45 protein-coding genes and 1 riboswitch are annotated in these 45798 nt (G+C 71.5%); of the genes, 19 read left to right on the forward strand and 26 right to left on the reverse strand.

All coding sequences use genetic code 11. The features are described from left to right. Positions 1 to 210 precede the first annotated feature (210 nt). The 3 genes from ACIBU0_RS24095 to ACIBU0_RS24105 all read right to left on the reverse strand — a co-directional run bounded on the left by ACIBU0_RS24095 (position 211) and on the right by ACIBU0_RS24105 (position 2556). A complete protein-coding gene (locus tag ACIBU0_RS24095; RefSeq protein WP_398821610.1) occupies positions 211 to 603 on the reverse strand; it encodes a DUF3040 domain-containing protein in 393 nt (130 codons plus the stop codon). 292 nt (positions 604 to 895) lie between these two features. Continuing rightward, complete coding sequence (locus tag ACIBU0_RS24100; RefSeq protein ID WP_398821612.1) at positions 896 to 1723, reverse strand: methyltransferase; 828 nt, start codon at positions 1721 to 1723, stop codon at positions 896 to 898. 266 nt (positions 1724 to 1989) lie between these two features. After that, positions 1990 to 2556 (reverse strand): SAV_6107 family HEPN domain-containing protein, encoded by a 567-nt coding sequence (locus tag ACIBU0_RS24105; RefSeq protein ID WP_398821614.1) that lies wholly within the window; start codon positions 2554 to 2556, stop codon positions 1990 to 1992. Between the two features lie 167 nt (positions 2557 to 2723). Between ACIBU0_RS24105 and ACIBU0_RS24110 the strand changes: the two genes are divergently transcribed. The 5 genes from ACIBU0_RS24110 to ACIBU0_RS24130 all read left to right on the forward strand — a co-directional run bounded on the left by ACIBU0_RS24110 (position 2724) and on the right by ACIBU0_RS24130 (position 8770). After that, complete coding sequence (locus ACIBU0_RS24110; protein WP_398821616.1) at positions 2724 to 3473, forward strand: ATP-binding cassette domain-containing protein; 750 nt, start codon at positions 2724 to 2726, stop codon at positions 3471 to 3473. Further along, positions 3445 to 5529: a YhgE/Pip family protein gene (locus ACIBU0_RS24115; RefSeq protein ID WP_398821618.1), complete on the forward strand. Its 2085-nt coding sequence runs from the start codon at positions 3445 to 3447 to the stop codon at positions 5527 to 5529. The genes ACIBU0_RS24110 and ACIBU0_RS24115 overlap by 29 nt, the downstream gene beginning before the upstream one ends. Before the next feature lie 23 nt (positions 5530 to 5552). Continuing rightward, complete coding sequence (locus ACIBU0_RS24120; RefSeq protein ID WP_398821620.1) at positions 5553 to 6182, forward strand: TetR/AcrR family transcriptional regulator; 630 nt, start codon at positions 5553 to 5555, stop codon at positions 6180 to 6182. 403 nt (positions 6183 to 6585) lie between these two features. Then, entirely contained in the window at positions 6586 to 7200 is a 615-nt protein-coding gene (locus ACIBU0_RS24125) for a DUF4126 domain-containing protein (protein ID WP_398821622.1), read from the forward strand. Between the two features lie 55 nt (positions 7201 to 7255). After that, complete coding sequence (locus tag ACIBU0_RS24130) at positions 7256 to 8770, forward strand: phytoene desaturase family protein (protein ID WP_398821624.1); 1515 nt, start codon at positions 7256 to 7258, stop codon at positions 8768 to 8770. Between the two features lie 44 nt (positions 8771 to 8814). On the opposite strand, the gene ACIBU0_RS24135 is transcribed toward ACIBU0_RS24130, so the two are convergent. The 6 genes from ACIBU0_RS24135 to ACIBU0_RS24160 form a co-directional block, all read right to left on the reverse strand. Beyond that, positions 8815 to 9786 (reverse strand): hypothetical protein, encoded by a 972-nt coding sequence (locus ACIBU0_RS24135; protein WP_398821625.1) that lies wholly within the window; start codon positions 9784 to 9786, stop codon positions 8815 to 8817. A gap of 57 nt (positions 9787 to 9843) precedes the next feature. Further along, positions 9844 to 10767 carry a methylenetetrahydrofolate reductase [NAD(P)H] gene (gene metF, locus ACIBU0_RS24140; RefSeq protein ID WP_398821627.1) on the reverse strand — a complete coding sequence of 308 codons (924 nt, stop codon included), beginning with the start codon at positions 10765 to 10767 and terminating at the stop codon, positions 9844 to 9846. A 248-nt stretch (positions 10768 to 11015) separates the two neighbouring features. Further along, on the reverse strand, positions 11016 to 11681 hold the full coding sequence (gene thiE / locus ACIBU0_RS24145) for a thiamine phosphate synthase (protein ID WP_398821629.1): 666 nt from the start codon (positions 11679 to 11681) through the stop codon (positions 11016 to 11018). A gap of 334 nt (positions 11682 to 12015) precedes the next feature. Beyond that, positions 12016 to 12381 (reverse strand): Rv2175c family DNA-binding protein, encoded by a 366-nt coding sequence (locus ACIBU0_RS24150; RefSeq protein ID WP_398821631.1) that lies wholly within the window; start codon positions 12379 to 12381, stop codon positions 12016 to 12018. Between the two features lie 77 nt (positions 12382 to 12458). Further along, a complete protein-coding gene (locus ACIBU0_RS24155; RefSeq protein ID WP_398821633.1) occupies positions 12459 to 13688 on the reverse strand; it encodes an NAD(P)/FAD-dependent oxidoreductase in 1230 nt (409 codons plus the stop codon). Between the two features lie 32 nt (positions 13689 to 13720). Next, positions 13721 to 14071, reverse strand: a complete 351-nt coding sequence (locus ACIBU0_RS24160) for a hypothetical protein (RefSeq protein WP_398821635.1) — start codon at positions 14069 to 14071, stop codon at positions 13721 to 13723. Between the two features lie 52 nt (positions 14072 to 14123). Continuing rightward, positions 14124 to 14235: riboswitch (TPP riboswitch) on the forward strand. Between ACIBU0_RS24160 and thiO the strand changes: the two genes are divergently transcribed. From thiO to ACIBU0_RS24190, 6 genes are all read left to right on the forward strand, one after another. Continuing rightward, the gene (thiO, locus tag ACIBU0_RS24165; RefSeq protein ID WP_398821637.1) at positions 14233 to 15399 is read left to right on the forward strand and encodes a glycine oxidase ThiO; all 1167 of its coding nucleotides are present in this window, start codon (positions 14233 to 14235) and stop codon (positions 15397 to 15399) included. Its footprint overlaps the riboswitch before it by 3 nt. Beyond that, complete coding sequence (thiS, locus tag ACIBU0_RS24170) at positions 15396 to 15608, forward strand: sulfur carrier protein ThiS (RefSeq protein ID WP_398821639.1); 213 nt, start codon at positions 15396 to 15398, stop codon at positions 15606 to 15608. The genes thiO and thiS overlap by 4 nt, the downstream gene beginning before the upstream one ends. A 3-nt stretch (positions 15609 to 15611) precedes the next feature. Continuing rightward, positions 15612 to 16406 carry a thiazole synthase gene (locus ACIBU0_RS24175; protein ID WP_398821641.1) on the forward strand — a complete coding sequence of 265 codons (795 nt, stop codon included), beginning with the start codon at positions 15612 to 15614 and terminating at the stop codon, positions 16404 to 16406. Between the two features lie 111 nt (positions 16407 to 16517). Then, a complete protein-coding gene (gene pknB, locus ACIBU0_RS24180; RefSeq protein WP_398821643.1) occupies positions 16518 to 18458 on the forward strand; it encodes a Stk1 family PASTA domain-containing Ser/Thr kinase in 1941 nt (646 codons plus the stop codon). A 34-nt stretch (positions 18459 to 18492) separates the two neighbouring features. Continuing rightward, a complete protein-coding gene (locus ACIBU0_RS24185) occupies positions 18493 to 19392 on the forward strand; it encodes a deoxyribonuclease IV (RefSeq protein ID WP_398821645.1) in 900 nt (299 codons plus the stop codon). Between the two features lie 76 nt (positions 19393 to 19468). After that, complete coding sequence (locus ACIBU0_RS24190) at positions 19469 to 19993, forward strand: DUF4396 domain-containing protein (protein ID WP_398821647.1); 525 nt, start codon at positions 19469 to 19471, stop codon at positions 19991 to 19993. A 22-nt stretch (positions 19994 to 20015) separates the two neighbouring features. Here ACIBU0_RS24190 and ACIBU0_RS24195 read toward each other — a convergent pair whose 3' ends face one another. Further along, positions 20016 to 20648, reverse strand: coding sequence for a sulfite oxidase-like oxidoreductase (locus ACIBU0_RS24195; RefSeq protein ID WP_398821649.1), 633 nt, complete (start codon positions 20646 to 20648; stop codon positions 20016 to 20018). Positions 20649 to 20823: 175 nt separating this feature from the next. On the opposite strand from ACIBU0_RS24195, the gene bfr reads away from it, so the two are divergent. Then, positions 20824 to 21300 carry a bacterioferritin gene (gene bfr, locus ACIBU0_RS24200; RefSeq protein WP_398821651.1) on the forward strand — a complete coding sequence of 159 codons (477 nt, stop codon included), beginning with the start codon at positions 20824 to 20826 and terminating at the stop codon, positions 21298 to 21300. 15 nt (positions 21301 to 21315) lie between these two features. On the opposite strand, the gene ACIBU0_RS24205 is transcribed toward bfr, so the two are convergent. After that, complete coding sequence (locus tag ACIBU0_RS24205) at positions 21316 to 21573, reverse strand: bacterioferritin-associated ferredoxin (RefSeq protein WP_398821653.1); 258 nt, start codon at positions 21571 to 21573, stop codon at positions 21316 to 21318. A 129-nt stretch (positions 21574 to 21702) separates the two neighbouring features. Then, the gene (locus tag ACIBU0_RS24210; RefSeq protein WP_398821655.1) at positions 21703 to 23055 is read right to left on the reverse strand and encodes a class II 3-deoxy-7-phosphoheptulonate synthase; all 1353 of its coding nucleotides are present in this window, start codon (positions 23053 to 23055) and stop codon (positions 21703 to 21705) included. Between the two features lie 103 nt (positions 23056 to 23158). On the opposite strand from ACIBU0_RS24210, the gene ACIBU0_RS24215 reads away from it, so the two are divergent. Further along, entirely contained in the window at positions 23159 to 23215 is a 57-nt protein-coding gene (locus ACIBU0_RS24215) for a trp operon leader peptide (RefSeq protein WP_073723848.1), read from the forward strand. Between the two features lie 93 nt (positions 23216 to 23308). Next, on the forward strand, positions 23309 to 25174 hold the full coding sequence (locus ACIBU0_RS24220) for an anthranilate synthase family protein (protein ID WP_398821657.1): 1866 nt from the start codon (positions 23309 to 23311) through the stop codon (positions 25172 to 25174). A gap of 67 nt (positions 25175 to 25241) precedes the next feature. Here ACIBU0_RS24220 and ACIBU0_RS24225 read toward each other — a convergent pair whose 3' ends face one another. The 4 genes from ACIBU0_RS24225 to ACIBU0_RS24240 all read right to left on the reverse strand — a co-directional run bounded on the left by ACIBU0_RS24225 (position 25242) and on the right by ACIBU0_RS24240 (position 29099). Further along, complete coding sequence (locus ACIBU0_RS24225) at positions 25242 to 26270, reverse strand: 6-phosphofructokinase (RefSeq protein WP_398821659.1); 1029 nt, start codon at positions 26268 to 26270, stop codon at positions 25242 to 25244. A 138-nt stretch (positions 26271 to 26408) separates the two neighbouring features. Next, positions 26409 to 27119 carry a response regulator gene (locus ACIBU0_RS24230; protein ID WP_398821661.1) on the reverse strand — a complete coding sequence of 237 codons (711 nt, stop codon included), beginning with the start codon at positions 27117 to 27119 and terminating at the stop codon, positions 26409 to 26411. Then, a complete protein-coding gene (macS, locus tag ACIBU0_RS24235; protein WP_398821663.1) occupies positions 27116 to 28345 on the reverse strand; it encodes a MacS family sensor histidine kinase in 1230 nt (409 codons plus the stop codon). Before macS ends, ACIBU0_RS24230 begins: the two co-directional genes overlap by 4 nt. A gap of 34 nt (positions 28346 to 28379) precedes the next feature. Beyond that, complete coding sequence (locus ACIBU0_RS24240) at positions 28380 to 29099, reverse strand: lysophospholipid acyltransferase family protein (protein ID WP_398821756.1); 720 nt, start codon at positions 29097 to 29099, stop codon at positions 28380 to 28382. A gap of 161 nt (positions 29100 to 29260) precedes the next feature. Here ACIBU0_RS24240 and ACIBU0_RS24245 point away from each other — a divergent pair, with 161 nt between their 5' ends. Together ACIBU0_RS24245 and ACIBU0_RS24250 are read left to right on the forward strand one after the other, a co-directional pair. Next, positions 29261 to 30037 carry an alpha/beta hydrolase gene (locus ACIBU0_RS24245; protein ID WP_398821665.1) on the forward strand — a complete coding sequence of 259 codons (777 nt, stop codon included), beginning with the start codon at positions 29261 to 29263 and terminating at the stop codon, positions 30035 to 30037. Continuing rightward, on the forward strand, positions 30030 to 30647 hold the full coding sequence (locus ACIBU0_RS24250) for a hypothetical protein (protein ID WP_398821667.1): 618 nt from the start codon (positions 30030 to 30032) through the stop codon (positions 30645 to 30647). Before ACIBU0_RS24245 ends, ACIBU0_RS24250 begins: the two co-directional genes overlap by 8 nt. On the opposite strand, the gene ACIBU0_RS24255 is transcribed toward ACIBU0_RS24250, so the two are convergent. From ACIBU0_RS24255 to ACIBU0_RS24280, 6 genes are all read right to left on the reverse strand, one after another. After that, positions 30644 to 31390 carry an endonuclease/exonuclease/phosphatase family protein gene (locus tag ACIBU0_RS24255; protein WP_398821669.1) on the reverse strand — a complete coding sequence of 249 codons (747 nt, stop codon included), beginning with the start codon at positions 31388 to 31390 and terminating at the stop codon, positions 30644 to 30646. The genes ACIBU0_RS24250 and ACIBU0_RS24255 overlap by 4 nt on opposite strands. Before the next feature lie 108 nt (positions 31391 to 31498). Beyond that, positions 31499 to 32452 (reverse strand): ROK family glucokinase, encoded by a 954-nt coding sequence (locus ACIBU0_RS24260; RefSeq protein WP_398821672.1) that lies wholly within the window; start codon positions 32450 to 32452, stop codon positions 31499 to 31501. A 129-nt stretch (positions 32453 to 32581) separates the two neighbouring features. Continuing rightward, positions 32582 to 33079 (reverse strand): DUF5304 domain-containing protein, encoded by a 498-nt coding sequence (locus tag ACIBU0_RS24265; protein ID WP_398821674.1) that lies wholly within the window; start codon positions 33077 to 33079, stop codon positions 32582 to 32584. A 57-nt stretch (positions 33080 to 33136) separates the two neighbouring features. Further along, positions 33137 to 34315: an ArsA family ATPase gene (locus tag ACIBU0_RS24270; RefSeq protein ID WP_398821676.1), complete on the reverse strand. Its 1179-nt coding sequence runs from the start codon at positions 34313 to 34315 to the stop codon at positions 33137 to 33139. A 172-nt stretch (positions 34316 to 34487) separates the two neighbouring features. After that, positions 34488 to 34928, reverse strand: coding sequence for an SRPBCC family protein (locus ACIBU0_RS24275; RefSeq protein ID WP_398821678.1), 441 nt, complete (start codon positions 34926 to 34928; stop codon positions 34488 to 34490). A 143-nt stretch (positions 34929 to 35071) separates the two neighbouring features. Beyond that, on the reverse strand, positions 35072 to 35869 hold the full coding sequence (locus tag ACIBU0_RS24280; RefSeq protein ID WP_398821680.1) for a metallophosphoesterase: 798 nt from the start codon (positions 35867 to 35869) through the stop codon (positions 35072 to 35074). 296 nt (positions 35870 to 36165) lie between these two features. On the opposite strand from ACIBU0_RS24280, the gene ACIBU0_RS24285 reads away from it, so the two are divergent. Next, on the forward strand, positions 36166 to 37962 hold the full coding sequence (locus ACIBU0_RS24285; RefSeq protein WP_398821682.1) for an AMP-dependent synthetase/ligase: 1797 nt from the start codon (positions 36166 to 36168) through the stop codon (positions 37960 to 37962). A gap of 28 nt (positions 37963 to 37990) precedes the next feature. Here the strand turns inward: ACIBU0_RS24285 and ACIBU0_RS24290 are convergent, their stop codons facing one another. Beyond that, positions 37991 to 39577, reverse strand: a complete 1587-nt coding sequence (locus ACIBU0_RS24290) for a GMC oxidoreductase (protein ID WP_398821684.1) — start codon at positions 39575 to 39577, stop codon at positions 37991 to 37993. 174 nt (positions 39578 to 39751) lie between these two features. After that, complete coding sequence (locus tag ACIBU0_RS24295) at positions 39752 to 40894, reverse strand: glycosyltransferase family 4 protein (RefSeq protein WP_398821686.1); 1143 nt, start codon at positions 40892 to 40894, stop codon at positions 39752 to 39754. Positions 40895 to 41015: 121 nt separating this feature from the next. Here ACIBU0_RS24295 and ACIBU0_RS24300 point away from each other — a divergent pair, with 121 nt between their 5' ends. Beyond that, positions 41016 to 42251: a glycosyltransferase 87 family protein gene (locus tag ACIBU0_RS24300; RefSeq protein WP_398821688.1), complete on the forward strand. Its 1236-nt coding sequence runs from the start codon at positions 41016 to 41018 to the stop codon at positions 42249 to 42251. Here the strand turns inward: ACIBU0_RS24300 and ACIBU0_RS24305 are convergent. Next, positions 42212 to 43534, reverse strand: a complete 1323-nt coding sequence (locus ACIBU0_RS24305; RefSeq protein WP_398821690.1) for an MATE family efflux transporter — start codon at positions 43532 to 43534, stop codon at positions 42212 to 42214. The two genes, ACIBU0_RS24300 and ACIBU0_RS24305, sit on opposite strands and share 40 nt — an antisense overlap. 108 nt (positions 43535 to 43642) lie before the next feature. Here ACIBU0_RS24305 and ACIBU0_RS24310 point away from each other — a divergent pair, with 108 nt between their 5' ends. Then, the gene (locus tag ACIBU0_RS24310) at positions 43643 to 44173 is read left to right on the forward strand and encodes a PadR family transcriptional regulator (protein ID WP_398821693.1); all 531 of its coding nucleotides are present in this window, start codon (positions 43643 to 43645) and stop codon (positions 44171 to 44173) included. Positions 44174 to 44206: 33 nt separating this feature from the next. On the opposite strand, the gene ACIBU0_RS24315 is transcribed toward ACIBU0_RS24310, so the two are convergent. Then, complete coding sequence (locus tag ACIBU0_RS24315) at positions 44207 to 45400, reverse strand: hypothetical protein (RefSeq protein WP_398821695.1); 1194 nt, start codon at positions 45398 to 45400, stop codon at positions 44207 to 44209. Between the last annotated feature and the right edge of the window lie 398 nt (positions 45401 to 45798).

Here is a 45798-nt window from a genome sequence, read left to right on the forward strand (position 1 = left end):
CCCCCGGGGGCCGCCCCCCCCCCCCCCCCCGGGGGGCGGGGGGGGGGGGCCCCGGGGCGGGGTTTGGGGTGGCCCGGCGCGGGATGGGCTGCCCATAGGTCATGACGAGTGGCGCTCTCGGGCCGTACAGCCGTACAAGAGCATGCATCAGGGGGTGACCACCCGTCCGGTGGTCACCCCCTGATGAAGGTTCGGGAGCTGCTCGTCGGGCTAGTGGCCGCCCTGTTCGTCACGGCGGCGCTGCCAGCGCTCTTCGATGCGGTCCATCATGGAGCGCTTCTGCCGTGGCTGACGGCGGGCGTGCGGGCCGGCGGCGGGCTGTTCGCCCGGCTTCGGGGCCTTGCGCCAACCGGTCACCGCGAGGACCGCGCAGCCCAGCATGACGAGGAAGCCCACGACACTGAGCCAGACCTGCTTGGCGACCATTCCAGCCATGAGGAGCGCGATACCCACGAGGAAGCCCGCGACCGCCTGGTAGACCCGCCGCCGGGTGTACGTACGCAGCCCGCTTCCCTCAAGCGCCGACGCGAACTTGGGATCTTCGGCGTACAGCGCTCGCTCCATCTGCTCGAGCATTCGCTGCTCGTGCTCCGAGAGCGGCACGGAGTCCTCCTCATCGTGCAGTCGCCGGGGCGACCCGGGGGGTCCCTTCAGGATAGGCAGGGAATCGCCCCCGTGAAACCCGCCCCTCTACGCCAATTGGCCAACCGGGCTCCGGCATGGACGTCCCGGCTCGCTGAGATCTTCATTCCCCAGCGGCCGACCCGTCATGCCGGAACGGTCTCCCTCGATCATACGGCGCTGAGCGTCCGATCGGGGGGCCTGTGGCGTACTCCATGTGCAGCCAAGTCCCTGATCAACGGCGCACCCCTGCGGTCCGCTCACGGAAGGCGGCTCAGGCCTCGGCGGTCTCCCGCGTCTCGCCGAGCACATGGAGCTGGGTGGCCACCGCGTGGAAGGCGGGCAGCTCGGCCGCGGCCTCCTCCAGCTTCAGCAGCGCCTCGAGTGCGCCGGGCTCGGTGTCCACGAGCACCCCGGGGACCAGGTCCGCGAAGACCCGCACCCCATGCACGGCACCGACCCGCAGGCCGGCCCCCTCGACCAGCCCGGTGAGCTGCTCGGCGGTGAAACGCCGGGGCACCGGGTCGCCCTGCCCCCAGCGGCCGTCGGGGTCCTCCAGGGCCTGCTTGGCCTCCTTGAAGTGACCGGCGAGGGCCCGCGCGAGCACGGCACCGCCCAGTCCGGCGGCGAGCAGGCTGAGGACGCCTTCGGGGCGCAGGGCGGCGACCGCGTTGCGGACGCCCTCGGCGGGGTCGTCGACGTACTCCAGGACGCCGTGGCAGAGCACGACGTCGTATCCGCCGCGCTCGACCACGTCGAAGAGGCCGTGGGCGTCGCCCTGGACGCCCCGCACCCGGTCGGCGACGTCGGCCTCGGCGGCCCGCCGCTCCAGGGCGAAGAGCGCGTTCGGGCTGGGGTCGACGACCGTGACCCGGTGACCGAGGCGGGCGAGGGGCACCGCGAAGTTGCCGCTGCCGCCTCCGGTGTCGAGGACGTCCAGCGCCTGCCGGCCCGTGGCCTTGACCCGGCGGTCCAGGGCGTCCTGGAGGACCTCCCAGACCACGGCGGTACGGAGGGAGGCGCGGGGTCGGGAGGAGTCGGAGCGCAGCGACGTCGTGTGGGGGTGGTGATGGGAGACGGGCGGGCGCATCGGGTCCGACACGGCAGTTGACTCCTCGGCACGGCACCGCCACTGGCGCGGCGGAGCGAACGGGCTGCCTCCCCGGCGCCCGGATCACGGGGGTGGGAAGGCTTCAGGCGCTCTCCACCCTATTGCCTACGACGCCCCACCCGGCCATCGCGGTGCCGCCCGGCGCCCACCGTCTCGCCCGGCGGACGGCAAGGGGTGTCAGCAGGACGGATGGCATGGCGGGGCAGACCCGGAAGGCGGGATCCGACGGCTTGGCGGGCGACGCTCCCGATGCGTCGTCAGCCCGCGTCCGGCATGTCCTCGCGCCCGTGCCGTGAGCGGTCGGGCTCCTCCGCGTCCGGTCGCGGCTGGGGCAGGACCGGCTGGAGGACCAGCATCCGCTCGACGAGGCGGAGGAACATGGCCACGTCGCGTATCAGGTCGTCGGCGTCCCGGCGGCTGGCCGCGCCCTGGATGCCCGCCTCGGCCCGGGCGCGGCGCCGGGCGCCGGAGGCGAACAGCGCGCTCCACTCGGCGAGTTCGGGCGCGATCTCGGGGAGCACTTCCCAGGCGCTCCTGATGCGGGCCCGGCGCCTGGGCGTCGGCTCCGGGCGCCCTCGCGCGGCGAGCACGGCGGCGGCGGTGCGCAGGGCGGCGAGGTGGGCTGTGGCATAGCGCTCGTTCGGGGTATCCAGAACAGCGGCCTCGTCCAGTCCTGCACGGGCCTGGGCGAGCAGGTCGAGGGCGGCGGGTGGCGCCGTGGTCCGGCGGAGCACGGGGTGCACGTCGCTCGCCGGGCCGGTCAGTGAGGGGGCAGGGCCGGTGGCGCGGCGCCGGCGGGCGGCGGCTGCGTGGTAGCTGGCCATGACGAACCTCCTGTCGTCTGTGTGACGGCACGCCCGATACGAGGTGCCGTATGTGCCCATCGTGGGGTATGGCACTGACAATCCGTTCTGACCTGCGCTTTTGCTTCGATCGAGAGTTCGGAGTAGTTTTTGCACTGACCAGTCAGTTCAAATATGAGGGGGCAGAGATGGGGGGAACCGTGACCGGAGTCGGCGTCACGGCCCAGGGTCTCGGCCTCGAAGGGCCCCGCGGATGGGCGTTCCGCGGGGTCTCCTTCGACGCGGAGCCCGGCTCACTGATCACGATCGAGGGCCCGTCCGGCACCGGCCGCACATGCCTGTTGCTCGCGCTCACGGGGCGCATGAAGCTCTCGGAGGGAACGGCCGGCGTGGGCGATGCCGTGCTGCCCAAGCGCATGGCGGCGGTGCGGCGCGTCAGCGCCCTGGCCCACGTCCCCGGCGTGACCGACCTGGACCCGGCCCTGACCGTCGCCGAGCACCTCCACGAACGGGCGCTGCTGCAGCGACGGTTCGGCGACTCCTTGCGCGGGCTCCTGCGACCGCGCGCCGAGCGCAGGACCGAGCAGAAGCGCCGCATCGACGCCGCGCTGACGGCAGCGGGCATGGACCTGGGCACCCTGCCCAAGGGCCCCCGTACCGCCGTACGCGATCTGGAGCGGCTGGAGGCGCTGCGGCTGTCCGTCGCACTGGCCCTGATCGCCCACCCGCGCCTGCTCGGCGTGGACGACACCGACCTCAAGCTCTCCGACGCCGAACGGGCCGAGGTCTGGGCGCTGTTGAAGTCGATCGCCGAGGCCGGGACCACGGTCGTGGCGGTGTGCAGCGAGTCCCCCGACGGCGCCGTCAAGGTGTCGACGGCCCAGGAAACCGAAGGAAAGGAGGCCTCCGATGCGCTCACCGAGGCTAGCCGCGCTTGAACTCCGGCGCTTCGGGCGGGGGAAGCTGCCGCGTGCCGCCCTGGTCGCACTGCTGGTGCTGCCCCTGCTGTACGGCGCCCTGTACCTGTGGTCGTTCTGGGACCCGTACGGCCGTCTCGACCGCATCCCCGTGGCGCTCGTGAACGACGACAACGGCGCGACCGTCGCGGGGAAGAAGCTCACGGCCGGCGACGACATCACCGAAGGGCTGCGCGAGAGCGACGTCTTCGACTGGCACGAGGTGAGCGCCGCACGGGCCCGCGACGGCGTCGAGGACGGCACCTACTACCTGTCGCTGACCATGCCGTCCGACTTCAGTGCGCGGATCGCCTCCAGCGCGGGCGACTCACCCGAGACGGGCGCCCTCCAGGTGCGTACGAACGACGCGAACAACTACATCGTCGGGCAGATCTCGCGCACGGTCTTCAGCGAGGTGCGCGAGGCCGCCTCCACGAAGGCGTCGCGGTCGTTCCTGGACCGGATCTTCGTGTCGTTCTCCGACATCCACGGCGCGACGGTGAAGGCCGCGAACGGTGCCGACCAGCTCGAAGGCGGCATCGGGAAGGCGGAGAAGGGCTCCAAGGACCTCGCCGACGGACTGAAGGACGCCAAGGACGGCAGCGGCAAGCTGTCGGCGGGCCTGAAGAAACTCGACAAGGGCGCGGGCGATCTGGAGGACGGCTCCAGGCGGGTCGCGCAGGGCACGCAGACGCTGGCCGACAGGGTCAACGGCATCGACCGGAAGGTCGGCCCGTTCCTGGCGGACAACGAGAAGACCATCGGGGACACCGCCCAGCTGGTCGCCGACACATCGGCGGCGATCCGCAACAACCTCGACGACCTCGTGAAGCGGGCCCCGGACGCCGCCAGGCGCGCGCACACGGCTTCCGACGTGCTGAACACCGTCTACAAGGCGCGCTGCGAGGACGCCGTACTGCCCGACCCGGCCTGCTCGGACCTGAAGAAGGCCAAGCAGTCGGCCGCGGACGTGGCGACGATCGCCGACGACCTCAACACGTTGATCACCGACCAGGACGGCGATCTGAAGGCTCTCAAGAAGAACCTCGCCACCCTCGAGAAGCAGTCCCAGGCGCTCGCCGACCGCGCACCGCATCTCTCGGAGGACCTCGACGACGCCGTCACCAAGATCAACAAGCTGAACGAGGGGGCCGCCAAGGTGGCCGCGGGGGCCAAGAAGCTGCACTCGGGGATCGGCGCGGCCAAGACGGGCGCGGCCGACCTGGACACGGGTGTCGGCAGGCTCAAGACGGGCGCCTACGACCTCAGCGGCGGCATCTACAAGCTGGTCGACGGCTCCGGGAAGCTCTCGGACGGGCTGCACGACGGCGCGCAGCAGATTCCCGACTACGACAAGAAGGCCCGCGACCAGCGCACCGAGGTGATGGCCGACCCGGTCCAGCTCGTCTCCCGGGACATGCACCAGGCGGCCAACTACGGCACCGGGTTCGCCCCGTACTTCATCCCGCTGTCCCTGTGGGTGGGCGCGATGGTGGCGTACATGCTGATCGCGCCGATGAACCGCCGTGCGCTCGCCGCGGGGGCCTCGGCGTGGCGCATCGCGCTGGCCGGCTGGCTGCCCGTGGTGGCGATCGGGGTCCTGCAGACGGTGGCCCTGATGTCGGTGCTGCACTGGGCGATCGGACTGCAGATGGCACGGGCCGCCGGGACGGTGGGCTTCCTGTTCCTGGTGACGGCGTGCTTCGCGGCGCTCGTGCAGTGGCTGAACGCGCGCTTCGGCGCGGCCGGCCGGATCCTCGTCCTGGCCCTGCTGATGCTGCAGCTGACGTCCGCGGGCGGCACCTACCCCGTCCAGACCAGCCCGGGCTTCTTCAACGCGCTCCACCCCTTCCTCCCGATGAGCTACGTCGTGGAGGCGCTCCGGAGGCTCATCACGGGCGGCGGTCTGGAACCGGTGTGGCACGCGTGCGTGGTGCTCGTCGCCTTCACCGCGGGCGCCGTCGCGCTGACCGCGCTGTCGGCCCGTCGCCGGCAGGTGTGGACGCTCGACCGGCTGCACCCGGAGCTGAGCCTGTGAACGCGCGCGGGACAATCACTGCCATGGAAAGCAGCAGCGCCGCGTCGGGCGGCAGCACACGCCGTGAGGCCACCCGGCAGAAGCTCTACGAGGCGGCCGTCACGCTCATCGCCGAGCAGGGCTTCTCCGCCACCACCGTGGACGAGATCGCCGAGCGGGCCGGGGTGGCGAAGGGCACGGTCTACTACAACTTCGCCAGCAAGTCCGTCCTCTTCGAGGAGCTGCTGCGCCACGGAGTCGGACTCCTCGCCGCCTCCCTGCGGGAGGCGGCCGAGCAGACCGCCCGGGACGGCGGCAGCAAGGTGGACGCCCTGGACGCGATGGTCCGCGCGGGGCTGGTCTTCATCGACCGCTACCCGTCCTTCACCCAGCTGTACGTCGCCGAGCTGTGGCGGACGAACCGGGCCTGGCAGTCCACGCTGATGGTGGTCCGGCAGCAGGCGGTGGCGGTCGTCGAGGGTGTGCTGCGCGAGGGCGTGGAGAAGGGCGAGTTCAGCGAGGAGATCGACGTCCCGCTGACCGCCTCCGCACTGGTCGGCATGGTCCTGGTGGCCGCGCTGGACTGGAAGTCCTTCCAGCCGGAGCGGTCCCTGGACGACGTGCACTCCGCGCTGTCGCGGCTGCTGCAGGGCCGGGTGAGCGGGCGCGACTGAAGCGGCCGGCGCCCGCGGGCCGCCGTGCGCATGCGAAAGCGCCGGTCCGAAGTGGCCGCGTCCCCCGCGGGCCACTCTCGAACCGGCGCCTTCTCCTGCTCCCCCGTTCTCCCCGTTCTCCCCCGTGTCCCCCGTTGGACCCCCGTTCGGTCGTTCCCCCGGGTCCCCCGTCTCGCTCCCGCCGACGCCGGGCCGGCGGAAGGAGCGGATCCGGGGCCGCTCCGTTCCGGCGCCCCGTGTCGCCGGTGCCGGAGCCGATCCCCTTCTCCGTGCCTCCACTCTCTCGTTCACGCAGGTCGGACCCCATCCGCGCGCGTACTCATCTCACCGACTAGGTACGCGTACTCAGGCCTGCGCACTCATCCCCAAGACCCTCCGTCGCCGACTGGTTACGATCGCCCCCGTGTCTGTACTCCCTTTGGTCTTCACGAGCGGCTGGGCCAGCGGCATCAACGCCTACGCCGTGGTGCTGCTGCTCGGCGTTTTCGGCGCGACGGGACTGAGCGACGAGGTGCCCGAGGCACTGCAACGGCCCGATGTCCTGATAGCCGCCGGTGTGCTCTTCCTCTGCGAGGCCGTCGCCGACAAGATCCCGTACGTGGACTCGGCCTGGGACGCGGTGCACACCGTGATCCGGCCGGTCGCGGGCGCGGTCGTCGCGGCGCTGCTCGCCGGGCAGAGCGGGTCGGTGCCCGAGCTGGCGGCGGGCGCGGTCGGCGGTTCCACGGCGCTGGTGAGCCACCTGGTGAAGGCCGGAACGCGGATGGCGGTCAACACCTCGCCCGAGCCGTTCAGCAACATCGTGCTGAGCATCGCGGAGGATCTCGGGGTCGGTGCCCTCGTCACCCTCGCGATCTTCTACCCGGTCGCCGCGGCGGTCGTCGCCGGCGTGCTGCTGCTCGCCGGGCTGCTGCTGGTCCTCTTCCTGGCCTCGCGGATCCGGCGCTTCCTGCGCCGCAGGGCCGAGCGCCGGGAGGAGAAGCGGCTCGCGCAAGCGGTGGGACAGCGGCCCGGCTGAGCGCGCGTCCGAGGCCCGCGAGCCGTTGTCAGTGACGGCCGATAAAGTCCCTGACATGGCAAGGATTGCGGTGATCGGCGCCGGGATGGGCGCCATGGCGGCCGCTGCCCGGCTGGCAGTCGCGGGCCACCGGGTGGCGGTGTACGAGCGTACGGAGACGTACGGCGGAGCGGTGCGCCGCTTCGAGCGCGACGGCTTCGGCTTCGACACGGGCCCCGGGCTGCTGCCCCTGCCCGCCGTCTACCGCGACCTGTTCCTCAAAACCGGCAAGGAGCCGCTGGAGGCGTGCGTCGAGCTGGTCCAGGTCGACCCGTCCGCGCGGCACGTCTTCGCGGACGGCACCGAAGTGTCCCTGCCGAACGCCTCGCGCGCGGGTGTGGTGGCCGCCCTGGACGAGGCGCTGGGCGCCGGGACCGGCGACCGCTGGGGCGACTTCCTGGTCCGCGCCCGCGAGGCCTGGGACCGGACGCGCAGACCGCTGCTGGAGGAGCCCCTGTGGCCGAACTGGCAGGTGCTGGCCGAGCGCGAGCCCTACCCGGCGGTTCCCCACAAGCGACTCCTGCGCACCCGCCGGGCCGGCACGCTCGCCGAGGTCGGCGCCTGGGAGCTGCGCGACCCCCGGCTCGTCGCCCTGCTGGAGAGCCACGCCCTCGCACACGGCCTGGATCCGCGCGAGGCCCCGGCGAGCGCGGCGGTGCTGCCGTACATGGAGCATGCCTTCGGGACCTGGTATGTGCGCGGCGGCATACGGGAGTTGGCGCGGGCGGTGTACGAGCGCTGCGTGGCCAGGAAGGTCGAGTTCCGCTTCGGCGCCGAGGTCGCCGGGGTCCTGGAGAAGGACGGCCGTGCGGCGGGGGTGGAGCTGGCCGACGGAGCGGTGGAGGAGGCCGATTTCGTGGTCTCGGGGGTCGCTCCCTGGCTGCTGGACCGCCTGGTCCGGGGGACGGCGGTGCGCGGCGAAGCCGAGGTCGCGCCGCAGCGGCGGGCGGCGAGCCGTCTGACGGTGCTGCTGGCACTGCGCGGCAACCGGCCGGAGGGCACCGCGCACCGGACGGTGGTGCACGCGGAGGACCGCGAGACCGAGCTGGACGCCCTGTCCGGCGCCGCCGGGGGCATGGCCACGAGCCCCACGGTCACGGTCCTGCGGCCCGACGACCCGGCGCTGGTTCCGGACGCCGGCCATGAGGCGATCACACTCACCTCGGCGGTACCGGCGCAGCGCGACTCGGGCCGGGCGGAGTCGGAAGTCTTCGACCAGCACGCCGCACACCTGATCAGCGTCGCGGAGCGTGCCGTGCCTGACCTGCGCGACCGCCTTCTGTGGCACGAGGTGCGCACCCCGGCCGACATCGGGGAGGCCACGGGCGTGGAGGGCGGAGGGGTTCCCGCACCGGCGCTGGCCGCGGCCGGCGGGCGCCTGCTGCACCCCTCCAACACCACGGCGATATCGGGGCTGTTCACGGTCGGCGGCTGGTCACACCCCGGCGGCGGTCTGCCCCACGCCGGTATGTCGGGCGCGCTGGTGGCCGGACTGATCGTGGAGGGGCCGGAGTTCCGGGGCTCGCAGTGACCCTCGCGTAGGGAGAAAGGCGTGGGCCGTCGGAAGCGGGGCCGTCAGAAGCGGTACTGCTCGTCGTACCCGTTGCCCTGGCCCTGCTGGCCGTTGCCCTGGTACGGGTACTGCTGCTCCGGCGGGAGCTCACCGCCGTAGGCCTCGTCGGTGCGCTGCTGCGGGACCCATACTCCGCCGGGCGGGGTCGTCTCGCCGTAGCCGCCGGTGGCGTACTGGTCCTGGCCGTAGCCCTGTTGGCCGTACTGCTGCTGGCCGTAGGCGTCGTACGAGGTGCCGTCGTAGGTCTGGGTGCCGGCGTACGGGTCGGAGTAGGTGGCGTACTGCTGCTGGCCGGTCGCGTCGTAGCCGTACTGCTGCTGGTCGTAGCCGGAGTAGCCGTAGGCGTAGCTCTGGTCGGCCGTCGCGTACTGGTCCTGGGGCTGGCCGGCGGCCGCGTAGTTCTGGTCGGCGGCGGCGTAGGCGGCGTCGCTGTATATGCCGTACGAGCCGGTGTCCTCCGGCAGGGGCTGCGGCTCGTAGACGGCGGTCGTCTCCGCGGCCGTGGGCCGGTCCGGGCGCGCGGGGGTGAAGACGTCGTCGCGGTCGTAGTCGTCGCCGTAACCGACGCCGTCCTGGCCGTACTTGCCGTCGTCCTGACCGTACGGGCCGTCGCCCCCGAAGCCGCTCTCGGTCGCCTCGAGGTCGGAGACCTCCAGGGTCGGCTCCTGGCGCTCCGGCTCGCCGCGGCGGCGCTTGGCGGCGGCCAGCGGGCCCAGGGCCGGTGCGGAGACCGCCCAGCCGGCCGAGAAGCCGCGGCGGAACGACAGCGTGACGTAGGTCTGGCCGACCGCGAACGCGGCGGCACCGAGACCGATGACGATGACGGACGGGATCAGCACCCCGACCACGACGCCGAGGAAGCCGGCGAAGGCGAGCAGCCGCCAGCGCAGACGCGCCTTGTACTGCAGCAGCACCTCGCCCAGCAGCCACAGCGCGACGATGCCGAACGCGATGTAGAGGACCGTCCAGCCCATGTACGCCCCTCTCCCAGTGGCCGCCTACGCAGTGTGACGTATATCGGTGCGGCCGGTCTAGGCCTGCGGTGGATGGTGCAGGCCCAGGTTCTCGTAGATTTCCAGGGTCGCCGTGGAGTTGTTGAGCGTGATGAAGTGCAGTCCGGGCACTCCCTCGGCCAGCAGCCGCGCACAGAACTCGGTGGCGAACTCGATCCCGATCGAGCGTACAGCGGCCGGATCGTCCTTTGCTGTGAGGATCCGCTCTTTCAGGGCGTCCGGGAAGGCGGCGTTGGTGAGGGACGGGATTCGCTCCAGCGTCTTCACGCTGGCGATCGGCATGACCTCCGGGATGATCGGGGTGTTGCAGCCGGCCGCCGACACGCGGTCGCGAAGCCGCAGGTAGTCCTCCGGTTCGAAGAACATCTGCGTGATCGCGTAGTCCGCGCCGGCCCGGCACTTGTCGATGAAGTGACGGACGTCGGTCTCCCAGTCGGCGGAGCGCGGGTGCATGGCGGGGAAGGCGGCGACGCCCACGCAGAAGTCGCCGGACGCCTTGATCAGTTCGACGAGTTCGGCGGCGTAGGCGAGGCCCTGCGGGTGCGGCACCCACTCGCCCAGCGGGTCGCCGGGCGGGTCGCCGCGCAGCGCCAGCATGTTGCGGATCCCCGCGTCGGCGTACTGCCCGATGATGTTGCGCAGGTCGGCCACCGAGTGGTCGACCGCGGTGAGGTGGGCGATCGGCGTGAGCGTGGTGTCCGAGGCGATCGCCTCCGTCGCCTTGACCGTGCCGGCGCGGGTGGAACCGCCCGCGCCGTAGGTCACGGAGACGAAGTCGGGGCCTACGGCCTCGACCCGGCGCAGCGCGTTCCACAGGTTCCGCTCGCCCTTCGGGGTCTTGGGCGCGTAGAACTCGAAGGAGTACGTCGTCTTGCCGGTCGCGAGCATCTCGCGCACGGTACGAGCGTGGTCCGACCTGATGGATGCGGTGCCGAGGGCCATACTCGCAGGTTAACCAGGGGTCCCCGGTCCCCCAACCGGGCGCCGGACATTTGCCCGATTTGTCGGCTTGTTGTCCAGTCCTTGGACAACAAGGGCCATAAATGGGCCCTCCGGGAAGCCGGGCGGGGTCCGAGCGTGTGGTTCGCGGCCGGGGTGACCACTGGCCGAGACACTGGCCGAGACGCGGTGGGACGAAACCCGAGACGCGGCCGGTCCCGCGTCCGCCCGTCCGGTGTCCGAAGTGCGCCCTACCCCGCCTGCCGCAGCCGCTTCGCGAACTCCGCCGCGGCGGCGCCCGGGTCGTCGGCCTCCGTGATCGCCCGTACGACCACGACACGGCGGGCACCCGCTTCCAGCACCTGGTCGAGGTTGGCCAGGTCGATGCCGCCGATGGCGAACCAGGGGCGGTCGGTGCCGAGGGCGGCGGTGTGGCGGACCAGGTCGAGGCCGGGGGCGTGGCGACCGGGCTTGGTGGGCGTGGGCCAGCAGGGGCCGGTGCAGAAGTAGTCCACGCCCTCCTGGACGGCGGCCGCGGTGGCCTCCGGCTCGGAGTGCGTGGAGCGGCCGATGAGGACGTCGTCGCCGAGAATCGCACGGGCGGCGGGGACCGGGAGGTCCCCCTGGCCCAGGTGCAGGACATCGGCGTCGGCGGCGTGGGCCACGTCGGCGCGGTCGTTGACCGCGAGGAGCTTGCCGTGCCGGGCGCAGGCCTCGGCGAAGACCTTCAGATGCTCCAGTTCCTCGGCCGCCTCCATGCCCTTGTCGCGCAGCTGCACGATGTCCACACCGCCGGCCAGGGCGGCGTCCAGGAACTCCGCCAGGTCGCCCTGCCGCTTGCGGGCATCGGTGCAGAGGTAGAGCCGGGCGTCGGCCAGCTGGGTTCGGGCGGTGGCTGCGGTGGCGGTGTCGGACATGGAGTGGCCCCTGGGGTCGGTCGGGTGGCGTCGGGTGCGGCGGGACGGTGCCGGACGAAGGCACCGTAGCCGGAGCCGGGTACGGGAGTACGGGCTGATGCTGAGCAGCCGGGCGCTGAGCAGTGACGCAGGTGCCGTGCAGCACGAGCCGGACCGCCCATGGCAGCTGCTGCCCGTCGGACGGCCGGGCCGGCACCGTACGACTGCGCCGCCTTGTCGATATGTCGATGGCGTACGGGCGGGGCCGGTCCTGCGGCGGCCGCAGACACTCGCGACTGCGGCCCCGCAGCGCCCCGGCCCGTACGCCGAACTGTGTTCGGATCCGGTGTTCAGATCAGACGGCGAGCGCCTGGGCGCGGCGCTTCACCTCCGTGCCGCGATTCTCGCTGAGGGCCTGCGCGGGCGTGCCGGGCAGGCTTTCGTCGGGGGTGAAGAGCCACTCCAGCATCTCTTCGTCGGTGAAGCCGTCGTCCCGCAGGAGCGTCAGGGTGCCGGACAGGCCCTTGACGACCTTGTCCCCGTCGATGAAGGCGGCGGGGACGTGCAGCGCGCGGTTCTCACCACGGCGTACGGCGATGAGCTGGCCCTCCTTGACCAGCTGCCGGACGCGGGTCACCTCGACGCCGAGCATTTCGGCGATGTCGGGGAGGGTGAGCCAGGCGGGGACGAGAGCATCGATCTTTGCGTCAATCTCGGTCACGCCAACAAGCCTGCCATCTGCCACTGACAGTCGGAAGTCAGGCCGGTCCACCCGGGCAGAGCCGTCGCCCCGACGCGCTACGCCACCGCTGCCTTCATCGGGCGTGCCGGGTCCGCCAGCAGCTCCTGGTTCATCGGCGTGCCCGCCTCGATCAGCCGCCGCCCCTGGGCCAGATCCCTCGGCCGGCCCACCGCCAGCAGGGCGACCAGGCGGCCGTCCTTCAGCCAGCAGACCGTCCAGGCAGGACCCGACGGGTCGCCGCGCCACAGAGTCGTGTCGGCGGCGGCATGGTGGCCGGCGTACTGGACGAAGCGGCCGAACTGCTCGGACCAGAAGTACGGCACGGGGTCGTAGACCGCCGGGGTCTCGCCGAGGATGTTGGCGGCGACCGTACGCGGCCCCTGGAGGGCGTTGTCCCAGTGGTGGACCAGCAGGCGCTCCCCATACCTTCCCGAAGGGAAGGAGGCGCAGTCGCCGACCGCGTAGACGTCCGGCACCGAGGTGCGCAGGTGGTCGTCGGCGACGACCTCGCCGTGCGTACCCAGCTCGACCCCCGACCCCGCCAGCCAGGCCGTGGCGGGCCGTGCCCCGATGCCGACCACGACGGCGCCCGCGGGCAGCCGGGAGCCGTCGTCGAGGATCACCGCGCCGGGCTCGACGCGCTCCACGCGCGCGTGGGTGCGCAGCACCGCCCCGCTGTCCTCGTACCAGGCGGCCATCGGCGCCGCCACCTCGGCGGGCAGCGCACCCGCGAGCGGCCGGTCGGCGGCCTCCACGACCGTCACCGCACAGCCCGCCTCGCGCGCGGCCGTGGCGAACTCCGCGCCGATCCAGCCCGCGCCGACGACCACGATGTCGTGCTGGCGGGCCAGCACCGGCCGCAGCCGCTCGGCGTCGTCCAGGGTGCGCAGCAGATGCACACCGGGCACGCCCTCCGCGCCCGGCAGCCGGATCGGTTCCGCGCCGGTGGCGAGCACGAGGGCGTCGTACGGGACGGGCCCGGCCTCGGTGTCCAGTTCGTGCTCGGCGGGGCGCACGCCCAGCACCTCGCGCCCCAGCCGGAGGTCGATGCCGAGCGCCTCGAAGTCGACGTCGAAGGCGGAGCCCTCGGCCTTGCCGAGCAGCACGGCCTTGGACAGGGGCGGTCGGTCGTACGGCTGGTGGGGCTCGGCGCCGATCAGTGTGACGGTGCCGGTGAAGCCCTGTTCCCGCAGGGCCACCGCCGTCTGCACGCCGGCCATGCCCGCGCCGGCGACGACCACGCGCCGCGCCTGTGACGTGCCCCGTTGCTGCGTCTGCTCGCTCACCTGATCACCATAGACAACTGACAAATCGTCAGTCAGGGGGCGTGCTCAGTGACCTGCTCCACAACACTGGTTCCGCTGCCTGTCTGCGACTCCCACTCCCAGGTCTCCTCCAGCCGCACGCGCCCGTCGGGAAGCTCGACCACCGTCGACACGCAGTGGCCCGACGACGTGGCGCCGTCCCGCTTGAGCTGCACGTACCGAAAGTCCAGCCGGTCGCCTTTCCGGGTCCCCACGAGATGTCCGCGTACGACGTCGCCACCCGCGTACTCGGCCCAGATCTCGCCCCCCTGCTCGTGGTACGTGAACCGGGTGCGCGTACCCACCTGACCTGGGGCTTGATCGGCAACAGGCGCGAGGACGAGACCGTCGAGCGAGCGGGCCACGGGCGGAGGCTCCCTTACTGAGACATACGGCAGCGGGCTAGGGTGGCCAACGTAAAGCACTCGCGGGAGCCCGGACGCACCGGGCTGAGAGGGAGGCTGGCGGCCTCCGACCGTACGAACCTGATCCGGGTCATGCCGGCGAAGGGAGGGGCTGGACGCCCATGTCGCGTACGCGAACGTCAGACGTCCTTGTCATCGGGGGCGGAATCATCGGCCTGGTCACGGCGTGGCGGGCCGCACAGCGCGGGTTCACGACGGCCGTCGTGGACCCCGAGCCGGGCGGTGGCGCCGCCCAGGTGGCGGCCGGGATGCTGGCCGCCGTCACGGAACTGCACTACGGCGAGCAGACCCTGCTGGGCCTGAATCTCGCCTCGGCCCGCCGTTATCCGGACTTCGCGGCAGAGCTCACCGACGCCACCGGCCATGACCTCGGCTACCGCCAGTGCGGCACGCTCGCCGTCGCACTGGACGCCGACGACCGCGCCCACCTGCGCGAACTGCATGCCCTGCAACGACAGTCCGGGCTGGACTCCGAGTGGCTGTCGGGGCGGGACTGCCGACGCCTGGAACCGATGCTCGCGCCGGGGGTGCGCGGCGGGCTGCGGGTGGACGGCGACCACCAGATCGATCCGCGGCGGCTGGCCGGGGCGCTGGTGGCCGCGTGCGAGCGGGCCGGCGTGGTCTTCCACCGGGCGTGGGCGGAGCGCTGCACCGTCGTACGGGAGCGGGCCGCTGGTGTCACCACGACGGACGGCACCGAGCTGGGCGCGGGCCAGGTGGTCCTCGCGGCCGGCAGCCTCAGCGGGCGGCTGCCCGGGCTTCCGGACGACGTCCTGCCGCCGGTCCGCCCCGTGAAGGGGCAGGTGCTGCGGCTGACCGTGCCGAAGCGGTACGCGCCGTTCCTGAGCCGGACCGTGCGGGCCGTGGTGCGCGGCAGCCAGGTGTATCTGGTGCCGCGCGAGAGCGGGGAGCTGGTCGTCGGGGCGACGAGCGAGGAGCTGGGCTGGGACACGACGGTGACCGCGGGCGGGGTGTACGAGCTGCTGCGCGACGCCCACGAGTTGGTGCCCGGCATCACGGAACTGCCGCTCACCGAGACGCGTGCCGGCCTGCGCCCGGGCTCCCCGGACAACGCGCCGCTGCTCGGCCCGACCGAGCTGGAGGGGCTGTTGCTGGCCACCGGGCACTACCGCAACGGCGTGCTGCTGACGCCGGTCACCGGAGACGCCATGGCGCACGTCCTGACCACCGGTGAACTCCCCGAGGAGGCCCGGCCGTTCACGCCGAGGCGATTCAGCGCCGCCGCACTCACGGAGCAGCCCGCATGAGCATCCCGGTCACCATCTCGGTCAACGGCGAGCGTCGGCAGATCGAGCCGGGCACGGCTCTGGACACGCTCGTGAAGTCCCTCACCGCGGCGCCCTCCGGAGTGGCCGCCGCCCTCAACGAAACCGTCGTCCCGCGCGCGCAGTGGCCGTCGACGTCCCTCTCCGAAGGGGATCGCGTCGAGGTCCTCACCGCCGTCCAAGGAGGCTGAACCATGGCCGACGATCCCTTTGTCATCGGCGGTACGTCCTTCACGTCCCGCCTGATCATGGGCACGGGCGGGGCGCCCAGCCTGGAGGTGCTGGAGCGGGCGCTGGTGGCGTCCGGGACGGAACTGACGACGGTCGCGATGCGGCGGGTGAATCCGTCCGTGCACGGGTCCGTCCTGTCCGTGCTGGAGAAGCTCGGCATCCGGGTGCTGCCCAACACGGCCGGGTGCTTCACGGCGGGTGAGGCGGTGCTGACGGCCCGCCTCGCGCGCGAGGCGCTCGGTACGGATCTGGTGAAGCTGGAGGTCATCGCCGACGAGCGGACGCTGCTGCCGGATCCGATCGAGCTGCTGGATGCGGCGGAGACGCTGGTGGACGACGGGTTCACGGTGCTGCCGTACACCAATGACGACCCGGTGCTGGCGCGGAAGCTGGAGGACGTCGGGTGTGCGGCGATCATGCCGCTCGGCTCCCCCATCGGGTCGGGGCTCGGCATCCGCAATCCGCACAACTTCCAGCTGATCGTGGAGCACGCGCGCGTGCCGGTGATCCTGGACGCGGGGGCCGGTACGGCGTCCGACGCGGCGCTCGCGATGGAGCTGGGGTGCGCGGGTGTGATGCTCGCCTCGGCGGTGACGCGGGCACAGGAGCCGGTGCTGATGGCCGACGCGATGCGGCACGCGGTGGAGGCGGGGCGGTTGGCGTACCGGGCGGGGCGGATTCCTCGGCGGCACTTCGCGGAGGCGTCGTCTCCCGCGGAGGGCTTGGCCCGGCTGGATCCGGAACGGCCTGCTTTCTAGGCGACCGGTGCGCCCACGGTCGCGTGGTTTGCGTCACAGGTCGGCTGCAGTACCGCCCCGATCTCAGCGGGACCGCCGGGTGTGTCGGTGTCGGCTCGTACACTCACCTGCGTGGATACGACCCTTCAGGACCCTCTGGTCGGGCAGGTGCTCGACGGCCGGTATCGCGTGGACGCGCGGATCGCCGTCGGCGGGATGGCCACGGTCTACCGGGCCCTGGACACCCGCCTCGACCGCGTGCTCGCGCTCAAGGTGATGCACCCGGCGCTGGCGGTGGACGGGGTGTTCGTCGACCGGTTCATCCGGGAGGCGAAGTCCGTCGCCCGGCTCGCGCACCCCAACGTCGTGCAGGTCTTCGACCAGGGCACCGACGGGTCGTACGTCTATCTCGCCATGGAGTACGTCGCGGGCTGCACCCTGCGCGACGTCCTGCGCGAGCGCGGGGCGCTGCAGCCCCGGGCCGCCCTCGACATCCTGGAGCCGGTGCTCGCCGCGCTCGGTGCCGCGCACCGCGCCGGGTTCGTGCACCGGGACATGAAGCCCGAGAACGTGCTCATAGGGGACGACGGCCGGGTCAAGGTCGCCGACTTCGGGCTCGTGCGGTCCGTGGACACCGTGACCAGCACCACCGGTGCCGTGCTCGGCACCGTCTCCTATCTCGCGCCCGAGCAGATCGAGCAGCCCGGCGCCGCCGACGCCCGCGTCGACGTGTACGCGTGCGGTGTCGTCCTCCACGAGATGCTGACCGGCGAGAAGCCGCACGACGGGGACTCCCCCGCCGTGGTGCTCTACAAGCACCTCCACGAGGACGTCCCGCCGCCGTCGGCACTCGTGCCGGGGATGGCGTACGAACTGGACGAGCTGGTCGCGTCGGCGACCGCCCGCAACCCCGAGGTCCGCCCGTACGACGCCGTGGCGCTGCTCGCGCAGGCCCGGGAGGCACGCGCCGCGCTGAGCGCGGACCAGCTGGACGCGGTGCCACCGCAGGCACTCTCGGCGGAGCACAGCAACGCCGACGACCGTACGAGCGTGATCCCGCGCGCGCTGACCATCCAGCGGCCGCTGCCGGTGAACGAGGACGAGCCCGCGCCGGAGGCCGTCTTCAACAGGACCAGCCGGCTGGAGGCTCCCCCGCCCGTGCCGCCCCGGCGCCGGTCGCAGACATCGCGTGCGCCGCGCGGCCCCCTCGTCATCGTCGCCGCCGTCCTGCTGGCCCTGGGCCTCGGTGTCGGCATCTGGTACATCAACTCGGGCCAGTTCACCAAGGTCCCGCCACTGCTCTCCAAGACCGAGGCGCAGGCCCAGGACCGGCTGCGGGACGCAGGGCTCGAGCTCGGCAAGGTGGAGCGCGCCTACAGCGACACCGTCAAGCGCGGCACCGTCATCAGCACGGACCCCGAGTCGAGCGCCCGCATCCGGAAGAACGACTCCGTGAATCTGGTCATCTCGGCAGGGCCGGAGACCGTGAAGGTGCCCGACCTCCAGGGCTACAAGCTGGACAAGGCGCGGACCGTACTGAAGGACAGCGGCCTGCAGCCGGGCATGGTGACCGAGAAGTTCAACGACGAGTTCTCCGCGGGCTTCGTGATCTCCTCGGACCCCGGGGACGGCACCAAGGTCCGCTCCGGCTCCGCGGTCGCCCTCATCGTCAGCAAGGGCAGCCCGGTCGACATCCCGGACGTCACCGGCGAGACCCTGGCGGCCGCGAGGGCCGACCTGGAGGAGGCCGGCCTCAAGGTGAAGGTCGCCGCCGCGCGGGTCAACTCCGCGTTCGACGCGGGCCAGGTCGCCCGGCAGTCGCCGGCGAACGGCCAGGCCGCCGAGGGCGACACGGTGACGCTGACGCTCTCCAAGGGCCCGGAGATGATCGAGGTCCCGGACGTGGTCGGCGACAGCGTCGACGACGCCAGGGCCGAGCTGGAGGCCGCCGGCTTCGAGGTCGACGAGGACCGCGGCCTGCTGGGTCTGTTCGGCGACACGGTCAAGAAGCAGTCCGTGAAGGGCGGGGAGAGGGCACCCAAGGGGTCGACGATCACGATCACCATCCGATGACCGGGGTCCACGGCGGCCATGACACTCTGAACGGGTGAAGAGTCAGCAGTCCGCCGCCCCCGAACCCAGCCCCGGCCCGTCCCGCAACCCCATCGGCGGCCACGTCCCCGTCGCCGGTGGGCTCCACTCCGTCGGGCTCACCTACGCCCACGACCTCAAGGCCGAGACCGTCCAGGTCTTCGTCGCCAACCCGCGCGGCTGGGCCACGCCCGCCGGTAACCCGCGGCAGGACGAGGCGTTCCGGGAGACCTGCGAGGCCGAGTCGATCCCGGCGTACGTCCATGCGCCGTACCTGATCAACTTCGGCTCGCACACCGAGGCGACCGTCGAGCGGTCGGTGGAGTCGCTGCGGCACTCCCTGCGGCGGGGGCGGGAGATCGGCGCGCTGGGCGTGGTCGTGCACACGGGCAGTGCGACCGGCGGGCGGGAGCGCTCGGTGGCCCTGAAGCAGGTGCGGGAGCACATGCTGCCGCTGCTCGACGAGCTGACCCACGACGACGATCCCTGGCTGCTCCTGGAGTCCACCGCCGGGCAGGGTGCCTCGCTCTGCTCGCGGACCTGGGACTTCGGCCCGTACTTCGAGGCGCTGGACGCCCATCCGAAGCTGGGCGTGTGCCTGGACACCTGCCACATCTTCGCCGCCGGCCATGACCTGACCGGCCCGTCCGGCATGCACCAGACGCTCGACCTGCTGGTGGACACCGTCGGCGAGGGCCGGCTGAAGCTGATCCACGCCAACGACTCCAAGGACGTCGTCGGCGCGCACAAGGACCGGCACGAGAACATCGGCGCAGGTCACATCGGCGAGGATCCGTTCCGGGCGCTGATGGCCCACCCGGCCACGGCAGGCGTACCGCTGATCATCGAGACGCCCGGCGGGAAGGAAGGACACGCGGCGGACGTGGAGCGGCTGAAAAAACTTCGGGACTCCTAGCCCGTTACGGAATACCCCTGGGGGGTATACGGTTCTTGCTCGATGCAGGAACCGTAACCTGGCATTGGGGGCCATCATGGAGCACGAGGCACACACGGCACACGCTCACCATCACGCGGCGCACGACCACGAAGCACACGAGGGACACGGCACACCCCCCGTCGGCAGCACCTGGGCCATGGCCGTCCAGGCCACCCTCCACTGCCTCACCGGGTGCGCCATCGGTGAGGTGCTGGGCATGGTGATCGGCACCGCGCTCGGCTGGGGCAACGTACCGACGACGGTCCTGGCGATCGTCCTCGCGTTCTTCTTCGGTTACTCACTCACCCTGCGCGGCGTCCTGAAGGCCGGCGTCGGCCTGCGGGCGGCCGTCCGGGTGGCGCTGGCCGCCGACACGCTGTCCATCGCGGTGATGGAGCTCGTCGACAACGGCGTGATCGTGCTGTGGCCGGGCGCGATGGACGCGGAGCTGAGCGACCTGCTGTTCTGGGGGGCGCTGGCGATCTCCCTGGTGGTCGCCTTCGTACTCACCACACCCGTCAACAAGTGGATGATCGGCCGCGGCAAGGGCCACGCGGTGGTGCACCAGTACCACCACTGACGCGCCCCAGGAGGAGAAGGACTCAGAGCTCGGGGCCGTCCCCGGGCTCCTCCTGGTACGAGTAGCGCTGTTCCTTCCAGGGGTCGCCGATGTTGTGGTAGCCGCGCTCCTCCCAGAAGCCGCGACGGTCGGCGGTCATGTACTCGACGCCGCGGACCCACTTGGGCCCCTTCCAGGCGTACAGATGGGGGACGACCAGACGGAGGGGGAAGCCGTGCTCCGCGGTGAGCAGTTCGCCGTCCTTGTGGGTGGCGAAGATCGCGCGCTCGGAGGCGAAGTCGGCGAGGCGGAGGTTGGAGCTGAAGCCGTACTCGGCCCACACCATCACATGGGTGACCGTCGGCGCGGGCGGGGCGATGTCCAGGATCGTACGGGCCGGGATGCCGCCCCACTCCGCGCCGAGCATGCTGAACTTCGTCACGCAGTGGAGGTCGGCGACGACGGTGGTGTACGGCAGAGCCGTGAACTCCTCGTGGGTCCAGCAGTGCTTCTCGCCGTCGGCGGTCGCACCGAACACCCTGAATTCCCAGCGTTCGGGCCGAAACTTGGGGACCGGGCCGTAGTGCGTGACCGGCCAGCCACGCTGCACTCGCTGCCCCGGCGGAAGCTCGGAGTGTGCTGCTGCTCCACTTTCGTGCTCCACCGGCTGACCCATGACTCCATCCTGACAGACCCGCGGCAGTGCACCGGACCACACCCTCGACGATTCAGGGCAAACCAGACTAAGCATGCACTTACTTACTAAGTGAAGACTTACTGGACGATCTTTGTCGCCGGTGCAATCATGCGGCGCAACCTGCCAGTTCCCCCGCGCGGAAGGAGCCTCTGCGATGCAGGGCGACCCCGAGGTCCTCGAATTCCTGAACGAGCAGTTGACCGGCGAGCTGACGGCGATCAACCAGTACTGGCTGCACTACCGGATCCAGGACAACAAGGGCTGGACGAAGCTCGCCAAGTACACGCGTGAAGAATCCATCGACGAGATGAAGCACGCGGACAAGATCACCGAGCGCATCCTCATGCTGGACGGCCTGCCCAACTATCAGCGCTTGTTCCACGTGCGCGTCGGCCAGAGTGTCACCGAGATGTTCCAGGCCGACCGGCAGATCGAGGTCGAGGCGATCGATCGCCTCAAGCGGGGGATCGAGGTGATGCGCACCAAGGGCGACATCACGTCCGCGAATCTCTTCGAGTCGATCCTCGAGGACGAGGAGCACCACATCGACTACCTGGACACCCAGCTGGAGCTCATCGACAAGATCGGCGAGGCGCTCTACATCGCGCAGCAGATCGAGCAGCCGAGCTGATCCGAACGACCGGCCCTAGGCCGCTTCGTCCAGCCCGGCGAGCACCGGCTTGCCCTGGTCGGCCAGCTCACGGCGCGGGCACGCGCCCCTGCCCAGCAGCGCCTGAATGCGGCGTACACATGACCCGCAGTCCGTGCCCGCCTTGCAGGCCGACGCTATCTGGCGGGGGGTGCAGGCACCGTTCTCCGCGTGGTGCTTCACTTGCTGCTCGGTGACCCCGAAGCAACTGCAGACGTACACGCGGTTCACCTCCCGGCGGGATCGAAGTGCCATCCCCTTGATCGGTGAGGCTAACCTAACCTTACCCGTCGCTCAGGTGCCGCAAAAGTGGTGTGGGGCGCGGATCGTATGTGATCCGCGCCCCACTATCTGTCCTGAAACGGCCCGTAACAGGCGCTCCGGCTACTGGTCCCTGTACATCTCCGCGACCAGGAAGGCCAGGTCCAGCGACTGGCTGCGGTTGAGCCGCGGGTCGCAGGCCGTCTCGTACCGCTGGTGCAGGTCGTCGACGAAGATCTCGTCGCCGCCGCCGACGCACTCGGTGACGTCGTCACCGGTGAGCTCCACGTGGATGCCGCCCGGGTGGGTGCCCAGGGACTTGTGGACCTCGAAGAAGCCCTTGACCTCGTCGAGCACGTCGTCGAAGCGGCGGGTCTTGTGGCCGGAGGCCGCCTCGAAGGTGTTGCCGTGCATCGGGTCGGTCACCCAGGCCACGGTGGCACCGGAGGCGGTGACCTTCTCGACCAGCTCCGGCAGCTTGTCGCGGACCTTGTCGGCGCCCATGCGGACGATGAAGGTCAGCCGGCCCGGCTCGCGGTCGGGGTCGAGGCGGTCGATGTACTGCAGCGCGTCCTCGGCCGTGGTCGTCGGACCGAGCTTGATGCCGATCGGGTTGCGGATCTTCGAGGCGAACTCGATGTGCGCGTGGTCCAGCTGCCGGGTGCGCTCACCGATCCACACCATGTGCGCGGAGACGTCGTACAGCTGCCCGGTGCGCGAGTCGACCCTGGTCAGCGCGGACTCGTAGTCGAGCAGCAGCGCCTCGTGGGAGGAGTAGAACTCGACGGTCTTGAACTCCTCCGGGTCGGCCCCGCAGGCGTGCATGAAGTTCAGCGCGTTGTCGATCTCGCGGGCGAGCTGCTCGTAGCGCTGCCCGGACGGGGACGACTTCACGAAGTCCTGGTTCCAGGCGTGCACCTGGCGCAGGTCGGCGTAGCCGCCGGTGGTGAAGGCGCGCACCAGGTTCAGCGTGGAGGCGGACGCGTGGTACATCCGCTTCAGCCGCTCGGGGTCCGGGACGCGGGCGGCCTCGGTGAAGTCGAAGCCGTTGACGGAGTCGCCCCGGTAGGTCGGCAGCGTCACCCCGTCACGCGTCTCGGTCGGCTTGGAGCGCGGCTTGGAGTACTGGCCGGCGATCCGGCCGACCTTCACGACCGGCACCGAGGCGGCGTACGTCAGCACGGCGCCCATCTGGAGCAGGGTCTTGAGCTTGTTGCGGATGTGGTCGGCGGACACGGCGTCGAAGGCCTCGGCGCAGTCGCCGCCCTGGAGGAGGAACGCCTCTCCCTTGGCGACGGCCGCCATCCGGGCGCGCAGCTGGTCGCACTCGCCCGCGAAGACGAGCGGCGGATACGACTCCAGCTCCGCAACGACTGCGCGCAGAGCCTCGGGGTCGGGGTACTCGGGCTGCTGCGCCGCGGGCAGGTCTCGCCAGGTGTTGCCAGCGCTCGCGCTGGTCTTAGCGTTCACGGTCACGCCTCAACATTACGGGGTCGTGTCGGGCGTCCTACCCCATGCCCAGCAATTGAGACACGGGGTACACGACCCGGACACCGGAGAGTGGGGTAGGGTGCCTCGCATGTTCGCGCACTCGACCCAGACCTGGTGGTGGACCGCTCATCCGGCGGCCCACTGACTGCGCGTACGCAAGACTTCGCGAAGGCCGCCCGAGGGGCGGCCTTCGGCGTTTCCGGGGTCCGTTCCTCTCAGCGAGAAGGAAAACGGACCCATGCATCTGCTCGACCTGCTCGACGATCCCCGCCCGTTCGCCCTGCTGCGCCGTCGTACGCCGGGCCATGACGAGAACACGGTGGAGGTGTTCCTCGGCCCGGTCGGCACGTACGACCGCCTCGCCGACCTCCCCGACGAGGGCCTGGCGCTCGTCCCCTTCCGGCAGATCCGCGAGCGCGGCTTCGACGTCCGCGACGACGGCACCCCGCTGTCCGTCCTGATCCCCGAGGAGTCGTACGGCATCCCGCTCGCCGAGGCCCTGGCCCAGCTTCCCGGGCACCACGTCCGCGTCGAGGGCGGCGGCTTCGACGTCGGCGACGAGGAGTACGGCGAGATCGTCGGGCGGGTGCTGCGGGACGAGATCGGGCGGGGCGAGGGCGCCAACTTCGTGATCCGGCGGACGTACGAGGGTGAGATCCCGGGGTTCGGACGGGCCGACGCGCTCGCGCTGTTCCGGCGGCTCCTCGAAGGTGAGCGGGGCGCGTACTGGACGTTCGTCGTGCACACCGGGGAGCGGACCCTCGTCGGCGCCAGCCCCGAGGTGCACGTCCGGATGTCCGGCGGGACCGTCGTCATGAACCCGATCAGCGGGACGTACCGCTATCCCCCCGAGGGCCCGACGCCCGAGCATCTGCTCGCCTTCCTCGCCGACGGCAAGGAGATCGAGGAGCTGTCTATGGTCGTCGACGAGGAACTCAAGATGATGTGCACCGTCGGCGACATGGGCGGGGTGGTCGTCGGCCCGCGGCTGAAGGAGATGGCCCACCTCGCGCACACCGAGTACGAGCTGCGCGGCAAGTCCTCGCTGGATGTGCGGGAGGTCCTGAAGGAGACGATGTTCGCGGCGACCGTCACCGGCTCGCCCGTGCAGAACGCCTGCCGGGTCATCGAGCGGCACGAGGTCGGTGGGCGCGGCTACTACGCGGGCGCCCTGGCCCTGCTCGGACGGGACTCCGGCGGCGCGCAGATCCTCGACTCCCCCATCCTCATCCGCACCGCGGACATCGACGCGGACGGACGGCTGCGGGTGCCGGTCGGGGCCACGCTCGTGCGCGGCTCGGACCCCGCGAGCGAGGTCGCGGAGACGCACGCGAAGGCTGCGGGAGTGCTGGCGGCTCTCGGCGTACGGCCGTCCCGCCCGCGGGAGGAGCACGCGCGCGTACGTCTCGCCGACGACCCACGCGTGCGTGCCGCGCTGGACGGACGCCGGGCCTCGCTCGCCCCCTTCTGGCTGCGGATGCAGGGGCCCTCCAAAAGGGGCGCGGAACTCACCGGACACGCCCTGGTCGTCGACGGCGAGGACACCTTCACGGCGATGCTCGCGCATGTGCTGCGGTCGAGCGGGCTGGAGGTGACCGTCCGGCGGTACGACGAGGACGGGCTGCGGGAGGCGGTGCTCGCGCACGAGGGGCCGGTCGTGCTCGGGCCCGGCCCCGGTGATCCCTCCGACCTCACCGATCCGAAGATGCGCCTCTTGCGCGACCTCACCGCCGAGGTGATCCGGAACAACCGGCACGGCGTGCTCGGCGTCTGCCTCGGCCATGAGCTGGTCGCGGCCGAGCTGGGGCTGGAGATCGTACGGAAGGAAGTGCCGTACCAGGGCGCGCAGACGACGATCGACCTGTTCGGGCGGCCCGAGACGGTCGGTTTCTACAACAGCTTCGTGGCGCGCTGCGACGACGAGGTGGCCGAGGAGCTGGGTGCGCACGGCATCGAGATCAGCCGGGCCGGGAACGGAGAGGTGCATGCCGTGCGCGGGTCCGGCTTCGCCGGCGTTCAGTTCCACCCGGAGTCGATCCTGACCCTGAACGGGGCAGCCGTCGTACGGGAGTTGGTCGGTCAGCTGCGGAACACGACCGTTTAGTACGCGTCAGCACGCGCGGTCGGTCGTCCGGGGGCTGCCGCCCCCGGACCTCCGCTCCGGTCTGCCGTCAGCCGAAGAAGACCCCTACCTCCTCGTAGAGCTTCGGGTCGACCGTCTTCAGCTTGGCCGTGGCGTCCGCGATCGGGACGCGGACGATGTCCGTGCCGCGCAGGGCGACCATCTTGCCGAAGTCGCCGTCGCGGACGGCCTCGATGGCGTGCAGGCCGAACCGGGTGGCGAGCCAGCGGTCGAAGGCGCTGGGCGTGCCGCCGCGCTGGATGTGACCGAGGACCGTCGTGCGGGCCTCCTTGCCCGTCCGCTTCTCGATCTCCTTGGCCAGCCACTCGCCGACCCCGGACAGCCGGACATGTCCGAAGGAGTCCAGCGACTCGTCCTTCAGCACCATGTCGCCGTCCTTGGGCATGGCACCCTCGGCGACGACCACGATCGGGGCGTACGACGCCTTGAAGCGGGAGGTGATCCAGGCGCAGACCCGGTCGACGTCGAAGCGCTGCTCGGGGATGAGGATGACGTTGGCGCCGCCCGCGAGGCCGGAGTGGATGGCGATCCAGCCGGCGTGGCGGCCCATCACCTCGCAGACCAGGACCCGCATATGGGACTCGGCGGTGGTGTGCAGCCGGTCGATCGCCTCGGTCGCGATGCCGACGGCGGTGTCGAAGCCGAAGGTGTAGTCGGTGGCGGACAGGTCGTTGTCGATCGTCTTCGGCACGCCGACGCAAGGCACGCCGTACTCGTCGGACAGCCGGGTGGCGACGCCGAGGGTGTCCTCGCCGCCGATGGCGATGAGCGCCTCGACCTCCTGCTTGGCGAGGTTCTCCTTGATCCGGCGGATGCCGTCCTCCTGCTTGAGGGGGTTCGTGCGCGAGGAGCCGAGGATGGTGCCGCCGCGGGGCAGGATGCCGCGCACGGCGGGGATGTCGAGACGGACGGTGTCGTTCTCGAGAGGACCTCGCCAGCCGTCCCGGAAGCCGACGAAGTCATAGCCGTATTCCTGTACGCCCTTGCGGACGATGGCCCGGATGACGGCGTTGAGACCGGGGCAGTCGCCGCCTCCGGTCAGTACTCCGACCCGCATGGAAATGTCCCTTCGCCGCGGTTGCCTGGTGAGGCCACGCTAATGGTGATCCAGGTCACACAGGGATGGGTCGGAACGGCAATTCCGGTGAACTGTCGGGTGTTTGGTTTACGCGGCGTCAAGCGGGCGGCTGTTGGATCACTCGTCGTCGAGGCCCCGCTCGATCGCGTACCGCACCAGCTCCACGCGGTTGTGCAGCTGGAGCTTACCCAGGGTGTTCTGGACGTGGTTCTGGACCGTGCGGTGGGAGATGACCAGGCGTTCGGCGATCTGTTTGTAGCTCAGGCCCTTGGCGACGAGCCGCAGCACCTCGGTCTCGCGCTCGGTGAGCTGCGGGGCCTTCGGCTGGTCGGCGTCGGGGGCCGCGGGGGCGGGCTCGGAGGCGAGGCGGCGGTACTCGCCGAGGACCAGTCCGGCCAGGCCCGGCGTGAACACCGGGTCGCCGACGGCCGTACGGCGCACCGCGTCCAGCAGCTCCTCCGTCGAGGCCGACTTCAGCAGATAGCCGGTGGCGCCGGACTTCACGGCCTCCAGGACGTCGGCGTGCTCGCCGCTCGCGGACAGGACCAGGACCCGCAGCGCGGGGTTGTGGCCCACCAGCTCCTTGCAGACCTGGACGCCGGGCTTGGCGGGCAGGTTGAGGTCGAGCACGAGGACGTCGGGAGCGGCGGCCTTGGCGCGGCGTACGGCCTGGTCGCCGTCGCCCGCGGTGGCGACGACGTCGAAGCCGGACTCGGTGAGGTCGCGGGCGACCGCGTCGCGCCACATGGGGTGATCGTCGACCACCATGACCCTGATCGCGCCCTGCTGCCCGTCCGGCCCGCCCCGTCCATTTTCGGTGTCCGTCATCGCTGTCCCGCCTTCCCCCGTGCAGCGCTGCTGTCCTTCGGTACTTTCAGTTCCACTTCAGTGCCCTGCCCCGGCACCGAGATGAGCTCCGCGGTGCCGCCGATGTCGCGCAGCCGCCCCCGGATCGACAGGGCGACACCGAGCCGCCCTTCGCCCTCGGCCTGCGCGAGCCGTCCCTCGGGGATGCCCGGTCCGTCGTCCCGCACGGTGACGATCACCTCGCCGGGCTCGTCCTCGACGAGGATCCACGCGCGCGCGTGCTCGCCCGCATGCCGGCGTACGTTGTCCAGGGCGGCCCCCACGGCCGCGGCCAGCTCCCGCGCGGCGACCGGGGCCACGGACACCGGCGCGCCGGGCTCGGCGAGGCTGACCCTGGCGCCGGCGTACGGGGCGAGCAGCGCACGCAGATCGACGGGACCGGTGGAGTCGTCCGGCTCGTCGACGGCCCGTACGACGGCCCCCTCGGCGGCGTCCTCCGACACCCGCGACACGGGTACGAGTCCGCCCGAGACCAGCGTGCGCAGCGCGACCTCCTGCTCGCCGGCCATCCGGCCCAGCTCGGCCGCCTCGCCGCCGATGACGGCACCGCGCCGCTGCACCATCGCCAGCACCTGGAGCACGCTGTCGTGGATGTCGCGGGCGAGCCGCTCCCGCTCACGGGTGGCCGCCTCGATCTCCAGGGCCCGGGCGAGGGTGCGCTCGGAGGCGCGGGCGACCTCGACGACGTAGCCGATGGCGATGGAGGCGATCCAGACGAGCAGCACCATGTGGACGGTGTCGCGGGTGGGCACCCCGGAGCGTTCGATCAGGTTGGCGGCGGCGACCAGCGTGGAGGCGAAGGCGGCCCAGCGCCAGCCGCCCTTGATGGCGAACGCCAGCACGGCGCCCGCGGTCCATATCGACGGCAGGGTCGGCGCGCCGGCGTCGATCCGCTCGGGCGACTCGGCGATGCGGGTGAGGAGGATGCCGACGAGGGCGATGGTGAGGTCGGCGGTGAGGAAGCGCTTGGTGCAGCTCGCGGCGTTCGCGACCCTGGGCAGGGTGGCCAGCGTCCAGACGGCCAGGACGGCGTAGTAGGCGATGGCCACCCAGGGGCGGGCGACCTCGGTGTGGGCGCTGGCGAAGAGCCCGATCGCGTACACCATGGTCAGCACGCGGTAGCCGGTGAGCGCACGCCACAGCGGCTGCTCCACGGACATCCTCATGACCCGCTCGCGCTTGGCCATGCCCCCCACCCCTCGGCTCAGTGTGCGGCCGACTCTATTCGGACTGTTCCTTCTTCTTGCGTGCCTGTTCCTTCTCCGCCTTCGCCGCCTCCGCGATCTGCCGCTTGGCGGCGGTCGCGTACATGTCGACATACTCCTGGCCGGAGAGCTTCATGATCTCGTACATGACCTCGTCGGTCACCGCGCGGAGCACGAACCGGTCGTGCTCCATGCCCTGGTACCGGCTGAAGTCCAGGGGCTTGCCGATCCGGATGCCCGGCCGCATCAGCTTCGGCATGACCTTGCCGGGCGGCTGGATCTTCTCGGTGTCGATCATGGCGACCGGGATGACCGGCGCCCCGGTGGCAAGCGCCACGCGCGCGAGGCCGCCGGGCTTGCCCCGGTAGAGCCGGCCGTCGGGCGAGCGCGTGCCCTCCGGGTAGATGCCGAACAGCTCACCGCGCTCAAGGACCTCGATGCCGCTCCTGATGGCCGCCTCGCCCGCCCCGCGCGCCCCGGAACGGTCCACGGGCAGCTGGCCGACGCCCTTGAAGAACGCGGCCGTCAGCCGGCCCTTGACGCCCGGAGTGGTGAAGTACTCGGCCTTCGCGATGAAGGTCACCTTGCGGTCGAGGACCGCGGGCAGGAAGAACGAGTCGGAGAAGGAGAGATGGTTGCTCGCCAGGATGGCGGGACCCTCGGCCGGAATGTTCTCGAGGCCCTCCACCCAGGGCCTGAAGGCGACCTTCAGCGGTCCCCCGATGGCCACCTTCATCGTGCCGTACAACAACCGAGTGCCTCCTGTTTCCGTCGATCAGACCTTAACCCGGACCACCGTCAAAGAGTTCGACGGCCCTGGTCGGTGTCAGTGCGGTCGCGTACGGTGAAGCACACGCTCTCGTCCGTCTCGTCCCTCTCACGAACAGGAGACCGTAAGTGCCGGTCCTTCCTGGAGCCGAGCCGTACCGCCGTGAGGGCGGGGAGGTAGGGGTCCTCCTCTGCCACGGCTTCACCGGTTCCCCCCAGTCGCTGCGCCCCTGGGCGGAGTATCTGGCCGAGCGCGGGCTCACCGTCTCGCTGCCGCTGCTGCCGGGGCACGGCACGCGCTGGGAGGACCTGCAGGTCACCGGCTGGCAGGACTGGTACGCCGAGGTGGACCGCGCCCTGCGCAGCCTGCGCGACCGCTGTGAGCGGGTCTTCGTGGCCGGCCTGTCCATGGGCGGCGCGCTCGCGCTGCGGCTGGCCGCGAAGCACGGGGAGGAGGTCGCCGGCGTGGTCGTCGTCAACCCGGCGAACAAGGTGCACGGCCTGTCCGCGTACACCCTTCCGGTGTCCCGCCACCTCGTCCGTACGGCACGGGGGATCACCGGCGACATCGCGAAGGGCGGCGTCGAGATCGGGTACGACCGGGCGCCGCTGCACGCGACCCACTCCCTGCGGACCTTCTTCCGCCTGGTCGACGGCGAGTTGCCGCAGGTCACGCAGCCGCTGCTGCTCCTGCGCAGCAGGCAGGACCATGTCGTGCCCGCGGCGGACCCGGCCCGGATCCTGAGCAGGGTGTCGTCGACGGACGTAACGGAGATCGTGCTGGAACAGAGCTATCACGTGGCGACGTTGGACCATGACGCCGACCGGATCTTCGAAGAGAGCCTCGGCTTCATCGGCCGGCTCGCAACCGGCGTGGGCAAGGAAGGGACGACCGCACGTGGCTGAGCACGACTCCGACCGCGACAGGCGCGAGGACCGCGACGATCGCGAGCCGGAAGAGCAGCACGTCCCGTTCGACGAGGACGCCGCCTGGGCCGCGATCGTCGCCGGGTACGGGGAGGAGCCGCCGGACCCGCCGGGTGCGAAGCCGTTCAAGTCGGTGGAGGACCTGGCCCTGCTGGAGTCCGAGACGAACGACGGCAAGGAGCCCGAGGGCACCAAGGGCCAGGAGGCGCAGACGCCCAAGGACGAGGAGAAGCCGGTGAAGCCGCTGGGCAGCTCCGTCTCCTTCGCGCCCGGCGTCGGCGCCGGGCCGCGCGACTACAGCGCGCCCGAACCGGACGACGACGACTTCGACGCCGACGACGAGGGCCACTTCGTACCGCCGGAGCCGCCGCCGCTGCCCGATGCCGACGTGACCACGAAGTTCGCCTGGCTGGCCGTGGTCGGCGGGCCGGTGCTGCTGCTGCTCGCGGTCGTGCTCGGCTGGGACATGACCTGGTGGCTGGCCACCCTCGGCATCGGCGGGTTCCTGGGCGGGTTCGCGACGCTCGTGATGCGGATGCGCACGGACGACGACGAGGACGACGATCCGGGGCGGGGTGCGGTCGTCTAGAGGGCTGGGATTCTGAGGGCGGCCAGCACCGGAAGGTGATCCGTGGCCGCCCTCAGGTCTGTCTCCGTCACGCCGGGGTGGCCGAGGGGGACGCCGCAGCCGAGTACCTCCACGCCCTTCGTCGCGAAGATCGCGTCGATGCGTTGATGAGGGTCGGCCGGGGTGGAGGTGTACTCGCTGCCCCAGGGGGCGGTGGTCCAGCAGTCCTGCAGAGCGGTGGCCAGGCGGCTGAACGTGCGGCCGCCGGGGCGTTCGTTCAGGTCGCCGCCCGCGACGGCGTGGTCCACGCCCGTGCCGGCGAGGCGGTCGAGGAGCATGCCGGCCTGCTCGTAGCGCTCGTCCTTCTGCAGGGAGAGGTGGCAGCTCAGGACCCCGAGGCGGGCTCCGCCGAACCGGACCACCGCCGTGGCGAAGCCGCGCCGATGAAGGCCGGGGGTGAGGGGGAGGAGGACGTCCTCTGTTCGCTCGACGGTGGCTCTGAGGTTGCAGAGGATCGCAGGCCCGGCTGCTGTCGCACCGCCGGTGAGGATGACCAGGTTCGCCGCGCGGGCCAGGCGGGCGAGTTTCTTGCGCCAGCGGAAGAAGCGGGGGGCTTCCTGGAGCAGGACCAGGTCGGGGTTGCAGGCGGTGATGACGCGGGCGAGGGCGGCTGTGTCGTCGCGCATCGAGCGGATGTTGTAGCTGAGGACGCGGATGAGGGCTGAACCGTCGGGGTCTGTGCGGGACTCTGGGAGCAGCACCATGTGGATCAATGTACGCCCAATAGCTCGGGGCGCGAGGTTTGTTGGCGACTGCCGGTTCGTCGTGGCTTGTCGCGCAGTTCCCCGCGCCCCTGGGAGGCAAAGCGAGCGTTACATGATCGGGTCGGGCTCCCGGGCCAGGTCCGCCGCGCCCACCAGGCCCGCCTTGTTGCCCAGCTGGGCGGCGATCACATCCGCCACCGGGCGCCAGTTGCCGCCGACCAGCCAGCGCTTGTACGACTTGCGGATGGGGTCGAGGACCAGTTCGCCCTCGTCCGAGAGGCCGCCGCCGACGATGAAGGCGGACGGGTCGAAGAGGGAGGCCAGGTCCGCGAGGCCGGCGCCGGCCCAGCGGGCCAGCTCACGGTAGGAGTCGACGGCGACCGGGTCGCCCTGGCGGGCGGCCATGGAGATGTGCTTGCCCTCGATGCCGTCGGGGGTGCCGTCGCCCAGGGCGAGGAGGATCTCGGCGTTCTCGGGGGTGGCGTTGGCACGCTGCTTGGCGTATCTGACGAGGGCGCGGCCGGAGGCGTACTGCTCCCAGCAGCCCTGGCTGCCGCAGCCGCACAGCAGGCCGTCCGGCACCATGCGGATGTGCCCGAACTCGGCGGCCACGCCGTAGTGCCCGCGGCGCAGCTTGTTGCCGATGATGATGCCGCCGCCGAGGCCGGTGCCGAGGGTGATGCAGATGACGTTGCGGTGGCCCTTGCCCGCACCGAACTTGTACTCGCCCCAGGCCGCCGCGTTGGCGTCGTTCTCGACGACGACCGGGAGACCCACGCGGGCCTCGACCTTCTCCTTCAGCGGCTCGTTGCGCCAGTGGATGTTGGGGGCGAAGTAGACCTCGGAGCGCTGGCGGTTGACGTATCCGGCCGCACCGATGCCCACGCCGACGATCTCGTGCCCGGCGTGCGCGCCGTCCACCGCGGCAGCGATCGCGTCCACGATGCCCTCGGGCGTGCCCGGGGTCGGCACCTTGTGGGTCGAGAGGATGTTGCCTTCCTCATCGACCACGCCGGCCGCGATCTTCGTGCCGCCGATGTCGACGCCGATGGTGAGTCCCATGAATCCCTCAGTTTCGGTCGAGCCCCGCTACGGCCAACCGTACCCGAGGCCCTGCCGTCGGGGCTCCGTCGTCCGGTCGGCGGACGGGGCCCGGGGAGGGAGTCGTCCGGCGTCGGTCCCGGTGGGTGCTCAGTCCAGGTCGATGCGCTGGCCGGGACCGCTCTCGTCCCCCCGGTCGTCGTCGAGCTCGTCCAGCTCGGGGTCGTCGTCCGTGCGACCCGTCCACCGCCGCTCCTGGGCCTGGACGGCGGAGCGGTAGGCGGCGAGGATTTCGTTGCCGGCGGCGGCGAGGTGGTCGAAGACGTCCGGGTTGCGCTCGATGACGGGCTCGACGGCGGCCTTGGCCTGCTCCACGACCTGCTTGACCACCTGCTGGGCGGCCGGTCCGGCGACCGCGCCGAGCAGCGGGGACTGGATGGTCGACAGCTTGTCCGCGACGGCGTCGACGAGCTTGCGCAGTTCCTCGGCTGCCGAGCCCGGGGGCGGGCCGTACTGGGCGCGGCGGCGGGCCTTCTCCGCCGCGAGGTCCTCGGCGCAGGCCGTGGCCCAGGCGTCGGCGTCGGTCGCCCGCACCTCGTCCGCGGCCTCCTGCTTACCGGTGTCGGACGGGGGGAGCTCTTCGCTCATGACGGACTCCTGACTACGGTTCGTCTCTACGACGTTACCCGAACGGGCGTACCTGGTTCACCGCGCCCGAGGCCAGAGATCCGGATCCGGCGCGAACCGGATCCGCAGCTCGCCGTCCCGCAGCGCGGCCCCGTCGACGGCGCAGCGGCGCAGGGCGGACGGCAGGGGCACGATACGCCGGAACTGGCCCGCGGTGACGACGAGTTCGTCGCCGCGCCGGATGAGGTCGAGCTCGTCGCGTACGGCGCCTGGCAGAGGGATGGCCCAGACCAGGACGCCGTCGTCGGCGAGCCGGTCGGTGACGGGCCACTCGACCGTGGAGGAGGTGGCGTTGACGGCGGGTGCGGCGAGGGCGGCGAGGTCGTCGGCGCCGCGGGGGTCCCGGCCGAGATGCCCGATGCGGTGGACGTGATGGTCCTCCTGCCCCCACTCCTCCAGGACCTTGCGCTGCTGCGCGACGGGCCCGGCGAGCCAGCTGCCGGCCGCCGCCTCCCCCTCCGGCAGGACGCGGTTGGCGACCAGCAGGTCGGGGCGCAGGCCGCGCAGGGCGAGGGCGAGACCGGCGGCCCGTACGGCGTCGGCGCCGGCCGGGCCCGGCTCGGCGACCAGTCGTACGACGGTGTCGCGGTCGGCGACGACGGCCTCGACGGCGGCGAGCTCGACGTCCCAGCGGGCCGCGGTCTCGTACAGCCACTCCGCGGGCATCGGCACTCCGGCCAGCCGGCCCAGGACCGGCCGCAGGGCGCGGGCCGCCTGGCGTTCGGGCGGGAGCAGCCTGCGCAGGTAGCGGCGCAGCTCTTCGGGGAGGGAGAGCAGGGCGAGGGCGTGCGGGGTGGCGGGGAGGTCGACGACGAGAAGGTCATGGGCCTCGGCCAGCGCGGCGTCCCGCAGGGCCCGCAGCAGGGCGAGTTCCTCGGCGCCGGGGAGGGGGGTGACCTCTTCCGGGTCGAGGCGGGAGGCGCCGAGGAGGTCGAGGGCGGAGGCGGCGCGTTCCTGGAAGGCGGCGAGGTCCGCACGGAAGCCGACGGCGGCGTCCGGGCGCCAGGCGGTGAGGTGCTCGGTGACCCGGGTGGGGGCCGCTCCTGTGCTCGCGCCGAGGGCCGCGCCGAGGGTGTCGGTGCGGTCGGCGCTGAGGACCAGGGTTCTGGTGCCGTTGGCTGCCGCCGAGAGCGCGGTGGCGGCGGCGACGGTGGTACGGCCGCTGCCGCCCGGGCCCGTGATCAGGATGGTGCGCATGGGGCTGAACCGTAACGGACGCTGAGCTTCAGCCCGTTTGCGAGGTGCCCGGCGTTGCGGCTGGGGGACCGCTGGGCAACCGACGGCGCTGCAGCCGACCCAGGGGCGCGGGGAACTGCGCGACCGGCCACGACGGGCCCGGCACTACACAGGCACCTCTACGGCGCGCCCCCTACTTGCCCGACTCCACCCGCTTCTTCAGGCCCGCCAGTGCGCGGTCGATGATGACCTTCTCGGCCTTGCGCTTGATCATGCCCAGCATGGGGATCTTGACGTCGACGGTCAGCTGGTACGTGACCTCGGTCGAACCGGAACCCGCCGGCTTGAGGATGTAAGAGCCGTCCAGCGACCGCAGCATCTGGGACTTCACCAGCGTCCAGGACACCTCGTTCTCACCGGTCCAGGTGTACCCCAGCACTTGGTCGTCCTTGATCGCACCGGCGTCCATGACGAGGCGGACCTGCTCGGCGCGGCCCTGGTCGTCGGTCTTGAGGACCTCCGCCTCCTTCACCTCGCCGGTCCAGTCCGGATAGCGGGCGAAGTCGGCGATCACCCCCATGACGTCGGCCGGTGCCGCCTCGATCGTGATGCTCGAGCTGGTGTGTTCCGCCATCGCCGTGGCTCCTCCAGATGCGGGCCGGTAAGAAGTCGTGGTGCGCACGCGTGTGCAGCGTGAAGGCTACCGCGCGTCCGACCAGCCGACTTCACCCCCACCTGCGCCGTCGGCGGGAAAGTGCCCACCGGCCCCGAATTCGCTCACCATTCCAGTGCCCACGGCTTCCCCGACCCCGCGAAGTGCCCCACGTTCACGCACTCCGTCGCCCCGATCCGCATCCGGCGCGCCAGCGGCTGATGGACATGACCGAAAAGGGAGTAACGGGGACGCGTACGGCGAATCGCCTCCAGCAGCGCCCGGCTCCCCCGCTCGAAGCGCCGCGCGACGGTGTCGTACACCAACTCCGGGACCTCCGGCGGGATGTGCGTGCACAGCACGTCCACCTCGCCCACGGCCTCGATCTTCGCGGCGTACTCCTCGTCGCTGATCTCGTAGGGAGTCCGCATCGGCGTGCGCAGGCCGCCGCCGACGAAGCCGAAGACCCAGCCCCCGATCTCCACCCGCTGCCCGTCCAGCACGGTCGTGCCCGGCCCGGCGTACTCCGGCCACAGAGGCGGCATGTCGACATTGCCGTAGGTGGCGTACGTCGGTGTCGGGAACGCCGCGAACATCTCGGCGTACTGCTTGCGCACCGCCTTCTCGATCACCGCGCGCCGGTCCGAGCCGATCCCGGCCCACAGCCGCGCCCCGAACTCCCGCGCCTCATCGAAGCGCCGGGCGGTGCGCAGTTCCACGATGCGGTCGGCGTTCTCCACTCCGAACAGGTCGGGGAAGATGCCGCGCGAGTGGTCGGCGTAGTCCAGGAACAGCACCAGGTCGCCGAGGCAGATCAGGGCGTCCGCGCCCTCGCCGGCCCTGGCCAGGTCGCGTGCGTTGCCGTGCACATCGCTGACCACGTGTACGCGTGTCCTGCGGTTTCCCGTCGGTGTCGGTGCCATGACGATCAAGGGTAGGCCTGTGGGGCATACGTGAACAGTGGCGGCCGGACCGATGGTTACTGGCCAGTCGTCAGATCGCTCGACTACTGTGCGCGCAGAAACACCAATCCGTGTGACGCAGCGAACATCTCGCCGGGACCCCCTGTCGAAGAAGCCATACCGGCGGGTAACGTCCGGTCGGTCCAGTCGTGCTCTGGATTTCAACATGTGAATTCCCGAGCACTTGCCCGAGCCGTGGACCGTACCGTCGCATCACACAACGTCGTGGCGCCGGCGCCCTATGAGGAGCAGCAGTCTTGCGCGAGTTCAGCCTTCCGGCTTTGTACGAGGTCCCTGCGGACGGCAATCTGACCGACATCGTCCGCAGAAACGCCGCGCAGCACCCTGACGTCGCCGTCATCGCCCGCAAGGTGGGCGGTGTCTGGCAGGACGTGACGGCCACCGCCTTCCTCGCCGAGGTGCACGCGGCCGCGAAGGGGCTCATCGCCGCCGGGGTCCGGCCGGGCGACCGGGTCGGCCTGATGTCCCGTACCCGCTACGAGTGGACCCTGCTCGACTTCGCGATCTGGTCGGCGGGCGCGGTGACCGTGCCGGTGTACGAGACCAGCTCCGCGGAGCAGGTGCAGTGGATCCTCAGCGACTCGGGCGCGACCGCGATCATCACGGAGCTGGACAACCACACGGCCGCCGTCGAGTCGGTGCGCGACCGGCTGCCCGCGCTCAAGCACGTCTGGCAGATCGAGGCCGGCGGTGTGGAGGAGCTGGGGCGGCTCGGGCAGGACATCAGCGACGCGACGGTCGAGGAGCGCAGCTCGCTGGCGAAGGCCGACGACCCGGCGACCATCGTGTACACGTCCGGTACGACCGGCCGCCCGAAGGGCTGTGTGCTCACCCACCGCAGCTTCTTCGCCGAGTGCGGGAACGTCGTCGAGCGCCTGCGCCCGCTGTTCCGCACCGGCGAGTGCAGCGTCCTGCTCTTCCTCCCGCTCGCGCACGTCTTCGGCCGCCTGGTGCAGGTCGCGCCCATGATGGCGCCGATCAAGCTGGGCACCGTCCCGGACATCAAGAACCTCACCGACGAGCTGGCGGCGTTCCGGCCGACGCTGATCCTGGGCGTGCCGCGCGTCTTCGAGAAGGTCTACAACTCGGCGCGCGCCAAGGCCCAGGCCGACGGCAAGGGCAAGATCTTCGACAAGGCGGCGGACACCGCGATCGCGTACAGCAAGGCGCTGGACACCCCGTCCGGTCCGTCCGTCGGCCTGAAGATCAAGCACAAGGTCTTCGACAAGCTGGTCTACAGCAAGCTGCGCGCGGTCCTCGGCGGCCGGGGCGAGTACGCCATCTCCGGCGGCGCCCCGCTCGGCGAGCGCCTCGGCCACTTCTTCCGCGGCATCGGCTTCACGGTCCTGGAGGGCTACGGCCTGACCGAGTCCTGCGCCGCGACCGCCTTCAACCCCTGGGACCGGCAGAAGATCGGCACGGTCGGCCAGCCGCTGCCGGGCTCGGTGGTCCGCATCGCGGACGACGGTGAGGTGCTGCTGCACGGCGAGCACCTGTTCAAGGAGTACTGGAACAACCCGGGCGCGACCGAGGAGGCGCTGGCCGACGGCTGGTTCCACACCGGGGACATCGGCACCCTCGACGAGGACGGCTACCTCAGGATCACCGGCCGCAAGAAGGAGATCATCGTCACCGCGGGCGGCAAGAACGTCGCCCCGGCCGTGATCGAGGACCGGATCCGGGCGCACGCGCTGGTCGCCGAGTGCATGGTGGTGGGCGACGGGCGGCCGTTCGTGGGCGCGCTGGTCACCATCGACGAGGAGTTCCTGGGCCGCTGGGCCGCCGAGCACGGCAAGCCGGCGGGTGTCACCGCGGCGTCGCTGCGCGAGGACGCGGACCTGATGGCCGCCATCCAGTCGGCAATCGACGACGGCAACGCCGCGGTGTCGAAGGCGGAATCGGTGCGGAAGTTCCGCATTCTGTCCTCCCAGTTCACGGAGGAGTCGGGCCATCTGACGCCGTCGCTGAAGCTCAAGCGCAACGTCGTGGCTAAGGACTTCGCGGACGAGATCGAGGCGATCTACCAGAAGTAGGCCGCCTTCCGGCCACACGTCACAGGCGTCATGGCGCGGTGTCCTCGGCGAGGACCCGCGCCATCGTCCGTTCCGCGAGCGCGGTGATCGTCACGAAGGGGTTCACCCCGATCGACCCCGGCACCAGCGAGCCGTCGGTGGCGTACAGCCGCGAGTACCCCTTCACCCGGCCGTAGTCGTCGGTCGCCTTCCCGAGCACGCACCCGCCCAGCGGGTGGTAGGTGAAGTCGTCGGCGAAGACCTTGTTGGACGAGCCGAACAGGTCGTACCGGTAGATCGTGGCGTTCGCCGCGTTGATCCGGTCGAACAGTTTCTTCGCCATGCCCACCGAGACGGCACTCTGCGCGGCGGTCCAGCCCAGCTTCACCGCGCCGGAAGCGGAGTCGTACGAGAACGACGCCCGCTCCGGATTCTTGGTGATCGCCAGATAGAGGCTGACCCAGTGCTCCAGTCCCGTCGGCAACGGAGCGATCTCGGCGAAGACGGGGTTGGCGGCGTTGGCCCAGTCGTCGATGCCCATGACCGGCATGGTCGACTGGTTGGCCCCGACGGTGTCCCACAGGTGGTTGGCCCGCCCGAGCATCACGTTGCCGTTGGTCCCCCACCCGGTGCCGACGCTCGCGTCCAGGGCGGGCAGCGTGCCCGACTCGCGGGCGCGGACGAGGAGTTCGGTCGTGCCGACGCTGCCGCCGCCGAGGAAGAGGTACGTACAGCCGTACTCCTTGGTCTCGACGACGGTGCCGGTGTTGTCGATCCGGTCGGCGGTCAGGACGTACGTCCCGTCGGGTGCCCTGCTGATCGACGTCACCCGCTCCAGGGTGTGGACGGTGACGTTCCCGGTGCCGAGCGCGGAGGCGAGGTAGGTCTTGTCGAGGCTGCGCTTGCCGTGGTTGTTGCCGTAGATGACCTCCTGTCCGAGCGCGGACCTGGTCGCTGTGCCGGCGGCCTCGCGCTGCATGTGGGCGAAGTCGTAGACGTTGGGGACGAAGGTGGTCTTCAGGCCGGTGTTCGTCGCGTGCTTGCGGGAGATCCGGGTGAAGCGGTACCACTCCGTGGACTCGAACCAGGCGGGGTCGATGGTGTTGACGCCCAGCATGGAGCGGGCGCGTGGGAAGTACGTGCTGTACATCTCCGCGGTGTCCACGGTCGGGAACTGCTCGGCGAAGTAGGACTGGAGCGGGGTGACCGCCATGCCGCCGTTGACCAGGGAGCCGCCGCCTACGCCTCGGCCGACGTAGACGGACATGTGGTCGTAGTGCACACGGTCGAGGACGCCCGGGTAGAGGCCGATGTCCTTGTTGACGACGTCCAGCCAGAGGAAGGTGGCGAGCGGGGCCTCGGTGCGGGTGCGGAACCACATGGAGCGCTGGTCGGGGGCGGCGGTGGAGCAGAAGACCTTGCCGTCCGGGCCGGGGGTGTTCCAGAGGCGGCCCATCTCCAGGACGATCGTGCGGATGCCGGCCTGGCCGAGGCGGAGGGCGGCGACCGCGCCGCCGTAGCCGGAGCCGATGACTATCGCCGGGGCGGATTCGACTGCGTCGGGCTCGGCGGCTTGGGCCGATTGGAGGGCGATGCGGGTGAAGCCGAGGGTGGCGGCGGTTTGGAGTGCCGCCATGCCTAGGATTTGACGTCTTGTCAGCTGACGCTGCATCAGGTTTGATGTCATGTGCGCAGCATGTGCGGATTATTGGGTTCCGCCTAGTGGGGTGCCAGGTATTCGTTGTTGACGTGTGCGGGTTGTTCGTGGCTTGTCGCGCAGTTCCCCGCGCCCCTAAAAAGGGGCGTTGCACTACAGCAGGGCTTGCAGCTTCTCCGCCAGCAGGTCCCAGCGCCACTTCTCCTCGACCCACTCCCTGCCCCGCTCCCCCATCCTGCGGCGCAGCTCGGCGTCTCCCAGGAGCGTGACGATGCGGTCGGCCGCCTCCTCCGGGGAGCCGCCCCTCACCACCCAGCCCGTCTCGCCGTCCAGCACCGCGTCCGGGGCACCGCCCGAGTCCCCGGCCACGACCGGCAGCCCGGTCGCCGACGCCTCCAGGTAGACGATGCCGAGCCCCTCCACATCGAGCCCGTTCCTCCGTGTCCGGCACGGCATCGCGAAGACGTCTCCGGCACCGTAGTGCGCGGGCAGCTCGGACCAGGGCACGGGCCCCGTGAAGCGGACGGAGGCGGCGACCCCCGTCTCGTGGGCCATCCGCCGCAGGTCCTTCTCGTACGGACCACCCCCGACGATCAGCAGCACGGCGTCCGGCTCGGCGGCCAGGATGCGGGGCAGCGCCTGGATCAGGGTGTCCTGGCCCTTGCGCCGCACGAGCCGGGACACGCACACCACCACCGGGCGGTCCGTCAGGCCCAGCCGTGCCCGCACCTCGTCGCCGCCCGACCCGGGATGGAAGGTCTTCTCGTCGACCCCCGGCGGCAGCTGCGCCATCCGTGAGGCCGCGTCCGGCGTCAGCGCGGTGGCGATCCGTGAGCGCGTGTAGTCGCCGAGGTAGGTGATCGTGTCCGTCGACTCCCCGATCCGCCGCAGCAGCTGCCGGGCCGCCGGCAGCTGGGCCCAGCCCGCCTCGTGGCCGTGGGTCGTGGCCACCAGCCGCTCGGCGCCCGCCCTGCGCAGGGCCGGTGCCATCAGGCCGAGCGGTGCCGCCGCCCCGAACCACACCGACGTGCACCCGTGCTCGCGCAGCAGCTCCACCGCCCGCCGCGTCGCCCCGGGCGACGGCAGCAGCATCGTCGTACGGTCCCGCACCACCGTGAAGGGCTGCTCGGCGTCGAAGGCGGCCGTGGCCTCGATGCCCTCGCGGCTGCGCTTCCAGGTGGAGGCGTAGACGACCAGCCGCTCCGGGTCGAGCCGCAGCGCCATGTTGTGCAGGAACGCCTGGATGCCGCCGGGGCGGGGCGGGAAGTCGTTGGTCACGATCAGGGTCTTGTGCATCGCCGCCGACCTTACCGAAGCCGCTGTTCACAGCCGGGGCTCGGCCGCGTTTATGGCCCGCACACAGCTGGACAGGACATCATGTTCCCCTCAAGGCGGGAAGCGAACGGCAGGGGAAGCGGTGGAGACGACGGGCACGCGGCGGTCCCTGGCGTGGCTTCTGGGGATCTGGTGCCTGACCAGACTGGTCCTGCTGCTCTGCGTGTTCAAGGTCTACGTCTTCCCCGGCCCGGACGTCACCAGCGACGTGTCGGTGATCTACCAGGGCTGGTACGACGTACTGCGCACCGGAACGTTCCCGCTGGACGACGTCACCTGGCAGTACCCGCCCGCCGCGGCCCTCGCGATCCTCTCCCCCGCGCTGGTGTTCTGGCTGGACTACGCGTCGGCGTTCTTCGTGCTCTGCTTCACCGCGGACCTGGCCGTCCTGCTCCTCCTGCTGTACGCGGGCCGGCGTCCGGACCGGACGCTGCGCGGGGCCTGGGTGTGGGTCGTGGGGGTGCCGCTGCTCGGGCCGACCGTGTACGCCCGCTACGACGTGATGGTCACCGCCGTCGCCGTGGCCGCGCTGCTCGCCGGCGCCCGGCACCCCCGGCTGATGGGCGCGCTGACGGCCTTCGGGGCCATGCTGAAGGTGTGGCCGGTGCTGCTGCTGGTCGCCGCCCGCAGGCGCGGCGCATGGGCGTCGGCCGCGCTCACCGCCGCCGGCCTGGCGGCGCTGTTCGCCCTCGCCATGCCCGGCGCCTTCGCCTTCCTGACCTTCCAGCGCGACCGCGGCACCGAGGTGGAGTCGCTGGGCGCCCTGGTCTTCCATGTGGCCCGGCACCACGGCTGGGACGGCCAGGTGCTGCTGAACTACGGCTCGGTGGAGTTCCTCGGCCCGTACGTCGACGCCGTCAGCACGGCCGCCCTCGCCCTCAGCGGCCTCGCCTTCGGCTGGCTGCTGCTGTGGCGGCTGCGGGCGAGGCGGTTCGAGGCGCACACGCTCGCGGACGCGGCCTTCGTGGCGGTGCTGATGTTCACGACGACCAGCCGGGTGATCAGCCCCCAGTACCTGGTGTGGCTGGTCGGCCTCGCGGCCGTGTGCCTGTGCTTCCGCGGCAGCCGGATGAGGCTCCCCGTCGGCCTGGTCCTGGCAGCGTCCTTCGTGACGGTCCTGGAGTTCCCGGTCTGGTTCGCGCACGTCGTCGCCAGTGACACCCTCGGCGTCACCCTGCTCTTCCTCCGCAACGGCCTGCTGGTCCTCGCCACGCTCCTCGCGGCCCGTGCGCTGTGGCGCTCGACGGTGACCCCGGCGACCCCCCTGCCCGTACCGGCTCAGGCCACCCGCGCCAAGGAAACCTCGCTGCCCTCCTGACGCCGGGCCCGCCGCAGCAGCACCAGCACCGCAGCGCACTGCACGCCCATGGAGAGCGCCAGGGCCAGACACACGCCGGGCAGCCCGAGCCCCGACAGGCCGTACGCGAGCGGGAGCTGTACGGCCGTACCGAGCACGGTCACCCGCAGCAGCACCGGCGCCTGCCCGCCCCCCTCGAAGACCCCGCCGAGCGCGATGAAGCAGGCCATCAGGACGAGGTAGGGCCCGACACAGCGCAGGAACAGCACACCGGCGTGGGCCACGGCGGGTCCGGCACCGAACGCGGCCATGATCCACGGAGCCGCAGCGCCGAGCAGCACGGCCGCCACCAGCCCCACGCTCCCGGACACCAGCACCGCCTGCCGCCCGATCGCCCGCCGCGCGTCCCGACCCGCGCCGAGCAGGTGCGCGGTGTGGATGGCGGCGGCCTGGCGTACGGCGTAGAAGGCCATGGTGGCGACGTACATGACCTTGTACGCGATCGAGTACGCGGCCACCTCCGTCACCCCCAGCCTCGCCACGATCGCGACCAGCACCAGCGCGCCCGCCTGCCGCACGGTGAAGTCGGCCGACATCGGCAGCCCGGTCCGCAGGGTCCGGCGCAGGGCGGCGCCGGCCGACTCGGCGGGCCGCGCCTCGGCAGCCGTGCGCAGCAGGCGATTCCGGCGCAGGGCGACCAGCCCCACGCCCAGGGCCACGATCCGGCACAGCACGGTCGAGACGGCGGCGCCCTGGACGCCGTAGAAGTGGATGAGGAACGGGTCGCAGACGAGGATGAGCCCGTTGGCCAGCAGGGCCAGCCGCATCGGGGTCCTCGTGTCGCCGGCGCCTTTGAGGATCCCGTCGAGAAGCTGCTGCGCGAAGAACACCGCCACCCCTGGCAGCGAGATCGCGAAGTAGCCCACCGCGAGCGGCACCGCAGCGCCGTCGCCCCCGCCGAGCACCAGCCGCGCCAACGGCTCCCGCAGCAGCAGCCCGCCCGCCACGACGACCGGCGTGACCAGCGCCCACACGGCCCAGCCTCCGCGCACCGCCGCCCGCACCGCTCCCCCGTCCCGCGCGCCCCTGGCGTGCGCGACCAGCACCGTCGTACCGGAGCCGAAGACGAGCGCCACGCCGAGCAGGACGTTCTCGGTGTTGGTCGCGACCGCCACGGCGGCCACGGCCGGGCCGCCCAGCCGGGACACCCAGACGGTGTTGATGATCCCGGCGGCGACGGAGGCGAGGAGCGAGAAGTAGACGGGCTGGGCGAGAGAAACGAGTTGCCTGCGGTGCGTGTTCACGGATGGGTCCCCCGATACGAGCTACCTCGATACGAGCTACCTCGTTTCGAGGTAGCTCGATAAGAGGTACCATCGACTCATCACGTACGCAAGGAGGACCGGAGGACCATGCTGGAGCTGTCGATCCTGGGGTTCCTGGCCGAAGCGCCCCTGCACGGCTACGAGTTGAAGGAGCGCATCAAGGCGCTGAGCGGCCATGTCCGGCCGGTCAGCGACGGCGCGCTCTATCCGGCGATCACACGCCTCATCAAGGCGGGCAAGCTCGACGAGCACGCGGAGCCCGGCGCGAGCGCCGCCCCGCGCCGGATTCTGTCCCTCACCGACAAGGGCCGCGAGGACCTGCTGGAACGCCTGCGTCACCCCAAGCCGGTCGACATCACCGACCAGGTGCGCTTCAACACCGTCCTGTCCTTCCTGCGGCACCTGCCGGACCGCCGGGAACAGGCCGAAGTGCTGCGCCGCAGGCTGGAGTTCCTCACCGCGCCCACGAGCTTCTTCTACGAGGGCGGGGAGCCGGTGCGGGCGGAGGAGGCCGAGGACCTGTTCCGCCGGGGCATGCTGCGGGTCGCCCGGGCGACCGGCGAAGCGGAGCGCGCGTGGCTGACGGAGGCCGTCGCGCAGCTGGATCAGCCGAGTTGAGCGCGCGGGATCAGGCGAGTCGGGCGCGCCGGGTCAGGCGAGTCGAGCCCGGAGGTAGTCCCGCCACTGCGCCGTGAAGTCCTCCAGCGACGTACCCAGCACGTCCTTCAGCGCTCCCTCGACCGCCCCCGCCCGCCGCTCGTGCGCGCCCACGGCCCGGTAGAACTCGACGAGTCCGACCTCGCCCCAGCGCTCCGCGATCATCCGGCAGGCCATCCAACCGCTCTCGTACGCCCGTGCCAGCCTGCCCGAGTCGCCGGTGAAGCCGAAGTCCGCGTCGGACGGGAGTGACTGCGGGCCCCGGCCCTCGGTCACCGCACGCCACAGTTCGGGCGCGGCCTGGGACGGGGAGCGGCCGCTGCCGAGGTAGCCGACCCAGTCGGCGTAGCCCTCGGACAGCCACAGCGGGGTGGCGGCGGTCGTCTCGGCCCGGGTGGCGACATGGGTGGTCTCGTGGGTGAGGACGACCTGCTTGGCGGTGGCGCCGAGCACGCCGTACGCGTCGGGGTTGACGATGATGCGGTCGGCGGGCGCGTTCGCCGGGGCACCGGTCTCGCCGGTGGTGACCGCGGCGATCCCGCGGTAGGACGACGCGGGCGAGCCGAGGAGGCCCGCCATGCCGGCCAGTGACTTCGGGACGAGGACCACCACATGCCGGGCCCAGTGCGTGCCCCACGCCTGCGACACGGCCGGCACCGCGTCGTCCGCCAGCTCGGCGTACGACCGCAGCGCCGCGGCGGACTGCCCGACGCCCAGGACGAGGCTGTGCTCACCCCGTGCGATGCTCACCGCGCCCTGGTCCCACAGCTGCTGGGCGGAGCCCTTCGCGGGCCGCTCGGCCCGGACGTACCAGTGGCCCTCAGCGTCGAGGCTCAGGCTCAGTGTGCGGCCGGCGGTGACGGGAGCGCGGTCGTAGCCCTGGACGCGGTAGTGCAGCTCGGCCTCGGCGGTCGCGGTGTCGCCCGTGCGGCGCAGGCCGGTCAGGCGGTACGACCAGTCGGCGAGGGGCAGCGCGCGCAGGTTGCCGAACCAGTCCCGCGCGCCCGCGCCCAGGAACGCCGCCTCGTCGCGGTCGAGTATCGCCGCGGACCGCCGGTCGAGGACGCGCTGCACCTCGGCCCTGGCGCTGTCGGTGCCGGGCCGCCCGCCGCACCCCACGAGGGAGACGAGCAGCAGACACAGCGCGACGACCATGCGCGCTCCCGGCACCCGCCTTCGACCAGCCATTTCCCGATCGTACGGCGGGAAGGGCACACGAGTCAGACCCCCGTGCGGCCCCACGGCACGATGCCGCCCGCCCCGGCGGCGAGCCACCCGGCCCCGCCGCCCCGGACCGAGACCGGCCGACACGGGCGCGCTCCCCCAACCGCCGCCTCCCAACCGCCATGGGCGAACCGGCCGACGCGACATCGGTCACAGCCCGGCCACCAAGCCGCTCAGCCCGACCACCTGCGCCGTCCCGGGCGCCCCCATGCACAGCCACCCGGACCACACCGACCCGGATCCAGACCGACCGACACGGGCGCGCTCCCCCCCAACCACCGTCGGCGAACCGGCTGGCACGGCATCGGCCACCACCCGGCCACCAAATCGCTCAGCCCGACCACCTGCGCCGTCCCGGGCGC

This window comes from Streptomyces sp. NPDC049627, from assembly GCF_044465645.1.
Taxonomy (GTDB): domain Bacteria; phylum Actinomycetota; class Actinomycetes; order Streptomycetales; family Streptomycetaceae; genus Streptomyces.

What these genes read in the sequence shown, in the direction of transcription:
- ACIBU0_RS24105 (WP_398821614.1), bottom strand. Translation starts at nt 2,556, where the DNA reads ATGGCCAGCTACCACGCAGCCGCCGCCCGCCGGCGCCGCGCCACCGGC.
- ACIBU0_RS24110 (WP_398821616.1), top strand. Translation starts at nt 2,724, where the DNA reads ATGGGGGGAACCGTGACCGGAGTCGGCGTCACGGCCCAGGGTCTCGGC.
- ACIBU0_RS24115 (WP_398821618.1), top strand. Translation starts at nt 3,445, where the DNA reads ATGCGCTCACCGAGGCTAGCCGCGCTTGAACTCCGGCGCTTCGGGCGG.
- ACIBU0_RS24120 (WP_398821620.1), top strand. Translation starts at nt 5,553, where the DNA reads ATGGAAAGCAGCAGCGCCGCGTCGGGCGGCAGCACACGCCGTGAGGCC.
- ACIBU0_RS24130 (WP_398821624.1), top strand. Translation starts at nt 7,256, where the DNA reads ATGGCAAGGATTGCGGTGATCGGCGCCGGGATGGGCGCCATGGCGGCC.
- ACIBU0_RS24135 (WP_398821625.1), bottom strand. Translation starts at nt 9,786, where the DNA reads ATGGGCTGGACGGTCCTCTACATCGCGTTCGGCATCGTCGCGCTGTGG.
- metF (WP_398821627.1), bottom strand. Translation starts at nt 10,767, where the DNA reads ATGGCCCTCGGCACCGCATCCATCAGGTCGGACCACGCTCGTACCGTG.
- thiE (WP_398821629.1), bottom strand. Translation starts at nt 11,681, where the DNA reads ATGTCCGACACCGCCACCGCAGCCACCGCCCGAACCCAGCTGGCCGAC.
- thiO (WP_398821637.1), top strand. Translation starts at nt 14,233, where the DNA reads ATGTCGCGTACGCGAACGTCAGACGTCCTTGTCATCGGGGGCGGAATC.
- thiS (WP_398821639.1), top strand. Translation starts at nt 15,396, where the DNA reads ATGAGCATCCCGGTCACCATCTCGGTCAACGGCGAGCGTCGGCAGATC.
- ACIBU0_RS24175 (WP_398821641.1), top strand. Translation starts at nt 15,612, where the DNA reads ATGGCCGACGATCCCTTTGTCATCGGCGGTACGTCCTTCACGTCCCGC.
- ACIBU0_RS24190 (WP_398821647.1), top strand. Translation starts at nt 19,469, where the DNA reads ATGGAGCACGAGGCACACACGGCACACGCTCACCATCACGCGGCGCAC.
- ACIBU0_RS24195 (WP_398821649.1), bottom strand. Translation starts at nt 20,648, where the DNA reads ATGGGTCAGCCGGTGGAGCACGAAAGTGGAGCAGCAGCACACTCCGAG.
- bfr (WP_398821651.1), top strand. Translation starts at nt 20,824, where the DNA reads ATGCAGGGCGACCCCGAGGTCCTCGAATTCCTGAACGAGCAGTTGACC.
- ACIBU0_RS24205 (WP_398821653.1), bottom strand. Translation starts at nt 21,573, where the DNA reads ATGGCACTTCGATCCCGCCGGGAGGTGAACCGCGTGTACGTCTGCAGT.
- ACIBU0_RS24220 (WP_398821657.1), top strand. Translation starts at nt 23,309, where the DNA reads ATGCATCTGCTCGACCTGCTCGACGATCCCCGCCCGTTCGCCCTGCTG.
- ACIBU0_RS24225 (WP_398821659.1), bottom strand. Translation starts at nt 26,270, where the DNA reads ATGCGGGTCGGAGTACTGACCGGAGGCGGCGACTGCCCCGGTCTCAAC.
- ACIBU0_RS24230 (WP_398821661.1), bottom strand. Translation starts at nt 27,119, where the DNA reads ATGACGGACACCGAAAATGGACGGGGCGGGCCGGACGGGCAGCAGGGC.
- macS (WP_398821663.1), bottom strand. Translation starts at nt 28,345, where the DNA reads ATGGCCAAGCGCGAGCGGGTCATGAGGATGTCCGTGGAGCAGCCGCTG.
- ACIBU0_RS24240 (WP_398821756.1), bottom strand. Translation starts at nt 29,099, where the DNA reads ATGAAGGTGGCCATCGGGGGACCGCTGAAGGTCGCCTTCAGGCCCTGG.
- ACIBU0_RS24255 (WP_398821669.1), bottom strand. Translation starts at nt 31,390, where the DNA reads ATGGTGCTGCTCCCAGAGTCCCGCACAGACCCCGACGGTTCAGCCCTC.
- ACIBU0_RS24260 (WP_398821672.1), bottom strand. Translation starts at nt 32,452, where the DNA reads ATGGGACTCACCATCGGCGTCGACATCGGCGGCACGAAGATCGCGGCC.
- ACIBU0_RS24265 (WP_398821674.1), bottom strand. Translation starts at nt 33,079, where the DNA reads ATGAGCGAAGAGCTCCCCCCGTCCGACACCGGTAAGCAGGAGGCCGCG.
- ACIBU0_RS24270 (WP_398821676.1), bottom strand. Translation starts at nt 34,315, where the DNA reads ATGCGCACCATCCTGATCACGGGCCCGGGCGGCAGCGGCCGTACCACC.
- ACIBU0_RS24275 (WP_398821678.1), bottom strand. Translation starts at nt 34,928, where the DNA reads ATGGCGGAACACACCAGCTCGAGCATCACGATCGAGGCGGCACCGGCC.
- ACIBU0_RS24280 (WP_398821680.1), bottom strand. Translation starts at nt 35,869, where the DNA reads ATGGCACCGACACCGACGGGAAACCGCAGGACACGCGTACACGTGGTC.
- ACIBU0_RS24290 (WP_398821684.1), bottom strand. Translation starts at nt 39,577, where the DNA reads ATGGCGGCACTCCAAACCGCCGCCACCCTCGGCTTCACCCGCATCGCC.
- ACIBU0_RS24295 (WP_398821686.1), bottom strand. Translation starts at nt 40,894, where the DNA reads ATGCACAAGACCCTGATCGTGACCAACGACTTCCCGCCCCGCCCCGGC.
- ACIBU0_RS24310 (WP_398821693.1), top strand. Translation starts at nt 43,643, where the DNA reads ATGCTGGAGCTGTCGATCCTGGGGTTCCTGGCCGAAGCGCCCCTGCAC.
- ACIBU0_RS24315 (WP_398821695.1), bottom strand. Translation starts at nt 45,400, where the DNA reads ATGGCTGGTCGAAGGCGGGTGCCGGGAGCGCGCATGGTCGTCGCGCTG.